This window comes from Curtobacterium sp. MCLR17_042 (assembly GCF_003234695.1).
Lineage (GTDB): Bacteria > Actinomycetota > Actinomycetes > Actinomycetales > Microbacteriaceae > Curtobacterium > Curtobacterium flaccumfaciens.
Window position 1 is genome coordinate 1 of the sequence record NZ_QKTD01000009.1, and the last position, 55350, is coordinate 55350.

Sequence of the window (55350 nt, forward strand, 5' to 3'; positions counted from 1 at the left end):
ACATCTCCGAAGACGCCGCCGGCCTGCTGAACAAGACCTTCGGCACCGACGCCGTCAAGCGCGGCCTCCTCGTCGGCACCGCCACCATCACCGCACAGATCAAGTAACACCCCGCACCACCACAATCGGCCCGGACCACGCAGCAGCGTGGCCCGGGCCGACTTGCGTTGCGCGAACCGCCGGCAGCCGCCGTCGTCACGGGCTGGGCGACACCTCACGTGCTCACGTTCGCGAGGACTGTCGCTCAGCGCGAAATCGCGTCCGAACCGCCCGGTCCGCACCGCGCCACCGCTCAGCGGCGCCGCCACCACCGCCGCGGCTTCGCCTCGAGCCGCGCCTGCTCGGCAGCCCGCGCGGCGGAGGCCATGCGCACCTCGCGACGCTCCCGCCAGGCCAGCACCTCGGCCTCGACGTCGCGCATCGGCGTCACCACCGGCGGCCCGCCGAGCAGTTGCCGCCGGGCCTCTTTCACCCGCGCGTTGAAGTCCACGAGAACGTCCCGCACGTCGGACTCCAGCGACAGCGCGTCGAGTGCGTCGTCGAGTTCGGCGTCCTCGGTCCGCAGCGCCAGGGCCGGCGGCGCGATGCCCCGGATGTCCTCACGCTCGATCTTCGACTTGATCCACCAGTCCGGGTCGTGCTGCCCGTCGAGGCCCGGCAGCGGCTTGCCGTGGTACGGGTTGCCCTCGAAGACCCCGCGGCGCTCGGCCTCCGCGATCTGGGCCCGGGCGTGCGCGGCGACGTCGGCGGCCTTGAGCAGCCGACGTTCCTCACGTTCCGACCGCACCTCGTCGGGGTCGAGCGACCCCCGCTCGATCTCCTGGTCGACGAGCTGCTGGTAGCGGTAGCGCGCGGCTCTGCGGAGCCGGTCCATCCGTGCATCGACGTCGTTCATCGTCAGACCATGATGCCCCGCGCCCCCGACGGTTCGTCCAGCCCGGTCAGGACTTCTCTGAGACTTCTTCGATGGTCAGCGCGGCCTGGATGAGGGCCAGGTGCGACAGACCCTGGGGGATGTTGCCCATGAAGTCCCCGTCGACGGCACTGAGCATCTCGCTGAACAGGCCGACGTCGTTCGCCTGCGCGACCATGTCGTCCATCAGCTGCTTCGCGTCGTCGACCCGTCCGACGCAGGCGAGAGCCGCAGCGAGCCAGAACGAGCACGCCACGAACGGCGATTCCTCGTCCTGGATGCCGGAGTACCGGTACACGAGCGGGCCGTGCTGCAGCTGCTCCTCGATCGCCCGGATCGTGGACTCCATGCGCGGTCCACGGTCGAACGCCGACATCGCGTGCAACAGGATCGAGCAGTCGAGCGCGTCGGTGCCCGGGTACATGACGTAGTGGCCGAGCTCCTCGTTCCACCCGTTCTCGGCGACCCAGTCCTCGATGAGCTCGCGGTTCTCGATCCACTTCTCGCGCGGGCCGTCGATCATCCCCGCGTCGTGCAGCTCGACCGCGGCGTCGAGCGCCTGCCAGCAGCCGATCTTGCTCGTCGTGTAGTGCTGCGCCTCCTGCAGCTCCCACATGCCCGAGTCGGGCTCCGGCCAACGGTGGCACGCGTCGTCGGCCAGGTCCTGCAGCACCGAGGCCGTCTTGCGGTCGAGGACGTTGCCGGCCCGGACGTACTGGCGCATGATCTCGAACACGTCGCCCCAGACCCCGAGCTGCAGCTGGTCACCGGCGCGGTTGCCGATCGTGACCGGCCCGATGCCGTTCCAGCCCGGGACGTCGCGCTCCTCGACGGAGTCGCTCTTCGACCCGTCGAGTCCGTAGAAGATCGGCATCGTCTCGTCGTGCTCGGCGATCGTGCGCATCACCCACGACACGGCGGCGTGCGTCTCCTCGCGCAGGCCGAAGCGGGTGAGCGCGTGCACCGTGTACGCCAGGTCGCGCACCCAGGCGAACCGGTAGTCCCAGTTCTTCCCGCCGGTGCGGTCCTCGGGCAGGCTCGTCGTCGGGGCTGCGGCGATGGCGCCGGTGGGGGCGAAGATCAGGAGCTTCAGGGCGAGGGCGCTGCGCTGGACCGCGTCCGACCAGGGGCCGTCGTAGCTGAACTCCTTCGACCAGGTCGCCCAGTTCTCGATCGTGCGGTCGACGCCCTCGAGGGTGCGCTCGGGCTCGGGCAGGAAGATCGGTTCGTCGTACGTGCCGACGATGGTCAGGATCGACTTCGAGCCCTCGGTCGTCGAGAACCGTCCGGAGAACCGGGGGCCGTCGTCGTGCACCGGTTCGAAGCCCTGCTCCACGATCGCGATGGTCACGCCGTCGACGCCGATGACCGTGCCGTTCGCGGTGTCGAGTCGGCGCGGTTCCGCGGTGTTCAGGATCGTGCCGGGCACGACGGCCCACTCCATCTCGACCGAACCGTCGACCCCCTGCACGCAGCGGCCGATCTCGGCCCACGGCAGGCGTCCGGCCACACCGGTGACCATGGCGTCGGTCACGGTGGCGGTGCCGGACGGGGTCGTCCACGTCGTCACGAGCACGTTCGTCCCCGGCAAGTAGGCGCGGGACACCTGCGCCTGGTCGTCCACCGGCCGCAGGGCGACGTGTCCGCCGTGCTCGGCGTCGACGATGCTCGCGAACACCGGCGGCGAGTCCATCGACGGGATCGGCAGCCAGTCGATCCGGCCGTCGAGCGCGATGAGGGCGACCGTCCGCCCGTCGCCGATCGCACCGTACGAACGGAGCGGGACGTACCCGTTCGTCCGTTCCTCGTTCTCGGTCGCGTCGGGGGTGTCTCGCGTGCGCTCGGTCATGCGTCCAGCCTGCCCCGGCCCCGGTGGCGACCATCAGGCGGACGTACCCCTCGTGGAGAACGCACGCCGGGCCTCCCGGCTGTGGAGAACCGCCGGCGAACCCCCGGACCCCAGCCGACACGCCCACGCGACTTGCGCATCCCGGGCGTGTCGCACTAGCGTCGTGCTCCTGCCGATCGGCAGACCGCCCGCCCCGGGCACACCGGAAGGACCGCGCATGCGCACCGTGCAGCACAACGAGGAACGCGTCGAGCTCCAGCTCGCCGCGGCCGCCGTGCTGCCCGAGCAGCAGTGGTCCCTCCGCTATCCCGCGTAGGCACGCGACGTCCCACGACGCCCCGTGCCCACCCGGCCCGGGGCGTTCGTCAGCACCGCTTCCTTCCGTCCGCCACGTCCGGCGACGACCAGGAGGCCCGGCGTACGACCGTCTCGGACCGTCACCTCGACCGTCACGAAAGCGAGACGACTCCATGAAGAAGATCAACGACCGATTGCTCAGCTGGGCCTCGATGCTCGAGGACAACACCGAGCAGCAGGCCCGCACGACCGCGCGCATGCCGTTCGTGTTCCCGCACCTGGCCCTCATGCCCGACGCACACCTGGGCCTCGGGGCCACCGTCGGGTCGGTCATCCCGACCCTCGGCGCGATCATGCCGGCGGCCGTCGGCGTGGACATCGGCTGCGGCATGATCGCGGTCCGCACGCAGTTCACCGCCACCGACCTGCCCGCCGACCTGCAGGGGCTGCGCGAGCAGATCGAGCGCGCGATCCCGCTGTCGGCCGGTGCGTCGAACCGGAAGATCGTGGCGACCGCCGTACCCCGGATCGCCGAGCTCGAGGCGATGGCCGAGACCGCCGGGTTCGACCCCGACGGCGTGCACGGCGGCTGGCGGAACCAGCTCGGCACGCTCGGGTCCGGCAACCACTTCATCGAGGTCTCCCTCGACGAGCAGGACCGGGTCTGGCTCTTCCTGCACTCCGGGTCGCGGGGCGTCGGCAACAAGATCGCGCAGCGCCACATCAAGGTCGCCAAGAAGGCCATGGAGCGGTGGTGGATCCAGCTGGCGGACCCCGACCTGGCGTACCTGGTCGAGGGCACGCCGGAGTTCGACCGGTACATCGCCGAGCTGCGGTGGGCCCAGCACTTCGCGCTGCTCAACCGTGAGGAGATGATGGACCGCGTCGTCCGGCAGCTGTCCGAGGCCGTCGGTACGCCCGTCGACGAGCGCGAGCGGATCAACTGCCACCACAACTTCACGCAGCGTGAGACGCACTGGGGCAAGTCCGTGTGGGTCTCACGCAAGGGTGCGATCCAGGCGAAGGCCGGTCAGCCCGGCCTGATCCCCGGGTCGATGGGCACCGCCTCGTACGTGGTCGAGGGGCTCGGCAACAAGCCCTCGCTCGAGTCGTCCCCGCACGGTGCGGGTCGGCTGTTCTCGCGGAGCGCTGCCCGGCGGACCTTCACCCACGAGCAGCTGCGCGAGGCGATGGCCGGCATCGAGTACCGCGACACCGACGCGTTCCTCGACGAGATCCCGGCGGCCTACAAGCCGATCGACCAGGTCATGGCGGACGCCGAGGACCTCGTGTCGATCCGGCACACCCTGCGGCAGGTCGTCAACGTGAAGGGTGACTGAGACGCGCCCACCGACGGACGGGAGGCCCGTGGCGGCACCGCCACGGGCCTCCCGTCCGCCACGTGGCGGACCGCACGGCCCGGCGCGCCCCGGACAGGACGGCATGCGTCGGGCACGCTGGGCCGTGATGAGCGACACGGCGGAGCACGCAGCGAAGGAAACCGGACGACAGGTCCGGCGGGCGGCCGACAGCCGCTGGTTCGAGGTCACGGCACGCGCCGGGTTCGTCGGCAGCGGCATCGTCCACCTGCTGATCGGGTACCTGGCGATCCTGCTCGGGATCGGCAACGCGTCCTCGGGTGGCGAGACGGACCAGTCCGGTGCGCTGCAGCAGATCGCCGCGGTCCCCGGCGGGGTGTTCCTGCTCTGGCTGATCGCCGTCGGCACGGCCGCGCTCACCGTGCGCCTGGTCGTCGAGGCGATCGTCGGCGGCCGTTCCGACACCACCCGGGGCTGGCTCGCCCGGCTGAAGGACGTCGCGAAGGCCGTGGTCTACGGCGTGATCGCGTACTCGGCGGCCTCGTACGCGCTCGGCGCCGGGTCGAGCTCGAGCAGCTCGTCGCAGAGCGCCGCGGCGAAGACCCTGGCGACACCGGGCGGGGTGTTCGTGCTGGTCCTGGCCGGGGCGATCGCGGTCGCGGTCGGCATCGGCCTCGTAGTGATCGGCTGCCGCCGGTCGTTCCGGAAGCAGATCACGCGACCGTCGGGTCAGCTCGACCGCGTGGTCACCGTGCTCGGCGTCGTCGGGTACGTCGGCAAGGGCGTCGCCGTGGTCATCGTGGGCGTGCTCATCGCCGTCGCGGGGCTGCAGAGCGACCCCGACCAGGCCACCGGCCTCGACGCCGCGTTCGACGCGGTGCGGAGCATGCCCGGTGGGGTGTTCGTCCTCGTCGCGATCGGCATCGGGTTCCTGGCCTTCGGCGTCTACAGCTTCTTCCGCGCGCGGTTCGCCCGCCTCTGACCCGCGGGCGCCGCCGCGGACTTTCGCGCTGGGCGACACCTCACGGGGCAAAGCGGGCGTGAGGTGTCGCTGAGCCCGTGAACTCGCCGCCGCGCCGCCGCGCCACGCGCCACGCGCGACCGCGCCGCGGCGCCACGCCTGAACGGGCACGGACCGCCCCCGCGGTAAACGGGGTCGATGAGCACCAACGCCACCACCGGCCCCGCGACCGTCTTCGCCGATGCCCGAGCGGTCCTCGCCGAGAGCATCGTCTGGGACCCGTCCGCACAGCTGCTCCGGTGGGCCGACATCACCCTCGGCACCCTCAACACCGCCGAGGCCGACGGCACCGTGCGCTCGAGCGTGCCGCTGCCGCCCCCGTTGGCGAGCTTCCAGCCCCGGGCCTCCGGCGGGTTCGTCGCGGCCCTCGGCGACACCGTCGTGGTGACGGACGAGCAGGGTGCCGTGGAGCGCGAGATCACCCGCGTCACCCACAGCACCTCGGGCAACCGGTTCAACGAGGGCAAGTGCGACCCGTTCGGCCGGTTCCTGGTCGGCAGCATGAACGTGACGACCGGCGAGCCCGACGCAGCGCTCTACTCGATCGAGGCCGACGGCACGACCCGGGTGCTCCGCGGCGGCTTCGGCGTGACGAACGGCATGGAGTGGTCGGAGGACGGCAGCACGATGTACGTCACCGACACCAGTGCCTCGACCGTCTTCCGGGGGTCGTACGGCCCGGACGGCGAGCTCGGCGAACTCGAGCCGTTCATCGTCGGTCAGGCGCACGACGGCCTGGTCCGCGACGACGAGGGCTGCTTCTGGAGCGCGATCTACGGCGGGTCCCGCGTCGAGCGCTACGGGCCCGACGGCTCGCACCTGGAGACGGTGGAGCTCCCCGTCGCCAACCCGACGTCGGTGGCGTTCGGCGGCCCGGACATGTCGACGCTCTTCGTCGGGACGGCCCGCGAGAACCTCACCGAGCAGGACCTGGAGCAGGCGCCCCGGTCCGGGGCGGTCTTCGCGGTGCCGACGACGGTGCACGGGTTCCCCGCGAACACCTTCAGCGGCTGAGCACGTCGCCGCCGCCCGCGCGGACGGCGGCCGGGTATCCTGGGCGACCGCCCGACCGGAGGAGACCCACGTGGACGACGAACGCCAGGCACCGCGGCCGGACCCGGCCGGCGAGCTCGCCCAGGCCGAGGACGCCGACGTCACGGTGCAGGTGGACCGGGTCGCGGTCGACGGCACCTACGTCCGGGTGAGCTCGATCGGTGAGCCGGGCGCGCGGGCCTTCCTGCTCGTCGCGGGGCTCGGCATCGCCTCGACCTACTACGAGCGGCTCGCCCCGCACCTCAACGAGAACGGGCCGGTGCACGCGCTCGACCTGCCGGGCTTCGCCGGAGTCCCGCGGTTCCGCGGCAAGGTCTCGATCGAGCGCTACGCCGACGCGGTCGAGCGGGTCATCGACGACCTCGGGCTCCAGGACCCGGTCCTGGTCGGGCACTCGATGGGCACGCAGGTCGTCACCGAGGTCGCCGCCCGCCGTCCGGGGATCTCCGACCTCGTGCTCATCAGCCCGGTGGTCGACTCGTCGGCGCGCACGGTGCGGCAGTCGGCGTTCCGGTTCCTCCGGTCGACGCTGCACGAGCCCGCCGCGGTCCGCTGGCACGGCATCACGGCGTACGCGCTGTGCGGCTGGCACTGGTTCCGGAAGGTCCTGCCGCGGATGATCGCGTTCCCGATCGAGGAGCGCGCCGCCCACGTGCAGGCCCGCACCCTGATCGTCCGCGGTGAGCACGACGCGATGGTGCCGCGGGACTGGGTCCGTCGGTTGGCGCGGGTGTTCCCGTACGCGGTCCTCCGCGAGGTCGTCGACGGCGCACACTCGGTCATGCACGCACAGGCCGACGCGGTCGCGCGGCTCGCGGTGGCGCACGTCGACCACCGGATCCCCGACCGGGGCGTGTCGTCGCTGCAGCGGGTGCGCGACGACTCGACGTCGTCGGACCTGGCGCGGCTCAGCCCGGGGGATGCCTGGTTGCTGGTCAAGTCACGGTTCATCGAGCTGTTCGGGATGGCCCGGAACGACGACGAGACGCTCGAGGCGGCCAAGTCCGCACACGCCGTCGCGATGGCGGACGGCGACGACCTGCCGGTCGACCCGGCGGACCGACGTGCGGTCGTCGACGAGGTCGCGCCGGAGTCGAAGTAGCCAGCACCGTCGAAGCAGCGGGCACGGTCGAAGCAGCGCGCGTCGCGATCTGCGGGTGACCGCCTGGAGGCCCGGTGCCGGTCCGACGGACCGGCACCGGGCCTCCAGGCAGTCGCGACCACCGCGACGGGCGAGCGGTCAGGGTGTGATGCGGCCCGGCAGCATGTCGGGCGTCAGCGCGTTCGCCTCGGCGAGGACCTTGCGGGCCTCGTCGGTCTTGTCCCACACGTTCCAGAGCAGCACGCCCCGGACCGTGTCGTCGTCGTCCAGGTAGTAGACGACGCCGGTGACGGTGGGGTCCTGCCAGTCCTCGACCGTGCGGAGCTTTGAGCTGACCTGTCCGACGGCCTCGTACCCCATGTCGAAGACGTCGGAGTAGAACATCGGCGTGTGGTCGTAGGTCTCGTCGGCGTCCGCGAGGTTGCGGCCGGCCTGCCGACCCTGCTGCTGGGCGTTGTCGACGTGCTCCACCCGGCGGGTGCCGAGGATGCGGTCCGGGTACTCGGCGACGTCACCGGCGGCGAACATGGAGTCGTCGTCGGTGAGCAGCGTCGAGCTCACCACGATGCCGTCGCGGACGGTCAGTCCGGCGTCGGCGGCGAGCTGCGTCGCGGGTTCGATGCCGAGTCCGGCGACGACCGCGTCGGCCTCGACCACGGAGCCGTCGTCGAGCGTCAGCCGCACGCCGTCGGCCGTCTCGGTGCCCTCGGACACCCGGCGGCCGGTGCGGAGCTCGACGCCGTGGTCGACGAAGCGCTGCTGGAACGCCCGTGCCAGGTCCTCGGGGAACATCCGTCCGCCGACGACCTCGTCCGGGTCGACCAGCGTGACGCGTGCGCCGTTCTGCACGATGCCCGCCGTGATCTCCTGGCCGATGTACCCGCCGCCGACGACGGCGACGTGTGCTCCGGCGTCCGCGAGTTCGCGCAGGCGGCGGTAGTCCGACGCGCTGCGGTAGTCGAGCACGCGTGCCGACGGGGACAGCCCCGGCAGCCCGCGGGGCTTCCCGCCGGTCGCGAGCAGGAGCCGCTCGTAGCCGTGGGTCGCGCCGTCGGCCGTCGTGACGGTCTTCGCAGCACGGTCGATCGCGGTGACCGCGGTTCCCAGGACGAACTGCGCCCCGGTCTCCTCGGTGTGCAGGTCGACCTTGTCGTCCCAGCTGAAGTCCGGGTCGGTCCAGAGCTTCTTCGACAGCGCGGGCCGGGCGTAGGGCCGGTCGACGTCCTCGCTGAGGATGCCGATCGACCCGTCGGTGTCGAGCTCGCGGATGCCGCGGGCAGCGGCGTCGGCGACCATCCCGCCGCCGACGATGAGGTAGCGGAAGTCGGTCATGACGCCTCCTGGCGGTGCTGTGGTGCCACGATCAGATCGTGGCGACCGAGCCGGAGTCGACCCGGTAGTTGGCGCCGTTCACGAAGCTGGCCAGGTCCGAGCACAGGAAGGCCACGACGTTCGCGACCTCTTCCGGCTCGCCGCGGCGCTTGAGCTCCATGTACGGCCGCTCCTCTTCGAGGAAGCTGCCGATGGCCTCGTCGAACGAGGTCCCGCGCTGCTTGGCCCGCTTGTCCATCATCGCGTCGGTCATCGGCGTGTGGATGAACGCGGGGGAGACCGTGTTCACCAGCAGGCCCTCGGAGGCGTAGGAGCGCGACAGGCCCTTGGCGAACGAGAGCACCCCGGCCTTGGCCGCGCAGTAGGGCAGTTCGTCGTCGTACGGCTGCGAGGCGTCCTCGGACACCAGGTAGACGATGCGTCCCCAGCCGCCCTGGCGCAGGTCGCCGATGAACTCACGGGTGATCCGCACCGGCCCCATCAGGTCGATGTCGATCGTCTCCGCCCAGCCGGCCTCGTCGATCTCGTGGAACATGCCCTGGGCGCCGGTGACGCCCGAGGACTGCACCAGGATGTCGATCTCGCCGACCGCTTCACGCACCTTGTCGTGCAGGGCGGCGAGGCTCTCGGCGCTCCGGACGTCGGCGGCGAAGGCGTGCAGCTTGCCGAGCGGCGCCTCGAGCTGGTCCGCACTGGTGTCCAGACGGCTCTGGTCGATGTCGGTGACGACCACGGTCGCACCCTCTGCCAGGAGGATGCGCGCCGTGTTCCAGCCGATGCCGGAGTCGCCGCCGAAGACGAGTGCGGTCTTGCCCTGGATACCGAGGTCCACCCGGGCCCCTACGCGTGTGCCGACGCGTCGGCGACGGCGGGCGTGGTGGCGGAGGCCAGCGGGGTGCTGGGCGCGCGGTTCTCGGCGGAGACCATCCACGCGAGCTGCTCGAGGCGCTCGATGAAGCCGTGGAGCAGGTCCGCGGTCGTCGGGTCTTCCTCGTCGACCTCGTCGTGGACGTCGCGCATGGTGCCCGTCGCCTGGTACAGCCGGAGCGTGACCTGGTCGATGGCGTCGTGCGTGGTGATCTCGCCCGAGGGGAACGCGTCGAGGTGGCTGCCCGCGGAGACGGTCGCCGAGCGGCCGTCCGGCACGAGGTACAGCGCACGCATGCGCTCGGCGGTGTCGTCGGCGAACTCACGAGCTGCGTCGACGATCTCGTCGAGCTGCAGGTGGAGGTCGCGGAAGTTGGTGCCCAGGATGTTCCAGTGGGCCTGCTTGCCCTGCAGGTGCAGGTCGATGAGGTCCACGAGGACCGCCTGGAGGTTCTTGGCCATCTTGTCCGAAGCGTGCATGGTTGTGGCTCCTTTCGCGTCGGTGTGACCGTTCCGGTCTACGCGGTGCCGCAGTGCGCGCTCTCAGTGCGCTCGGAGGCAGCGTCCCCCGAGGGCGTTCGGTGCAGCGTCGCTCAGTGCGACGGCGCGGGGTCGACCTGGTCGACGGCGTCGCGCATCTGCTCCAGGAAGCCGGCGACGATCCGCGCCTCGGACGCGGGGAGCCCCTCGGCGATCGACATCATCCGGCGGTGCATCACACCGAGCGTGGCGCGGACCTCGTCGTCGGTCTCGGTCGTCGGCGTGATGACGAGGGCCCGGCGGTCGGTGGGGTGCGGGTCGCGGCGGACGTGGTTCGACTTGACCAGGCGGTCGATGAGGATCGTCGTCGAGGCCGACGAGATCTTGAGGTACGCGGCGAGGTCCTTCGGGCTCACGGCGGTGCCGGAGCGCTGCGCCTGCAGCAGGAAACGCACGGCGAGCAGGTCGGTCTCGCCCATGCCCATCGAGTCACGGGTCCGGCGGCGCATGGCCGTCTCAGCGGATCGGTACCGGCGCAGGGCGTTCAGCACCGCGACCCCGCGTTGGGTCGCGTCGTCGTCCGGGAACCAGTACCCGGACGCCTCGGTGATCTCCTGCGTCGACATGGCGTTCAGGGTAACCCGTCTCGTATCTCGGTCGTCTAGCGGACTCCCGGGTTCCGCCACGACCGGTGCGTCCGCACCGTCCGATGCGTTCGCAACGACCGTTGCGTCCGCACCGGACGGACAGGAGGCCCGTGGCGGGGTCGCCACGGGCCTCCTGTCCGGTGGTTCGTCGCGTTACGCGGCTGCCTGCTCGTCCGTGCCGGCTGCGGCCTCGGCGAGCGCGGTGAGCGCACCCTGCACGAGCGTCGTGACCTCGGCGTCCTCACGCGGGTGGGTCTCCGCGAAGCGGACGACCGACTGCGGGATGGCGACCTTGACGTCCTCCAGGACCTTCGCGCCGGCGATGCCGGCGGCCTTGCGGGCGTCGTCGTGGGCCCAGACGCCGCCGTACTGGCCGAACGCCGAGCCGATCACGGCGAGGGGCTTGCCGGACAGCGGCGAGGCGCCGAACGGACGCGAACCCCAGTCGAGCGCGTTCTTCAGGACGGCGGGGATGGTGCCGTTGTACTCGGGGGTGATCAGCAGGACGGCGTCCGCGGTGGCGACGGCGTCGCGGAAGGCGACGGCAGCGGCGGGCGGGGTGTCGCCGTCGATGTCCTCGTTGTAGAACGGCAGGTCGACGATGCCGTCGAACGTGTGCAGCTCGATGCCCTCCGGCGCGTGGTGCGCGGCGGCCTCGGCGAGCTTGCGGTTGATGGAGTCGGCGCGCAGGCTGCCGACGAGGACGAGGACGTTCGTCATGGAGCTCCTTCTGTTGCGGGATGCTGTTGCTGGACGGAAAGGTGTCAGCGACAACCAATGCGATCGTAGGGGGCGCTATTCCCGGTCCGCTGAGTACGGTGGCGTCGTGACCACGCTTCGGACCCCGGCCAGCACGCCACGAACCACCGACCCGACCTGGTGGCGCGATGCCGTCGTCTACCAGGTCTACCCACGCAGCTTCGCCGACACGGACGGCGACGGGCTCGGTGACGTCGCGGGCATCACGAGCCGGGTGCCGTACCTGGCGTCGCTCGGCGTCGATGCCCTGTGGCTCTCCCCGTTCTTCCCGTCGCCACTCGCCGACGGTGGCTACGACGTCGCCGACTACCGCGCCGTCGACCCGAAGCTCGGGTCCCTCGACGACCTGGACGCGCTGGTCCGGGCCGCCCACGAGCACGACCTCAAGGTCATCGTCGACATCGTGCCGAACCACACCTCGGACCAGCACGAGTGGTTCCGGGCTGCGCTGGCGTCCTCTCCGGGGTCGGCCGAGCGTGCGCGGTACGTGTTCCGTGAGGGCTCGGGCGCCGCCGGGGAACTGCCGCCGAGCGACTGGGTGTCGAACTTCGGTGGCAGTGCGTGGACCCGGGTGCCGGACGGGCAGTGGTACCTGCACCTGTTCGCCCCCGAGCAGCCCGACCTGGACTGGTCGAACCCCGAGGTCCGCGCCGACTTCGAGGACACGCTGCGCTTCTGGTCCGACCGCGGCGTCGACGGCTTCCGCGTGGACGTCGCGCACGGGCTGGCGAAGGACCTGTCGACCCCGTACCGGCCGTCGAACGAGCAGGACCTGCCGCTCGACGGCTCCGACCCGCTGTACGACCGCGACGAGGTGCACGAGATCTTCGCCACCTGGCGCCGGGTGCTCGACGAGTACGACCCGCCCCGTGCCGCGGTCGCCGAGGCATGGGCCCCGGCACCCCGCCGTGTCCTGTACGCCCGGCCGATGGAGCTCGGGCAGGCCTTCAACTTCGACCTGCTCGAGGCCCCGTTCGAGCCCGATGCGTTCCGTCGGATCATCGAGCGGAACCTGGCCGCCTCGGAGCAGTCCGGTGCCTCGAGCACCTGGGTGCTGTCGAACCACGACGTCGTGCGGCACCCCACCCGCTACGGCCTGCCGGACGGCACCGACACCGACGCCTGGCTCATGACCGACGGCACCTCGCCGGAGCTCGACCGTGCACGGGGGCTCCGTCGGGCCCGAGCGGCGACGATGCTGATGCTGGCGCTGCCCGGGTCGTCGTACGTCTACCAGGGCGAGGAACTCGGGCTGCACGAGGCCGCCGCGATCCCGCGCGACCTGCTGCAGGACCCGAAGTGGCTCCGCACCGGACACACCGTCAAGGGCCGGGACGGCTGCCGCGTACCGATCCCGTGGACGCGCTCCGGACCGTCGTTCGGCTTCGGGGACGTCGCACCGCACCTGCCGCAGCCGCAGGACTTCGGGGAGTCCTCGGTCGAGGCCGAGGACGGCGATCCCGAGTCGACCCTGTCGCTGTACCGCCGGGCGCTGGCCGCCCGGCGTCGGCTGCAGCAGGGGGAGGCGCTGACGTGGCTGGAGTCCGGCTCCGAGGTCGTGGCGTTCGCGCGGCACGACGGCTGGCGGTCGGTCACGAACTTCGGCACCGCGCCGGTGCCCCTGCCGGCCGGGACCGTCGTCGTCGCGTCCGGGCCGCTCGACGGGGTCGCACCGGGGCTGCTGCCGGGTGAGACGACGGTGTGGCTGGCCTGAGCGGTCCGCTCGCGTCGTTCTTCCTCCACAGCCGGGAGGCCCGTGGGGGCGTTCCACAGATCGTCTCGCCGCCGCCCGGGGGTGACGTCCCGGTCGCGAGCATCGGGGCATGACAGATCCCACTGCTCCAGCTCCAGCTCCAGTTCCTGCGTCTTCCCTCGACCGGCGGTCGTTCCGCTCGCGGGTCGTCCGCCGTCTCGCCGCGGCGTGCGCCACCCTGACCGCGCTCGGTGTGCTCGCGGCACCCGCGGTCCTGCCGTCCGGGTCGAGTGCGGCCGCCCTCGACTTCCCGTACGTCAACCAGTTCTCCAGTGCGTCCGGCGGTGCCCTGCACGGTGACGCGGCGGTGTCCGGCGGCCGACTGCGCCTGACCGACGACGTCCGGAACCAGGCGGGGGCGTGGTCGACGAACGACACGTTCCCGTCGGACACCGGGCTCGAGATCGAGTTCACGTACGCGATGCACACCGAGAAGGACGACCCCGGCGCCGACGGCCTGCTGCTGTACCTGGCCGACGGCGCTGCGGCGCAGGGCGTCGGGTCCTTCGGCGCCGGTCTCGGGTACGCCTGCCGCAAGGAAGCGACCGAGGGCGGGGGCCGGGAGTGCGACCTGCCGGGCGTCCCCGGGGGCTTCGCGGCCGTCGCGATCGACCACTACGGCAACTTCTCGTCACGCATCAACGGGTCCGGTCCCGGAGCACAGCCCGACCACGTGGTGGTCCGGGGCTCCGGCAACGGGACCGAGGGCTACCGGTACGTCGCCGGTGCCGCGGCACCCGGTGGCACCGTCACGGCCGGTTCCACGCCCCGGACGGTCCGGATCACCCTGCTGCCCGACGACGACGGCGGGCTCGCGGTCTCCGTCCGGCTGCAGGTCGGCTCGACCATGCGCACCGTGCTCGACTCGGTCCCGCTGCACGGCGACGGGCAGGCCGCGCTGCCGAGCACGCTGCGCCTCGGGTTCGCCGGGGCCACCGGCAGCCACGTCGACAAGCACGAGGTCGACGCGCTCCGGGTCTGGAAGCCGGCGGACCTGTCCGTCGAGCACGACCTGCCCGCGACCGCGACGGCGGGCGACCCGCTCCGCTACACCGTGACGGCGCGGAACCCCGGCCCGAACGCCGCCGACCCGAGCCCGCTGCAGGTCGACGTGCCCGACGGCGTCGAGGACGTCACCTGGACCTGCACGGCCGCGGACGGCTCCGCCTGCGCGACCGGGTCGGGCACCGGTGACGTCGCGACCGACCTGTCGTTGCCCCGAGGGGGTTCCGCCGTCGTCACGATCGAGGGCCGGGTGGCCGAGGGCACGTCCGGAGCGCTGGAGAGCGTGGCGACCATCGCCCCGCCGACCTCGTTGTCCGACACGAACGAGGCCGACAACTCCTCGCGGGCGACCACCACCGTGACGGCACCGGTGATCGCCGCCGACGTCGAGACGGACAAGTCGGTGTCGCCGTCGACCGTGCGGCCCGGTGACGAGGTCGAGTACCTCGTGACGGCCCGGAACCGGGGGCCGTCGGTGGCGCAGCAGGTCGGCGCGGTCGACGACCTGCCCCAGGCCATGCGGTTCGTGGGCTCCGACGACGGGTGCACGGCCGAGGGGCAGCGGGTGACCTGCAGCTCCGACGTGTCGCTCGAGGTGGGCGAGACCCTGGACTTCCGGATCCGCGCCGAGCTCGACCCCGCGTACCAGGGGGACGGCTCCGACGTGGTGAACGTGGCGACGGCGACCTCGCCGACCGACGCGGACGGCGGCGACCCGTCCACCGGCGTCGCGATCGTCGTGGGTCCGGACGACGAGGGGCCCGCGCCGAGCCCCGCGCCGACGAGCGGCCCCGTGCCGACGACCGGGCCGGCTCCGGACGACGGGGACGCCGGTGGTGACGGTTCCGGCGGCGACGACGGTGACGGCGCCGGTGCCGACGACGGCGGAGCGGGTGACCCCGCAGCCGACCGTCGGGCGGCTGCCCCCGTCGGAGCCCTCGCCTACACCGGCGCCGAAGGGCTCGGCCTCGCCGCGGCGCTCGCCGCCCTGGCCGCCGCCGCCGGGTCCGTGTGCTGGTGGCTCGCGCGACGTCGTGCTCGTCGGAACGCGCCGACCGACGACCCGCAGCAGCCCTGACACCGCCGGGACGGCACCGGACGGCGGTGTCGTCCCGGTGCACGGGTGTGGACGTCCACAGGGGCCGAGTCCGCTCCGGTCGGGCGTCCACCCCACCGGCGGTAGGATCGGATCCACGATCCGCATGCCCGAAAGAGGTCTCGTGTCCGACACCGTGGACGACGCCACCACCGTGGAAGACGCGACCCAGCGCGCGCGGTACTGGCCGATCCCGATCCTCCGGGCGGTCCCCGCAGCGGTCGTCGCGATGGTGATCACCTTCTCGACCAACCACGCCGCGGGCTACGGTCTCCTGCTGTTCGGCGGCTTCGCCCTGATCGAGGGGCTCGTGCTCCTGTTCGGCGGGATCTCCCGACTGCCCCTCGACGGCCGTTCGCGTCGCACGACCCTGCTGCAGGCCGTCATCACCCTGCTCGCCGCCGTCGCCGCGTTCGCGTGCAACGGGTTCGGGCTGCCGGCCTTCATCACGGTCATCGTCGCGTTCGCGGTGCTGACCGGGGCCCTCGAGCTGTCGCAGGGGCTCCGTGCCCGGCGACGCTCGCCCTTCGCTCGCGACTGGACCACGATCGGCGGCCTCACGCTGCTGCTCGCGGTCGCCTTCCTCGTCACGCCGCCGGACTACTCCCAGCAGCTCGGTGGCGTGGAGCAGGTCACCGGCACCCTCGACGCCTCGATCGTGCTCGTCGGCCTGCTCGGCGCGTACCTCGCCATCACGGCCGTCTTCCACGTGATCGCCGGCCTCTCGCACAAGTGGGGCACGGCCACGCCGGCCGTCGCCCCGGACGGAGCACCACACGCATGACCACCCCCAGCCGTCGTGACCGTCTGCGCCCGGTCGAGCTCCTCGGGATCTCCGCGATCATCGCGGTGTTCACCGGGCTCGTCGTGCTGTTCTCGACGCGGGAACTGCAGCTGGCCGTGATCTTCCTCGGCGTCGCGTTCATCGTGGTCGTCGTCGTGCTCGCGATGCTGCAGCTCGCCTCGTCGAGCGAGCAGGACGACAACGACATGCTCGGCGGGCACAAGACGCCGGGCGAGGGCGACGGCGACGAGTTCCACTGACGGCTGACAGCTGACGGCTGACAGCTCCGGGCGGACACGCCCGAGATCACGAATCCGCCACGGTCCTGTCAGGATCGCGGGTCCTGCCGACACCTCTGAGTGAAGGAGGTGGGATGTGGACGTGACGACCGGCACCGACACGGACGAAGGACTCGTCCGTGCGATGGCACAAGGGGACACCGGCGCGCTCGCCCGGGCGTTCGACCGGTACGCCGCCACCCTCACCCGCTATGCGTGGACGCTCGTCGACGACCGGTCCGACGTCGAGGAGATCGTGCAGGACGCGTTCCTGACGCTCTGGCAGCGCGCCGCGACCCTCGAGCTGCCGGCGGACACGGTGCTGCCGTGGCTGCTCGTCGTGTGCCGCAACCACGCCTTCAACACCGGGCGCAAGCAGGCCCGGCGCCGCACGGACGAGCTCCCGGAGCACCTCGCCTCGCCCGCCGACCACGACGAGGCCCGCGAGACCCTGCGCTGGGTCCGCGCCGAGATCGCCGCGCTCCCGGACCTCGACCGCCGCATCTGCGAGCTCTGCCTGCTCGAGGGGCACTCGTACGCCGAGGCCGCCGAACTCCTCGGACTCACGGTCGGCGCGGTCACCCAGCGGGTGTCCCGCAACCGTCGACGACTCAAGAAGGTGGTGATGCACGATGAACACTGAGCCTCCGCAGGGAGACGACCTGCAGCGCATGCTCGTCTCGATGAAGCAGAACGTCCTCGAACGTGCCACCCCGCTCCCGAAGCGTCGTCGGGGCCGGTCCGGGATCGTCATCGGTGTCGTCGCGCTGCTCGCCGTCGGCACCGCGACCGGCGCCGTCGCCCTGACGCTGTCGCAGCAGAACGCCGACCCGGTCGCCGCTCCCACCCAGACCCAGCAGCCCGAGCCGGCGCCGTCCTCCACGACGCCGAGCTCCGCCCCGATCACGGGTGCCCCCGTCCCGAAGCCCACCCCGACGTCGACACCGACCCCCGCCGCGGCGACGATCCCGGCGACGTGCCGTGACATGGTCCCGGCAGAGGACTACACCCGGCTCTTCGGGGAGACTCCGCTGACCGAGATATCGAAGGCGCAGGACGACTCGGCCGGCAGTGACGGCGAGGACGTCACCTGGGCGAACGGCGAGTCGAAGATCATCTGCACGTGGGCCGATCCCCGAGCCGACGTCAGTGGGCTCACCATGACCGTCGGGACGGCCGGGCCCGGGGCCGCGGACGTGCTCGCCACCAGTCCGCTGGAGTGCGAGGACCGCGACGGCGGGCGGGTGTGCCAGTCGTCCGTCCCGGCCGAGGCTGCCCCCGTGGACCAGGTGACGACGTTCTTCCTGCGCGACGACACGTTCATCGTGATCCGGCAGGCGAACTTCCCGACGAACGGGCTGCTGGACGCCGTCGTCGGGGAGATATGGGGGGACTGACGGCCCGGAGGCACGTGTCGGACCCGACCCGTGCCTCCAGTCCGTCGGTGGTCAGATCGTGAGCAGGAACGGTCGCCTCGCGCACCGCGACCCGACCGTTCCTGCTCACGAAGCACAGCGAGCGTGCCCCGCGTCACCCCAGCCGCGCCGCCACGATGTCGCGCGCCAGCGTCCGGACCGCGCGGCTCGGCTCCGGGGACGTCCGGACCGCCAGGCCGATGCGGAGCGGGTCGACCTCGTCCTCCAGGTCGAGCACCGCCCCGTCGTACCGCACCCCCGAGTCCGGCACGACCCCGACGCCGAGCCCGGCCGAGGCGAACCGGATCACGGCGGGCATGTCGTTCATCTCCGCGACGATGCGCCGACGGATGCCGAGCCGCTCGAGTGCCCCGTCGAGGATGATCCGGTTGCCGAACCCGTGCGCCGTGTCGACGAAGGGTTCATCGGCGAGTTCGGCGAGCGACACCGACGACCGGCCGGCGAGCGGGTGGTCCGACGCGGTGAACACCCGGAACGGCATCTCCCGCAACGGCTCCACGACGACCCCGGCGGGCACGGTGGGCAGGCCCGTGTAGGCGATGTCGAGCCGCCCGGCGACCAGGTCCTGCACGAGGCCGGTCGTCCCCGACGGCGACGTCATCAGCTCCACGGCGACGAGCGGGTGCTGTCGTCGGAACCGCTGCAGCACGCCCGTCAGGTCGACGATGTCCATGCTCGTGAAGATGCCGAGCCGCACCCGGCCCCGCAGGTCGGCGTCGTCGGCGGTGGCCAGGTCGCGCATCCGGTCGAGGGACTCGAGCACCGCGCGGGCGTGGGGGAGCAGGTCCTCGCCGGCGGGGGTCAGCACGAGCTGTCGTCCGGTGCGATCGAAGAGCCGCACGCCGAAGCTGCGCTCGAGCGAGGCGATGCCCGCGGACACCGTGGACTGCGCGGCCCAGAGCCGTTCCGCCGCCCGGGTGATGCTGCCCTCGGCGGCGACGGTGACGAACTGTTCGAGCAGTCGGGTCTCCATCGTCCGAGTATCGAACAGACCGATCGTGCACATCAAGCGCATCCGTTGGACTCGATGCACCGCGAGCGCGATCATCGGAGCATGTCAACCGTCACCGACACCCCGACGGGCACCGTCCCCGCCACCACCGCCGCTCCCGCATCCGCGAGCGACCGTGTCGTCGCCCCGCGCGGACGCCGCGCCCACACTCGTCGGCGCCACGGTTTCGGCTTCTGGGTCGTCGCCTTCGCGTTCCTCGCGGTGATGGCCTTCGCGACCGTCCCCGCGCCCTTGTACGTCATCTACCAGGCCCGCGACGGCTTCCCGACCTTCACCACCACGGTGATCTTCGCGGCGTACGGGGTCGGGGTCGTCGGCTCGCTGTACCTGGCGGGGCACCTCAGCGACGTGCACGGACGCCGTCCGCTCATCCTGGTGTCGATCGCCCTCGAACTCGTCGCCGCCGTGCTGTTCCTGCTCTGGAACGACGTCACCGGCCTCATCGTCGCCCGGCTCGTGACCGGCCTCGGCGTCGGGACGCTGACGGCGACCGCGACGGCACACCTCGGTGAGCTCCGGGTCCGTGCCACCGGGTCGAGCGACTCCGCGAAGGGCGCGAGCGTCGCTGCCGGGGCGGTGAACCTCGGTGGCCTGTCCCTCGGCGCCCTCGTCGGCGGAGCACTCGCCGAGTTCGTCGGGCAGCCGCTCATGGTCCCGTACGTGGTGTTCGTGATCGCGCTGGCCGTCGCGTTCGTGCTCGTGCTGGCCGCGCCGGAGACGGTCGACCGTCCCGAGCAGCCCGTGGCCTACCGCCCGCAGCGCATGCAGGCGCCGGAGGGGCAGGGTGCCGCGTTCTGGGCCGCCGGGGCAGCGGCGTTCGCCGCGCTCGCCGTGCAGGGCCTCTTCACCTCGGTCGCGCCGAGCTTCCTCGGCACCACCTTCCACGTCACCGACCGCCTGGCCGCCGGGGCCACGACATTCGGGGTCTTCGCCGCGAGCGCGCTGTCGCAGATCGTCTTCGCCCGACTGTCGCAGCGTGCGCAGATCCGGCTCGGCATGCTGCTCCTGGTCGTCGGCCTGGTCGTCCTCGCCGTCGCCGCGGTCCTGCTGCAGGTCGGCGGGTTCATCGGCGGCGGGGTCGTCGCGGGAGCCGGCGTCGGCCTGCTGTTCCGCGCCGCGATCGGCAGCGCCGCAGCACTGGTCGGCCCGGAGCGCCGGGGCGGCGTGCTCGCCGCCACGTTCCTCATCGCCTACGCCGGGCTCACCGTGCCGGTCGTGGCCGTCGGGGCGGCGCTGCTGGTGATCCCGACGCTCCCCGTCCTGATCGGGTACGTGGTGCTCGTCGCCGTCCTGGCCGTCGTCGCCGGCACCCGGCTGGCCGCGCGCGCCTGACGCGTGGCGGGCCTCCCGTCCGCCCGGAACCAGGTTCCGGACACCGAACCACGCGATCGCGCGGTGCCGTGTCCGGAGCCTGGTTCCGTCGTGCGGTCGAACTCCCGGCATACTGGGCGCGTGCCCCGGAACCGCAACCGTCCCGTGATCACCGGCGTCGCGGCCGTGGTGGCCGCCGGTCTCCTCGCCGGCGGGTTGTTCCTGACGGCACGGCAGGGCGCGGACGGCCCGACCATCGGTGCCGGCTCGGCCTCACGGACGCCGAGCGACGTGCCGACGGCCGCCGGTGACGGCACCGTCACGATCACCCGCAACGGGCCGGACATGCCCGGCAGCACCGCGCTCGGCCGGTGCGACACCACGAGCCAGGCGGCCGTCGCGCAGTACGAGACCGAGGCCCTGGGCCGCGTCACCCTGCAGTGCGGCACCGCTGCCCAGGGCTACGAGCACATCCGGGTGCGGCACACCGCCGACTGGCAGGACGTCGTCACCGGGCACGGCTCGCGCGACTGGGACGACGCCATGCTCACCGCGGTGCAGACGGCGCTCGAGGACCCGCGCCCCGGGTTCCCGCTCGACGCCGGCGACGGCAAGGTCTGCTACGCCGCACCCGTCCGGTTCGACGACGGCGCACGCCCCGACGACGAGCCCTGGGTGAAGGTGATCGTCTCGGCCACCACCGACCGGGTGATCACGGCCTACCCCACGCGCACCGACGACTGCTGACGCGGCACCTGCGGACACCCGTTCTGCGACAGACCACGCGTCGATCACCTGGTGGATCGTCGCGAAGCCGAAGCGACCCCGACCGACGCCCACACGCGCGAGCGCGCGACCCTACGCGTGCACCTCGTACTCGTGCCGCCGGTGCGACACCGGCTCCAACTGGAACGTCGAGTGCTCCACCGGCACGTCGAAGTGCTCCGCCACGCACCGCTGCAGCTCGTCGAGGATCGCCGGGGCGTGCGCCGTCGAGAAGCAGTGGTCGTCGACGACCACGTGCGCGGTCAGGTTCGGCACCCCGGTCGCCACGAGCGTCGCGTGCAGGTCGTGCACCGCGATGACGTGGTCGAGCTCGAGGATGTGACCACGCACGTCGTCGAGGTCGAGCCCCGGCGGCGTCGACTCGAGCAGCACGTTCGCGGTCTCGCGCAGCAGCCGGATCGCCCGCGGCAGGATGAGCAGGCCGATCAGGATCGCGGCGAGGGAGTCCGCCCGCTCCCACCCGGTCAGCATGAGCACGACCGCGGCGATGATGACGGCGACCGAGCCGAGGGTGTCGTTGAGGACCTCGAGCCGGGCGGCGCGCGAGGTGAACCCCTCGCCCGAGGCCCGCAGCAGCACCGCGTAGGCCACCAGGTTGCCGACGAGTCCGACGATGCCGAAGACGAGCAGCGGCCCGGAGTGGATCTCCTCCGGCACGAACAGCCGCTGCACCGCCGAGATGATCACGTAGACCCCGACGGCGAGCAGGATCGCGGCCTGTGCGGTGGCCCCGAGGACCTCGGCGCGCTGGAAGCCCCAGGTGCGCTGCGCGGTCGGGGACCGGCGGGCGAGCCGCGTCGCGACGAGCCCGATGCCGAGTCCGCCGGTGTCGACGACCATGTGCCCGGCATCGACGAGCAGCGCGAGCGAACCCGTGACCACGGCGCCCACGACCTCGGCGAGCAGGATGCCCGCCGAGATGCAGAACGCGATCAGCAGGGCGCGCTCCGAGGCGTGCCCGACGCCGTGCCCGTGGTCGTGTCCCATGTGCGACATCGTAGGGATCCGCACTGACGACATGCCAGGATCGAACCGTGAGCCGGTCGCCCTACGAGCTGTCCACACCGCCGGACGTGCTGGCCCGGCTGCACCCGCGACTCCGCACGTACTTCGGCGAGATCCGGCCCGGGCACGTCGGCCGCGGCGAGGGTGTCTTCGACGTCGTCGGCACCCCACGTCGGTGGCTCTGGCCGGTGCTCGCGATGTTCGCCCGCGACTCCGTCATGTTCCCGGTCTGGGAGCGGGACGTCCCGTTCACGGTCGAGAACCGGCCGGCTCGCGTCCGTCGTGGTCGTGCCGGACGGGAGGCCCGCCCCGCGGTCCGCGCGCACCGCACCTTCCGGTTCCGCTTCGGGAGCCGCACGATGGTGGACGCCATCACCGCCGAACCCGACGGCCTGGTCGACCACCTGGGTCGCCACGGGCGCGTCAGCGCCCGGCTCCGGGCGCAGGTCGACGCCGACGGTCCCGACGCGGGCGCCCTGCGCCTGGTCTCCACGCGTGTGACGTTCCGTGCGCTGGGACGCGAGGTGCGCCTCCCGGCCCTGATCGCACCGCGTGTGACGCTCACAGAACGATTCGATGACGAAGCCGACCTGCAGCGCGTGTCCCTGGTGCTCTCGGCACCGGTGCTCGGCACGCTGTACCGGTACGAGGGGGCGTTCCGGTACGAGATCGCGCCGGACACAGAACGGGGATGAGATGAGCGACCAGAAGGGCCGCGTCGTGATCGCGGGAGCGAGCGGCTTCGTGGGGCGGTACCTGCGGGACGCCTTCACGGAAGAGGGGTACCGGGTCGTCACCATCGGCCGGACCGGCGACGCCGTGTGGGGCAACACCATGCGCATCCGGGAACTCGTCGACGGCGCCGCGATGGTCGTGAACATGGCGGGCAAGAGTGTCAACTGCCGCTACGGCCGACGCAACCGCGCGGAGATCATGCGCTCGCGGGTGGACACCACGCTCGAGCTCGCCGAGGCCATCCGCACGTCCGAGCACCCGACGCCGCTGTGGATGAACGCCTCGACCGCGACGATCTACCGGCACGCCGACGACCGACCGCAGGACGAAGCGACGGGGGAGATCGGCGAGGGGTTCTCGGTCTCCGTCGCCCGCGCGTGGGAGGACGCCTTCTTCGGCGCCGACCTGCCCGGCACCCGTCGTGTGGCGCTGCGGATGGCGATCGTGTTCGGCGATGGCAGTGCCCTGCTGCCGCTCCTCCGGCTCGCGCAGGCCGGCCTCGGCGGGCCGCAGTACGACGGGCCGTGGGTGCCGACGCGCTCCCGGCTCCGCGCCGGCACGTACCACCAACACCGGCCCACGCACGGTCGGCAGCGCTTCAGCTGGGTGCACATCGCCGACGTCCTCGGGTCGATCCGGTTCCTCCGCGACCACCCGGAGATCGAGGGGCCGGTGAACATCTCGAGCCCGAACCCGTCCGACAACCGCACCGTGATGGCCACCCTCCGCGACGCCGTCGGGCGCCGGTTCGGCGTGCCGACCTGGCGATGGATGCTCGAGCTCGGGTCGTTCGCGATCCGCACCGAGACCGAACTCGTGCTGAAGAGCCGGTGGGTGGTGCCGACCCGGTTGACCCAGGCCGGCTACGAGTTCCGGTACCCGCACCTGCGTGGGGCGCTCGCCGGGATCATCGCGGAGCGTCGCCAGCACCGGGGCTGAGCGCCGGGTCGAGGTCGCGCGGACTGCCGCTCGCGAGCGGTCCGGGCGGCACGTCGTGCGACCTCGGCGACACGGCCGCGGCGCGTCGTGCGACCTCGTCGACGGGGGCCGGTCGCGGCCCGCGGTCCCGCGCCGGTCGCGACGACCACAGGACGGCGGCCACGACGACCGCGCCCGCGAGCACCTCGACCAGGTCGGGCACCTCGCCGAAGGCCACCCACGACGCGAGCACCCCGACCACGGGCACGAGCATCGAGAACGGCGCGACCGTGCTCGACGGGTAGGCCGCCAGCAGCCGCGACCAGATGCCGTAGCCCACCAGGGTCGCGACGACCACGATGTAGAGCAGGCCGAGGTCGGCGGGCAGCGCCGCCGCCGTGAACGCGGTGCCCAGAGCGGTACCGATGCGCTCCGGGCCCTCGACCACGAGCGACAGCACGGCCATCGGTACGGGCGGCACGACGGACCACCACAGGGTCAGGTGCAGGGGGTTCGCGCCCCCCGCGCGCCGGGTCGCCACGTTGCCGATCGCCCACCCGAGCGCACCGCACAGCGCGAGCACGACGGGCAGCAGCGCGGCGGTCTGGGAGCGGTGCAGGGCGATCGCGGCGAGGGCGGCCACGGCGATGGTGACCCCGACGACCTGCCGGCCGGTCAGCCGCTCGCGCAGGAACACCCCGGCCAGCACCACCGTGAACGGCGCGGAGGCCTGCAGCACGAGCGAGGCCAGCCCCGACGGCATCCCGGACGCCATGCTGAGGTACAGGAACGAGAACTGCAGCACGCCGAGCCCGATGCCGACGAGCAGCAGCCGGCCGAACGGGATCCGCGGCCGCGGCACGAACAGCAGCGTCGGGACCGCCAGGATCGTGAACCGCAGCGCTGCGAGCAGGAACGGCGGGAAGTGCTCGAGCGCGAGTGCCGTCGCGGGGAAGTTCAGTCCCCAGACCACGGCGACGACGACGGCGAGGAGACGGTCTCGGGTGGTCATGCTCCTCATCGTTCCGGGCACGACGTTGTAGGTCCATCGAAACCTTCGCGAACCACGATGTAGGGTCCCTGCATGGTCGACTTCGACGTGCAGCTGCTGGCGGTCCTGCGGGAGCTCGCCGAGCGCGGCAGCGTCACGGCCGTCGCCGAGGCCACCCACCGCACACCGAGCGCCGTCTCCCAGCAGCTGCAGACCCTGCAGCGGCAGGTCGGCGTCCCGCTGGTCGAACGCGTCGGGCGCGGCGTCCGGCTGACCCCGCACGGCGAAGTGCTCGCGGGCCTGGCGTCCGGGGTCGCGACCGCCATCGCGCGGGTGGACGCCGCCTGGCAGGAGCACCTCGGCGGCACGACCGGACCGGTGTCGCTGGCGATCTTCCCGTCGGCGGCGGAACTGCTGCTGCCCGGCGTGCTCACCCGGATGCAGGCACACCCCGGCATCGCGCTGACCCTGGTCGACGTGGACGTCAGCGAGGGGGAGTTCGCACTGCTCGCGGCCGACCACGACGTCGTCGTCGGGCACCGGTCCGACGGCGTCCGCCCGGCGGACCAGGGATCGGTCGACACCGTGCCGCTGCTCCGCGAACCCCTCGACGTGGCCCTGCCGCCCGGGCACGCCCTGGCCGGCCGCGCACGCGTGGGCATCGACGAGGTCGTCGGGGAACGCTGGATCGGGGTGCCGGAGGGCTACCCGATCGACCGGGTGCTGCACGCGATGGCTGCGGCGACGGACACCCCGCCGAGTGTCGCGTTCCGCACGATCCACCTACCGGTCATCGAGAACCTGGTGGCGGGCGGCCACGGCATCGCCCTCGTCCCGCGGTACACGTCGGGCACGCGGGCCGCCGGGCGCTTCCACCTGGCGGAACTCGCCGACGTCCGTGCCGGACGCCGCATCGAGGCACTGGTCCGCCCCGACCGTGCCGTCCGTCCCGTGGTGCGCACCGTCCTGGAGGCGCTGGTCGCCGTGGCCCTGGACGTCACCACCTGAGACGGTGGCGCCCACTGCCGGGCGCACGCCGTGCCTCCAGGCCGCCTGTCAGTGCAGCGGGAACGTCAGCGCAGCAGACCCGCTTCGTGAGCAGGAATGGTCGGGTCCCGATGCGGAACCCGACCATTCCTGCTCACGAACTGTGGCGGGGTGAGCGCGTCAGCGCACCTGGAACGTCAGCGCACCTGGAACGGCGTGCCGAGCGGCAGGCGCTCCGCCAGCGCCGTGATGTCGGCGTTGTGCATGCGGATGCAGCCGTGCGAGGCGGCGGTGCCGATGCTCGACGTGTCCTCCGTGCCGTGCAGCCCGATCTGGCCGGGGCCACCGCCGAACGAGTTGAGCACGTCCGAGAACGCCGTCGTGCCGTACGCGTACGGGCCGTAGCCCTCGTTGGTCGGCGCGAGCAGCTCGGTGAGCGCGAACCGACCGGTCGGCGACGGGGTGCCGCCGGTGCCGGTGGCGACGGGGTAGCTGTCGACGACCTTGCCGTCCTTATACAGGTCGAGCGTCTTCGTCGAGCGGGTGACGACGATCGCGTACGGGTCCTCGGTCAGGGTGACGGCGCTGGTCGGCACCCAGCCGGTGCTGCCGTTCGGGCGTTGTGCGAGCTGCACCTCGGCCCAGCCGTCCTGCTGGTCGACGACCCGGAAGACGAGCGGGGCTCCGGACGCCTGCGGGTTCTCGAGCGTCTGTGTCGCTTTGCCGCCCGCGCTCGCGCTGACCGGGACGGACGCGCCGGTGACGGCGGCGACGGTGGTGCTGGCCGGGGCGTCGACCGCGTCGACGGGTGCTGCCGACCGGGTCGGCTCCGGTGTCGTCGTGGGGGTCGGCGTCGGTGCCGCGACGGACCGGGTCGGTGTCGGGGCGGGCGCTGCTGACAGGGGACCGAGCGCGACGAACGCGACGGCCCCCGCACAGACGACGGCCACGGCGGCGGCGATCACAGTCGCACGCCGCCGTGGCTCGGTCGGGAGGATCGGCAAGATCAGCCCGTGAAGTTCGCCGTTCCGGGCACCGGGACGGCGACCGGTGCCGTGCCCGGGTCACCGGCAGCGGCCGGGTCAGCGACGAAGGCGCCATCGGCCGAAGCGGTCTGGCTCGAGGACCGGCCTTCGAGCGTGGCGGTGTACGCGCCGGCGCTCACGGCGCCCTCGGGCAGGACCACCACGACGACGATGTCGCCCTCGTCGTCCGCCACCGAGGCGTTGGTGCGGATCGAGTAGGTCTCGCCGCCCTGCGTGATGGTCGCCGCGACGGACTCGTTCGGGGCGAAGCCTGCACCCGTCACCTGGAATCCGGTGAGGGTCTGCGACACGCGCACGGACGTCGGCGCGTCGATGGTCGCGGTCGGCTGCGGCGTGAAGTACGTCGTGGTGTCGTCGATGCGCAGCGCGGAGATCGAACCGCTGGCGTCGGCGGCGAGGGACTGACCGTTCGCCTCGAGCGGGGCGGCGAGGCTCTTCAGCTCGCTGCTGGGCAGCGCGCTCGGTGCCGGGGTGCCGTCGACGGTCGGGGCCGGGGTGGGCTCGTCGGTCGGAGCGGGCGTCTCGGTCGGCTCGGGCGTCGGCGGCGCCGTGGTGTCGGCGGCGACGTCGATGCCGACGTAGACGACGTACCCGACGACCTGCGCGTCGGCGGCCTCGAGGTCGGCGGTGAGCTCCGTCGTCGACTCGACCTCGCCGGTCGCGGGGTCGATCCAGTTGCTGGTGCCGTCGGAGATGCCGACGCCGTCACCGGTCTCGGGCGCGTCCGTGGCGAAGACCACGGTCTGCGCGCTGGTGTCGCCGCCCTCCTGGACCGCGAGACCGAAGCTCGTCGCGCCGGTGGTCGTCATGCTGATGCCGGCGGCGAGGGCGGGGACGCTGCTCGCGGGCACGGGCTTGTTCAGGCCGCGGACCAGGCCGACGGCCTCGCCCTCGGAGACGGACAGGCCGTCCTCGTCCAGCGTGGCGTGGTCGGTGATCGAACCGCCACCGTCCAGGTCGGTCACGGACGCCCAGTACCACTGGTCGGTCAGCGGGAAGGTGCCGGTCGGCGCGGCGGTGAAGTCGTCGGCCGAGTCGGTCCAGGTGACGATGGCCGAAGCAGCGGTGCTCGTCACCAGGGCGGTCGAGACCGTCGGGACGAGGGCGGCGGAGACGCCGAGCACGGTGGCGCCGACGGCGGCCGCGGTGATGCGAGAACGAAGCACGGTGTGGAGATCCATCCGGTCAGTGGACAGGGTGCATCCACTGCGACGCCCCCCGTGCTGAGATGTACTCAGCGATACGAACCTATCGAACCGCTCAGGATTCCGCACCCCCCGGACGCGGATCCGATGACGGACCGACGACCGTCCGGCCGCCGGTCCGTCGTGCTCAGACGTCGAGGTGGTCGACCAGCTCGTCCGCCAGGCCCGTGTAGGTCGCCGGCGTCAGGTTGGTCAGCCGGGCCTTCGCGCCGTCGGAGATGTCCAGACGGTTCACGAACACGATGAGGTCCTGCTGGCTCACCCGCTTGCCGCGCGTGAGCTCCTTGAGCATCGCGTAGGGGTCCTCGATGTTCGACTGCCCGGCGGTGACCTCGGCGCGGATGACCGTCTGGATCGCCTCGGCGAGGACCTCCCAGTTGTGGTCGAGGTCGTCGGCGAGCTTGGCCTCGTTCACGGCGATCTCGCCCAGTCCGCGGCGCAGGTTGTCGAGCGCGAGCAGCGAGTGCCCGAACGCGACGCCGATGTTCCGCTGCGTGGTGGAGTCGGTCAGGTCGCGCTGCAACCGGCTGGTCACGAGGGTCTCGGACAGTGTCGAGAAGAGCGCCGACGAGATCTCGAGGTTCGCCTCGGCGTTCTCGAACTTGATCGGGTTGATCTTGTGCGGCATCGTCGACGACCCGGTGGCCCCCGCGACGGGGATCTGCGTGAAGTACCCCATCGAGATGTAGGTCCACACGTCGGTGGCCAGGTTGTGCAGGATCCGGTTGGCGTGACGGACCCGGTCGTACAGCTCGGCCTGCCAGTCGTGCGACTCGATCTGCGTGGTGAGCGGGTTCCACGTCAGGCCGAGGCCCTCGACGAACTCGCGGGACAGCGCGGGCCAGTCGGCCTCGGGGTCGGCGGCGAGGTGTGCCGAGAAGGTGCCGGTCGCGCCGGAGAACTTGCCGAGGTACTCGCCGCCCTCGATCTGGGCGAGCACGCGCTCGAGCCGGTAGACGACGACCGCGAGCTCCTTGCCGAGCGTCGTCGGGGTCGCCGGCTGACCGTGGGTGTGCGAGAGCATCGGCACGCTCTTCAACTCGACGGCGAGCGTCCGGAGCTTCTCGAGCACGGCACGGAAGCCGGGGAGCCAGACCTGGTCGACGGTGTCCCGCACGGTGAGTGCGTAGGACAGGTTGTTGACGTCCTCGCTCGTGGCGGCGAAGTGGGTGAGTTCGGCGATCGCGTCGAGCCCGAGCTCGGACAGCCGGCGGCGCACGAAGTACTCCACGGCCTTGACGTCGTGACGGGTCGTCGCCTCGATCTCGGCGAGCTCTGCGATCTGGTCCTGGCCGAAGGTCTCGACGATCCGGCGCAGTGCTGCCTTGTCGTCGACGCTGAGCGGCGAGGTGGTGAACATCGCGTGGTCGGTCAGGAAGATGAGCCACTCGACCTCGACCACGATGCGCGCGCGGTTGAGGCCGGCCTCGGAGAGGTGCTCGCCCACCGTGTGCACGATCGGGTAGTAGCGCCCGTCGAGCGGGCTGATCGGCTGCGGGGGAAGGGGGGTCATGGGGCTCCCTGACGGACTGCCGGCTCGAGCTGGTGGAAGAGCGCCCGGCAGGCCCGTTCGACGGTCGAGAGCACTCGGTCGAACTCGTGCCGGTCCGCGTAGTACGGGTCCGGCACGTCGGCCTGCTGGGGCCAGGCGGCGTCGTACCGCAACAGGAGCGTCACCTTGGCGGAGTCGTCCATGGTCGGGGCCCACGAACGCAGGATGCGCTCGTGGGAGCGGTCGAGTGCGACCACCAGGTCGAGGTCCGGGAACCGGTCCGGGTCGAACTGACGGGCGCGATGCCTGCTGCCATCGTATCCGCGCGCCGCCAGCGCTGCGATCGTGCGCTCGTCGGCGGGTTCGCCGACGTGCCAGTCACCGGTGCCGGCCGACTCCACCTGGAACCGGTCGGCCAGGCCGGCGTCCGCGGCGATCTGCGCGAACACGACCCCGGCCATGGGGGAGCGGCAGATGTTGCCGCTGCAGACGAACGAGACGCGGAACGGGGCGTCGACGTCCTGGGTCATGAGCACATCATGACGCAGGGCGGGGTCCTCCGCGAGGTCCGCCGGGGTCACGCCCGCTGGCGGTTGAGCACCGGGCGGGCGAAGAGCCCGATCAGCCAGGCGAAGACCGCGAGCACGAAGGCGCCGACGATGCCCCAGCCGAAGGAGTCGACCTCGAGCCCGAAGCCGAACGCCTCCGAGATGCCCGCGACGATGAGCAGGAGGATCGCGTTCACGACGAACGAGATGAGCCCGAGCGTGAGGATGTAGAGCGGGAACGCCACGATCCGGATGAGCGTGCCGATCACCGCGTTCACGAGACCGAACACGAACGCCACGAGCAGGAAGGTGAGGACGGTCGCAGTGGTCCCGCCGTCACCGAACGGCGTCACGGAGACGCCGCTGACGATGAGCGTGGTGAGCCAGAGCCCGAGGGCGTTGACGACGAGGCGGACGAGGAATCGCATGCGCCCATGATGCCCTCGTTCCCCTCGTGGGTGCCGTGGGCCTGCCGGTAGCCTGGACCCGTGAGCGAGCAGCGTGTGCACATCCGGCCCGAGGTGGCCGTCCTCCCCGCGTACAAGCAGGGGCGACAGGCGTCCGACTCCGCCTTCAAGCTGTCGAGCAACGAGAACCCGTTCCCGCCGCTCCCCGGGGTCGTCGAGGCCGTGCAGGCCCAGACCTCGTACAACCGCTACCCCGACGCCACCGCCCTCGCCCTGCGCGCCGTGCTGGCCAACCGCTTCGGGCTGACCGCCGAGCAGGTGCACGTCGCCCCGGGCAGCGTCGCGATCCTGCACGAGCTCGCCCGCGCGACCTCCGGCCCTGGTGACGAGATCGTCTACGCCTGGCGCTCGTTCGAGGCGTACCCGGGCGTCGTCACGGTTGCCGGCGCCACGAGCGTGCAGGTGCCGAACCGCGCCGACGGCGGGCACGACCTCGACGCGATGGCCGCGGCCGTCACCGAGCGCACCCGCATGGTGCTCGTCTGCTCGCCGAACAACCCGACGGGGCCGATCGTGACCGCCGCGGAGTTCGACGCGTTCATGGCTTCAGTGCCGCAGTCGGTGCTGGTCGTGCTCGACGAGGCATACGCCGAGTTCGTGACCGACGAGGCCGCCGTGCACGGTCACCCGCTGCTCGCCGCGCACCCCAACCTCGTGGTCCTCCGCACCTTCTCGAAGGCGTACGGGCTCGCCGGGCTCCGGGTGGGCTACGCGCTCGGTCCGGACTACGTGCTCGACGCCGTCCGCGCCTGCGCCATCCCGCTCTCCGTGACCGCCCAGGGCCAGGCGGCGGCGCTCGCCAGCCTGGAACGCGAGGCCGAACTGCTCGGACGCGTGACCGAGATCGCCACCCTGCGCGACCGGATCGTCGTCGAGCTCCGGGCCCAGGGCTGGGACGTCCCCGACGCCCAGGGCAACTTCCTCTGGCTGCCGACGGGCGAGCGGACGGCGACCGCGGCGGCCGCGTTCGAGGACGCCGGCATCATCGTCCGGGCCTTCCCGCCAGAGGGCATCCGCATCTCGATCGGCGAGCACGAAGCTGTGGAAACGCTCCTCCAAACAGCCCGCTCACTTGTGGGGGACCTCCAGGTGGCCGACTAGTGCCTGGCGCTACGCTGGCCCGCATGTCATTCCGCGCCGCGGCTCCCGCGACGACCACCGTCCGGCTCCTCGACCCCGAGGGTCGGTTCGTGGAGACCGACGAGAACGCCGAGTTCGCCGCCGCCGCGCGGGCGATCCCCGACGAGACCCTGCTGGCGATGCACCGCCGCATGGTGCTCACTCGTCGGTTCGACCACGCCGGCCACAACCTCCAGCGCACCGGCCAGCTCGGCCTGTGGGTGCCCAGCCACGGGCAAGAGGCGGCACAGACCGGCTCGGCCTTCGCCCTGCGCGCCCAGGACCACGTGTTCCCGTCCTACCGCGAGCACGCCGTCACGATGCACCGCGGCGTCGAGCCGATGGAGATCATCGCGATGTACCGCGGGCAGACCCACGGCGGGTGGGACCCGGACCAGCGTGGCAACACGCACATCTCCACCCTGGTGATCGGCTCGCAGACCCTGCACGCCACCGGGTACGCGCTCGGCCAGAAGCTCGACGGCGACGTCGGCACGGGCGACCCGGACCGCGACGCCTGCTCCATCGTCTACTTCGGCGACGGCGCCACCAGCCAGGGCGACGTGAACGAGGCCTTCGTGTTCTCCGCGTCGACCAAGGCGCCGGTCGTGTTCTTCCTGCAGAACAACCACTGGGCCATCTCGGTGCCGGTGTCGGTGCAGTCCCCGACGCCGCTCGTCGACCGCCCGCGCGGCTTCGGGATCCCGAGCGTCCTGATCGACGGCAACGACATCCTCGCGTCCTACACGGCCTCGGTCGTCGCGACCGAGCACGCCCGCAGCGGCCAGGGCCCGGCCTTCATCGAGGCCGACACCTACCGCATCGGTGCGCACACCAGCTCCGACGACCCGAGCCGGTACCGCGCCGACGGCGAGCTCGAGGAGTGGGTCCTGCGCGACCCGATCGTCCGGTCCGAGGCGTACCTGCGCTCGAAGGGTGCGACGGACGAGCAGTTCGCCGCGTTCGACGAAGAGGGCGAGGACATCGCCGCCGACGTCCGACGCCGCACCGTCGCCCTGACCGCACCGTCCGTCGACGTCATGTTCGACAACGTGTACCGCGAACCGCACCCGCGGATCACCGAGCAGAAGGCCTGGCTCGCCCAGTACGAGGCCGGCTTCGAAGGGGGCGCCCACGCATGAGCACCACCGAGCAGCTCTTCGACTACACCCTGCGCTCCCACCCGGGCGCCGGGGAGGTCCCGAGCGACCCCACCCCGACCCTGCCGATGGCCAAGGCCCTGAACGCCGGGCTCGCCGCGGCCATGGAAGCAGACGACAAGGTCCTGCTGATGGGCGAGGACATCGGCCAGTTGGGCGGCGTCTTCCGCATCACCGAGGGCCTGCAGGACCGTTTCGGCGCCGAGCGCGTGCGGGACACCCCGCTCGCCGAGGCCGGCATCATCGGCACCGCGATCGGCCTCGCCCTGCGCGGCTACCGCCCGGTCGTCGAGATCCAGTTCGACGGCTTCGTGTGGCCCGGCTTCGACCAGATCACCTCGCAGCTCGCGAAGATGGCGAACCGCCTGCCGGCACACATGTCGCTGCCCGTCGTCATCCGCATCCCCTACGGCGGCCACATCGGCGCCGTGGAGCACCACCAGGAGTCCCCCGAGGCGTACTTCGCGCACACCCCGGGCCTGCGGGTCGTCAGCCCGAGCACGCCGAACGACGCCTACTGGATGATCCAGGAAGCCATCGCGTCGAAGGACCCGGTGATCTTCCTCGAGCCGAAGTCCCGCTACTGGCCCAAGGGCCAGGTGGACCTGGTCGACGGTCACGTCCCGATGCACACGACCCGCGTCGCCCGCACCGGCACCGAGGTCACCCTGGTCGGGCACGGCGCCATGGTCGCCACCCTGATGCAGGCGGCGGACATCGCCGAGGCCGAGGGCACCAGCTGCGAGGTCATCGACCTCCGCTCGATCTCGCCGATCGACTGGGAGCCGCTGCTGGCCTCCGTCCGCAAGACCGGTCGCCTGGTCATCGCACAAGAGGCCTCCGGCTTCGTCAGTGTCGGCAGCGAGATCGCCGCGACCGTCGCCGAGCGGGCGTTCTACACGATGCAGGCACCGCCGCTGCGGGTCTCCGGCTTCGACGTGCCGTTCCCGGTCTCGAAGCTCGAGCACCTGCACCTGCCGGATGCCGACCGCATCCTCGAGGCCGTCGACCGCGCCCTCGCCTACTGACCCGTCCGACCGAGCACGACCAGATCCGCGAAGGAGCCGTAGTGGCCGCCGCCGAATTCCCCCTGCCCGACGTGGGTGAAGGTCTCACCGAGGCCGAGATCGTGCAGTGGCGCGTCGCGATCGGGGACGAGATCGCCGTCGACCAGGTGCTCGTCGAGATCGAGACCGCGAAGTCGCTCGTCGAGCTGCCGTCGCCGTTCGCCGGCACCGTCACGGGCCTGCTCGTGTCCGAGGGGGACACGGTCGAGGTGGGCAAGCCGATCATCCGCGTCGACTCGGACGCGTCGGTCGCCTCCGGTGCGGCCCTCACGCCGCCTGCGGAACAGCCTGGAGGCGCGGCGCCCGTCGCCCAGACCGCCCCGGTCTCGCCCGTGGTCGCGTCCACCCCGCCGGCCCTTGCCGCCCCGTCGGCCCCGGTCGCGCAGACCCCGCCCGCTCCGGCGCGCGCTGCTGCCCCCGCTCCGGTCGCAGCGGCGCCGACCCCCGCTGCTGCGCCTGCACCGGCGGCGCCGGTGCAGCCGGTCGCCGTCGACGCGACCGTCCAGGGCACCGACGAGTCCTCCGGTGCCGTCCTCGTCGGCTACGGCTCGGCGACCTCGTCGCCCTCCCGTCGCAAGCCGGGCGCCCGCCGGGCCGCAGCGCTCGCGGCCGAGGCGAGCCGCGCCTCCAGTGTGGACACCGCCGTGGCGGCCGAAGCCTCCGTCGACCCGGGCGAGGAGAGCACCGCCGAGGCGATCAGCGCCCTCGGCACGGGCTCCGCGCACAAGCAGAGCACTGCGACCAACGTGCTGGCGAAGCCGCCGATCCGGAAGCTCGCGAAGGACCTCGGCGTCGAACTGACCGAGATCGTCGCGACCGGTCTGGCCGGCGAGGTCACCCGTGACGACGTCATCCGGCACGCGAAGCAGGCCAGCGTCTTCCGGAACATCGAGACGCCCGAGTGGGGTGAGGTCCGCAGCGAGACGATCCCGGTCAAGGGCGTCCGCAAGGCCATCGCGACCGCGATGACCACGTCCGCGTTCACGGCACCGCACGTGTCGCTGTTCGTCGACGTCGACGCGACCCACACGATGGAGTTCGTCAAGCGGCTCAAGGCCTCGCCGACGTTCGCCGGCGTCAAGGTCTCGCCGCTGCTCATCGTCGCGAAGGCCGTCATCTGGGCCGTCCGCCGGAACCGCTCGGTGAACTCGACCTGGACCGACCGCGAGATCATCGTCCACCACTTCGTGAACCTCGGCATCGCCGCGGCGACCCCGCGCGGGCTCATCGTGCCGAACATCAAGGACGCGCAGGACATGTCGCTGCTCGAGCTGGCGCAGGCGCTCGAGGAACTCACCCTGACCGCCCGCGACGGCAAGACCACGCCGAAGCAGATGGCGAACGGCACGGTGTCGATCACGAACATCGGTGTGTTCGGCATGGACACCGGGACCCCGATCCTCAACCCCGGCGAGGTCGCGATCGTCGCCATGGGCACGATCAAGCCGAAGCCGTGGGTCGTCGACGGCGAGGTCCGTTCGCGCATGGTGACCACGATCGGTGCGTCGTTCGACCACCGGGTCGTCGACGGTGACGTGGCGTCCCGCTTCGTGCACGACGTCGCCTCGGTGCTCGAGGAGCCCGCGCTCCTGCTCGACTAGCGTCGGTCGTTCCGCTTCGTGAGCAGCAATGGTCGGGGTGCTTCGAGCCACTCGACCATTCCTGCTCACCATCTGCGGGCTTCCGCAAACGTCGCGTGGTGTTCACACGGATGTCGGAGGTCAGCGGCATGATCGGTGCATGGTCCACCAGCTCCTGACCCCCTCGCAGGAGATCCGAACGGATCGCCTCCTGCTCACCCCGCTGACCCCGGCTGACATCGACGACGTGCACGCGCTCTTCTCGGACGCCCGCACGTGGCAGCACCTGCCCACGGGTCGGCACGTGGCGCGGAGTTCGAGCGTGGACATGGTGCAGCGCAAGATCGGCGGTCGTGCACGCCACGGCCTCGGGTCCTGGGCGGTCCGCAGCGCCTCCGACCACGCCTTCGTGGGTGTGGGCGGGGTCGACATGACCGCCGGTGGGGTCTGGAACCTCGGCTACCGTCTGGCGCCCGCGGCCTGGGGACAGGGCTTCGCGTCCGAGATCGCCCTCGCTGCCGTGCGTGCCGCCGCCGACACCGCTCCGGACGTCCCGGTGACCGGCCGGGTGCTCACGAACAACCCCGCTTCCGCAGCCGTGCTGCGTCGTGCCGGGCTGTCGCTGGTGTGGCAGGGGGCTCCGGCTGCGCAGAACCGTGCGGCCGCCGGCGTCGAGGGGCAGGTCTGGACGGATCGGCTGCTCTCCGACGAGCAGTTCGCCTGGCTCGTCGCCAACGCCTGACCCGTCAGCGAGCGGGTCCGCCGAGCGTGATGCTCCGTGCGGCGCGCGCTTCGACCGATGACGAGTGCGTCGCGATCAGGACGGCCGCTCCGTCGGCCGCCAGCTCGTCCAGCAGGTCGAGCACCATCGCGGCGTTGCCGTCGTCGAGGGCGCTCGTCGGCTCGTCGGCGAGGATGACCGACGGACGCTTCACCAGGAGCCGCGCCATCGCGACGCGTTGCTGCTCGCCGCCGCTGAGTTCGTGGACGCGGTCCGTTCCGCGTCCGGCCAGACCGACACGGTCGAGGGCCTCGCCCGTCCGGATGCCTCGGTGTCTCCGCCGTCCGTCCGGCAGACGAACCACGTCGACGTTCGACTGGACCGTCATGTCGGGTACCAACCCGAAGTCCTGGAACAGGTACCCGAGGTGGCGCCGCCGGATCAGTCGTGCCCGCCGCTCGTTCGAGCCCGCTGACTCTCCGTTGATCCGGATCGTGCCGCCGTCGAGGGCATCGACGTGCCCGACACAGTCGAGCAGCGTCGACTTCCCGCAGCCGCTCGGCCCGACCAAGCCGACGATCTCTCCGCCTGCCACCTCGAACGTCAGGTCGTGCCACAGTGCACGGCCTCCGCGACGCTTCGATGCGTTCCGTACCTCGATCATCGTGATCCGTTCCCTCGGTTGCGTGCAGTGCTCCGTGCCGTGACGGCCATGACGACGAGGCTGGTGGCGCTCACCGCCGCGAGCGTCACGAGCGCGAGCGCCCCGGCGACTCCGGCCGACTGCGCGACCGGGTCGAGTGCCGATCTGAGCCCGCTTCCGTCCGGGCGTTGCGACCACCAGGTGTTGACGACGGCGATGACGGCGATCGAGACCAGACCGGCTTCGATCGTCAGCAGGCCAGCATCGGTGCGGACGGGCGAGATGCCACTGGTGAACTTCGCGAACAGCGCACGGCCGTGACGGCGTCGGTGCGCGATCGTGGCGACCATCCCGAGCATGACGCTGACGGCGAGGGTGCTGACCAGGGTGCCCGTCCCGATCGCCACGGTCGTCGCTGCGTGCCGTGCCTGTTCCGCCGCAGACTGACCCACCGCGACGACCGCGCTGAACTCGGCGCGGAGGCCCGACGCGTCGATCGACCGCTCGGCGGCAGCACGGGACGTGAAGACGACGTCTCCGGTCGACAACCACGATCCGAGTTCATCGGCCGAGAAGACGTCGACCGGCGTGGGGACGACCACGATCACGGCATCGTCGAGCCACGCGCGCGACGATGCGTCGTCCGGGTACGAGTAGACCTGCTGGCGTGCCAGCGTGCCACCGGTGACGCGCTCGAGGAGGGCGTCGGGTGCATCTCGCAACTGCCATTCGGTCAGACCCGCGACGAGCCGGTCGCGGGAGAGCTCACTGTCGGCAGGCATCCACACTGCGATCTCCGCGCCGTCGGTGGTGATGCGGGCCCCGTCCGCGGAACGGACGTCCTGCAGGTCGAGGTAGCCCTGGTCGACGACGAGCGCAGGAACCGTCGACTTTCCTCGGCCACTCGACACTTCGACCGCGGCGGCGAGGAACGCATCACGCCGCTCGAGCGCCCCTCCGGCGAAATCGCCGATGCGGTCCCAGTAGGCCTGCTCCTCGACCGGGCGGGGATCCGGGGTGACCCAGAGCTGGACGGTTTCGCCGGCCGCCCGAAGATCCCGTTCTGCCGTTCCCTGCCGCGCGGTGGTCACCGCCCCGGTCAGTTCGAAGACGGCCGCGACGAGCAACAGCAGCGCGGGCACCCGTGCGATCTGTGCGACGAGCAGGAGCGTGCCCGCTGGTCGAGCGCCCCGCAGTGCGCCGGCCAGCGGCTGTCGACACGCGAGCACCGTGCCGATCGTGTGCGCGACGACGACCGGAACGAGCAGCCCCACGCAGAACACCGAGATCGCGGCGGCGAGGGTCGCCGCCGAAGCGAGCCCGTTGTAGAACCAGAGCCCGATGGCGGCGACGGGTGCTCCGATGGCGATGACGAGCACGGCGGTCCGGAGCTCAACCAGCTCCTGGACGACGATGGCGGCTGTGGTGTCTCCGTGCAGTCGGCGGACTGCGCTGCGGCGAGGGGCCCCGACGGTCGTCATCAGGCAGAGCGCCACGCATCCCGAGACCAGTGCTCCGACCAGGGCCAGGGTCTGATCCAAGCCGTCGGTGACGCCGATGCGTTGCAGGAGCGGCACGCGCTCCACGCTGACCTCGTACCCGGCGTCTGTCAGTGCGCTCACGACGGCTCGCCGAGCGTCGTCGTCCCCGAAGATCGAGTACGAGCCGGTCGGGTCGAACTGGTCGAGTTCCGACATCGGACGGACGGTGGTGGCCATCGACCTCGTGAAGTCCTCGTACCCGTCGAGGAGCCAGCCGGCACCGCGGCTCGAGGGCGCGTCGGTGACGAGCGCCACGCGCCGCGTCGTCGGAGCTTCGCGGTCCGCCACCACCCGTGCGATCGTCGCGTGCTCGGCCTCGGCGACCTGCTCGAGCGCGGTCGCGACCCGCTGGTTCGATCTGGTCTCAGCACCGGCGGCAGCGGTCGCCACGGACGAGGCGCCCACGATGCCGGCTTCACTGACCTGCACCAGGCCGATGAAGCCCAGGACGGCAGCCAGGAGGGGCGGGACGAGGTAGGCGAGCGTCACCGATCGGATGTTCATGGTCCCCCTTGCGGCGAGCGTGAGCCGGAGCGGACGGTCTCTCGGACCGCCCGCTCCCGGTCTCAGCAGTTGTGGTAATACGCCTTGTTGCCGCTGCGCGCCTTCGGTGTCATCGCCATCGCGTACCGGCCGCCTGGCACGTTCGTGACGCGCTTCGACTTCTTGCCGACCGCGGTCGCGCCGTGGCACCGCTTCTCGCGGAAGTAGTTCGACCAGGTGTCGTCCTTGCCGACGCCCCATTGCCAGAAGCTCCCGCCCCCGCCGTCGTTGTCGGTACCGATGCCGCTGGTCTCACCGCTCGCACTTGCACCGGAAGCAGCGACGGCCACTCCGCCGGCTTCCGACCCTGATCCCATGACCTCGAACTGCGCAGCTGATACCGCCGTCGCAGTGCCCGTGATCAGGCCGACGGTGAGACCGAGGCCGACGAGCATCTTCGTTCTGGACTTGTGCATGACTGTTTCCTCCCATGTGCCCCCCGATGAGGCTCGACCGATCGTGGCAGCGGTGCAGTACTGATGTCAAGAATCTGAAATGCATGTTCCACCACGGCAGGGATCGCCGACGTTGGTCTTCCCGGCCTGACTCGCTACTGTGATGGGAACTGGTCATGTCCGCGCATGACCACCGCCCAGGACCAGCAACGGAGCACGAGGGACGCATGACGAGCCGCATCACCGAGGGTGCCGAACCGAAGCACCAGCAGCTGCGGCGCATCCTGCTCGACCTCGTCACCACGCGACTGGCTCCCGGTGCCGCGATCCCGTCCGAACGCCAGCTCATCGCCGAGTACGGCGTCTCCCGGATCACCGTGCGTGAGGCCCTCGGGCAGCTGGTCAACGAGGGCTACCTGGAGCGCGTCCGCGGCAAGGGCACCTTCGTGGCGCACCGGCCCGTGCAGTCGACGCTGCACCTCGCCTCGTTCACCGAGGAGATGCGGGCGATGGGGCACGAGCCGACCACCGTGGTGCTCGTGCGCGAAGAGCGGGTACCGCCGGCCGACACCGCCGCAGCCCTGCGGATCGACCCGGACGTGCCGGCCTTCCACGTGAAGCGCCTGCGGATGGCCGATGGCGCTCCGGTGTCGATCGACGACGCCTGGCTCGTGGCCGACGCGTTCCCGGGCCTGCTCGACCACGACCTGTCCGGGTCGGTGTACTCGATCATCGCCACGGAGTACGGCACCCCGATCGACCGCGCGCAGCAGACCGTCGCGGCGAACCCGGCGGCCGACGACGTCGCGACGCTGCTCGGGACGAAGACCGGAGCGCCGGTGCTCGAGTTCGACCGGGTGTCGTACGCGGGGGAACGCCCCGTGGAGCACACCCGCAGCTGGTACCGCTCGGACCGCTACCGGGTGCAGATGGAGGTCACGGCGACCCCCGCGGTCGCGTAGTCCGCCCGACAACGCGAAAGCGACTGTGTGCCGCGGGTGTTCCGCAGTACACAGTCGCTCTCGAAGGGGGAAGTGGCCCTAGACCTCGAAGAGGGTGTCGCCGTCGAGCACCGTGGTGCCGACCGTCCCCTGGTCGACGCTGTCCGGCGTCGAACCGAGCACCACGACCGGGCAGATCGGCGAGTACCCGGCGGCCGAGATGACCGACGGGGTGAACCGGACGACGGGGTCACCGGCGGTGACGGTGTCGCCCTCGGTCGCGAGGAGCTCGAAGCCCTCGCCGGAGAGCTTCACGGTGTCGATGCCGACGTGCACCAGGACGTCGGTGCCCGCGGCACCCTGCAGGGCGAACGCGTGCGGGTGCAGCTTGACGATGGTGCCGTCGACCGGGGCCACCGCGGTGATCGCACCCTCGACGCCCGTCGGGTCGACCGCGACGCCCGCGCCGACCAGCTGCCCGGCGAACACCGGGTCGGGCACGTCGGCGAGGGCGACGACCGGGCCGCCGAACGGGGTGCGGACGACGGTCACAGTTCGTCCTGGATGTCCTGGGCGAGGTTGTCGGCGACCGTGCCGACGATGACCTGCCAGCCGGTGCCGCCTCCGACGACGGCCTGGGCTCCGGCTGCCTGCAGGGCGGCCTTGTCGACCAGGTCCCCGTCCTCGACCTCGACGCGGAGGCGCGTGATGCAGCCCTCGACCTCTTCGATGTTCTCGGCACCGCCGAGTGCGGCGATGATGTCGGCTGCCTTGATGTCGGCCATCGTTTCCTCCTCGTTAAGGGTTTGCGTCGCAGGTTGACACCGGACCGCTCTCGGATCAGACTACGGAACTGGTCATGACCGGACAGGACCGGACCTGGCGACACCGCCGAGGTTACCTGCGCTGGCTACACGACTCAACTCACCCCGACAGCTCCACCCAATGACGAGAGGACCTCCGATGAGCGCCACCACTGCCACGGATGTGCCGGAGAAGAAGAAGCCGAAGAAGCAGTCACGGCTGTTCGCACAGGCCCAGCGCCTCGGACGGAGCCTGCTCCTGCCGATCGCGGTCATGCCCGCGGCGGGCATCCTGAACCGCATCGGCCAGCCCGACCTCCTCGGTGCGATCCCCGGCTTCGAGACGGGCGCCGGAGTCATCTCGGCTGCCGGCCAGGCGATCTTCACGTGGCTCCCGCTGCTGTTCGCGGTGGGCATCGCGATCGGCTGGGCGAAGAAGTCCGACGGCACCACCGCGCTCGCTGCGGTCGTCGGCTACATGGTCATGTACGAGGTGTTCGCAGTGATGTCGCCGGTCGTCCTCGCCGGGGTCAAGAACGCCAATGGCGAGCAGGCCACGATCAACTACGGGGTGCTCGGCGGCATCGTGATGGGGCTCGTCTCCGCCGTGATGTGGGAGAAGTTCCACCGCACGAAGATGCCCGACTTCCTCGGGTTCTTCTCCGGTCGCCGCCTGGTTCCGATCCTGACGGCCGCTGCGGGTCTCGTCATCGCCGTCGCGATGTCGTTCGTCTACCGCTACTTCGACATCGCACTGACCGCGGCCGGGACGGCCGTGGCCGACAACGCCGTGATCGGCGGCGGCATCTTCGGCTTCGCGAACCGCATGCTCATCCCGATCGGGCTGCACCAGCTGCTCAACTTCTTCCCGTGGTTCCAGCTCGGCAGCTTCACCAACGCGGCCGGCGACCTCGTCCACGGTGACATCCCTCGCTTCCTCGCTGGCGACCCGACCGCCGGTATCTTCCAGACCGGCTTCTTCCCGATCATGATGTTCGCGCTGCCCGCCGGTGCCCTGGCGATCTGGCGCAACGCCAAGCCGCAGAACCGCAAGCTCGTCGGCGGGATCATGATCTCCGCCGCACTGACCTCGTTCGTCACGGGCATCACCGAGCCGCTCGAGTACTCGTTCATGTTCGTCGCGTTCCCGCTCTACGTGATCCACGCGGTGCTCACGGGTACCTCGCTCGCCCTGGTGAACGCCCTCGGGATCCACGACGGGTTCTCGTTCTCGGCCGGTGCGATCGACTACGTGCTGAACTTCGGCAAGGCGGACGGTGCGATCTGGCTCATCCCGATCGGCCTCGGCTACGCGGTCGTGTACTACTTCCTGTTCAGTTTTGTGATCAAGAAGTGGAACCTCCGCACGCCCGGCCGTGAAGAGGACACGATCGCCGAGAACACGATCGACGCGGCCACCAAGCCGTAGACGCGCGTTCCGATGGACGGGAGGCCCGGTGCCAGCTGGCACCGGGCCTCCCGTCCGTCTCCCGGTCGCGCTGAGAGCCCTCATAGCGGTTTTGACAATCGTTATCAGTAGGCGTTAGCGTCGTGCCATGCACAACCGCCTCCTCGCCCTCCCGCTCGTCGCCGGCGCCGCCGCGCTCGCCCTGACCGGGTGCGCCACCTCGTCCGCCTCGGGGGAGGCCAGCAGCAGTGACGGCACGATCAACGTCGTCGCCTCCACCAACGTCTACGGCTCGATCGTCAAGACGATCGGTGGCGACGCCGTCACCGTGACGAGCATCCTGAGCGACCCGTCGCAGGACCCGCACTCGTTCGAGTCGAGCGCCCGCACGCAGCTCTCCGTGTCCAAGGCCGACCTGCTCATCGAGAACGGTGGCGGCTACGACGACTTCATGACGACACTCGCGAACGCCTCGGACACCAAGGCGGACACGATCAACGTCGTGAAGCTCTCCGGCCTCGACAAGGGCGGCAGCGCCGAGTTCAACGAGCACGTCTTCTACAGCTACCCGACGATGGTGAAGCTGGTCGAGGCGGTCACGAAGGACCTCAGCGCGCTCGACGAGAGCGGCAAGGACGCCTTCGAGAAGAACGCCGCAACGCTCACCACCAAGCTCGAGGACCTCGAGTCCCAGACCGAGGCCGTCAAGAAGCAGGACTCCGGCGACAAGGTGGCGTACACGGAGCCGGTGCCCGGGTACCTGTTCGACGCGATGGGGCTCGAGAACGAGACCCCGCCGGACTTCTCCGAGGCCATCGAGGAAGGCGACGACGTCCCGCCGGCGGCCCTCCGCGACACCCTCGCGCTGTTCACCGGCAAGCGCGTGCAGCTCCTCGCCTACAACAACCAGGCGTCCAGCCCCGAGACCGAGCAGGTCCAGAAGGCGGCCGAGCAGAACGACATCCCCGTCGTCGGTGTCACGGAGACGCTCCCCACGGGGCAGGATTACGTCTCGTGGCAGCAGGCGAACATCGACGCGGTGAAGGCAGCGCTCCAGAAGTGACGACCTCGACCGCAGCAGCGGCGACCCACAGCCCGGCGACCACCACGGTGGACGACCGGGCTGCGGCTCGTCCGGTCCTCGCGCTCCGCGACGCCGGGTTGTCGTACGGCGCCCGGAAGCTCTGGGCAGGCCTCGACCTCGACCTCGCGCCGGGGGAGTTCGTCGCGGTCCTCGGCCCGAACGGCGCCGGCAAGACCTCACTGCTCCGCACCGTCCTCGGGCAGCAGCGGCTGACGAGCGGCACGATGTCGTTCCTCGGGCAACCGGTGCACCGCGGCCACCGGAAGATCGGCTACATCCCGCAGCAGCGTCTGATGGAGGCGGGCACGCCCCTGCGCGCGCGGGACATGATCGCCCAGGGCGTGACCGGGCACCGGTGGGGCATCCGACGGGCGTCGAAGGCCGACCGGATGCGCATCGACCGGGTCCTCGACGAGGTCGGCGCCACCGCCTTCGCGGACGCCCCGGTCGCCGAGCTCTCCGGCGGAGAACAGCAGCGCACCCGCGTCGGGCAGGCCATCGCAGCCGACCCCGCCCTGCTGCTGTGCGACGAACCCCTCATCTCGCTCGACCTGCGGCACCAGCGCGGGATCACCGAGCTCATCGACCGTGAGCGCCGACAGCGCGAGGCCGCCGTGCTGTTCGTGACGCACGACGTGAACCCGATCCTCGACGTGGTCGACCGGGTCCTCTACATCGCCGGCGGTCGGTTCCGGATCGGTTCACCGGACGAGGTCCTGCGCGCCGACGTGCTCAGCGACCTGTACGGCACGCCCGTCGACGTCGTCCGCACCATGGGACGCATCGTCATCGTCGGGGCGAACGAGGCCCACGAGCACCACCCGGGCGAGGTCGACCCGCACGCCGACCAGCCCGACGAAGGGCGGATCTGATGGACCTGCTATCGACCGTCTTCTCGTTCCAGGACTACGGCGAGCTCCTCGTGCTCGTGCAGAACTCGATCTGGGCCGGCGCGGTGCTCGGCATCGTCGGCGGGCTCATCGGCCCGTTCGTCGTCGCCCGGAACATGCCGTTCGCCGTGCACGGCATCTCGGAGCTCTCGTTCGCCGGGGCCAGCGCCTCGCTGCTGCTCGGAGTGAACGTGGTGTCCGGATCGCTCGTCGGGTCGGTCATCGCCGCCCTGCTCATCGGCCTCCTCGGGTCGCGTGCCCGGGAACGCAACTCGATCATCGCCGTCCTCATGCCGTTCGGGCTCGGGCTCGGCATCCTCTGCCTGGCGCTCTACAAGGGCCGGGCCGCCAACAAGTTCGGGCTGCTCACCGGGCAGATCGTCTCGGTCGACAACCCGCAGCTGACGTTCCTGATCGTGGTCGCCGCGATCGTCGTGGCGACACTGCTCGTCATCTGGCGCCCGCTGATGTTCGCCTCGGTCGACCCCGATGTAGCTGCGGCCGCGGGGATCCCGGTGCGGACCCTCGCGATCGTGTTCATGCTCGTGCTCGGACTGGCCACCGCCGTGTCGGTGCAGATCGTCGGAGCGTTGCTCGTGCTCTCCCTGCTCGTCACCCCGGCGGCCGCGGCCCTGCGCCTCAGCTCGCACCCGGTCGTCGTGCCGGTGCTGTCGACGGTGTTCGCGGTGACGTCGGTCGTCGGTGGCATCCTGCTCGCACTGGGCGGCGGCCTGCCGATCAGCCCGTACGTGACGACCATCTCGTTCGCGATCTGGGTGGTCTGCCGGATCATCGGGTCGCGACGCGACAAGCGGGGACGCAACCGCGTCGCCGGCCGGAGCCAGCGTGGCGGGGGCGAGCCGGGCCTCCAGGCAGGGACGACGTCGACAGCCGGTCGGAAGGAAGAGGTGCCAGCATGAACGCCGTGCAGAAGACCAAGCGGAACACGTGGCAGCGCGAAGCGGTGCGCGGAGCCCTCGACTCGACCGAGGGGTTCGTCAGCGCGCAGGCGCTGCACCAGCACCTGCGGGACGAGGGATCGACCATCGGTCTGGCCACCGTCTACCGGGCGCTCGCCGACCTGGCCACCGAGGGTGACGCCGACTCCCTGCAGCAGGACGGCGAATCGCTGTACCGGGCGTGCACGACGGACGCACACCACCACCACCTGATCTGCCGGAACTGCGGCCGGACCGTCGAGATCGAGGCGGACCCGGTGGAGCAGTGGGCGCAGGACGTCGCCGCCGCCAACGGGTTCACCAACGCCAGTCACGTCGTCGACATCTTCGGCGAGTGCGCCGTCTGCACGGCAGCCCGCACGACGGACTCCACCGGCGAGTAACCTGCCCCGCATGCACGTCATCCTGGTCCCCGGGTTCTGGCTCGACGCGAGCGCATGGGACGACGTCGCCCCGGTGCTCCGGGAAGCCGGGCACTCGGTGCAGGCCGTCACGCGCGACGGCGACACGCTCGACGAGCAGGTCGCCGCGCTGGTCGCGATCCTGGACGACGTCGCGTCCGCCGACGAACCCGTCGTGCTCGCCGGACACTCGGGTGCCGGGCCGATCGCGTACATGGCCGCCGACCAGCGCCCGTCGCTCGTCGCGCACCTGCTCTACGTCGACACGTTCCCGGGGCCGGAAGGCGGGTGCGTCAACGACGAGCTGCCCGTGGTCGACGGGGTCGTGCCGCTGCCGTCGTGGGACATCTGGGAACCCGCCACCGTCCGGGGCATGACGCCCGAGGTCCGGCAGGACGTCGAGCACCGGGCGATCCCCGAGCCGGCCTCGGTGCCGTCGGACCGGTTCCACTACGCCGACCCCGCACGGCACACGATCCCCGCGACGATCATCACCTGCGAGATCCCCGCCGCCGAGCTGCTGGCGATGGTGGCGGACCACCAGGCCTGGGCGGCCGAGCTCGTCGCGACCGAGGAGCTCTCCATCGTCGGGCTCGAGACCGGCCACTGGCCGATGTTCACGGCGCCGCAGCAGCTCGGCGAGCTGATGGTGCAGGCGCTGGCGCCCAAGCCGACGCAGGCGCCGTAGGCGCGCAGCGCCGGGCGCGCGGCCTCGAGCGCGCGTCGCCGTCGAGTGAGCAGAAGACGTCGGGTCCGCCTCCGGCACCCGGCGTCTTCTGCACACTCGAACGCCGTGGGGGCGACCAACGGGGTCACGTGAGCGGTCCGGTCTGCCGCCACGGGCCTCCAGGCCTGGAGGCGCGGCTTGCGACACGCCCGGTCCTCGCGTAACGTGGACCCCTGGTTCTCCGCGTCCGCGCGGCGAACCCGTTGTTCCAAGCCCTCCGACCGTCGCGAACGCCGCGGTCGCGCGGTGTCCGGCTCTCCTTCGACAGGGGATGCGGACCTGGGCGGTGCACACAACCCCCTCGCACGGCCACCCAGGTGGCAGTGCGCGTGTGCACCAGGCAAGTGAACTTGGGTGCGGCCGTCCGGTCGCACGGTACTCAGGAGGAAACCATGGCAGCAGTGTGCCAGGTGACCGGCGCCGTTCCCGGCTTCGGTCACAACATCTCGCACTCGCACCGCCGGACGAAGCGTCGCTTCGACCCGAACGTGCAGAAGAAGACGTACTACGTGCCCTCGCTTCGTCGTAACGTCACGCTCACGCTCAGCGCGAAGGGCATCAAGGTGATCGACGCACGTGGCATCGAGTCCGTCGTCAAGGATCTCCTCGCCCGTGGGGAGAAGATCTGATGGCGAAAAAGGGTCAGGACATCCGTCCGATCATCAAGCTCCGCTCGACGGCGGGCACCGGGTTCACCTACGTGACCAAGAAGAACCGTCGGAACAACCCCGACCGACTCGTGCTCAAGAAGTACGACCCGGTGATCCGCAAGCACGTCGACTTCCGTGAGGAGCGCTAAGCATGGCGAAGAAGAGCAAGATCGCGAAGAACAACCAGCGTGCCGTCATCATCGCGCGCTACGCCGAGCGTCGTCTCGAGCTGAAGAAGGCCCTCGTGGACCCGAACGGCACCGACGAGTCGCGTGAGGCCGCCCGCGTGGGTCTGCAGAAGCTGCCCCGCGACGCATCGCCCATCCGCTACCGCAACCGCGACGCCATCGACGGCCGCCCCCGTGGCCACCTCGGTGAGTTCGGCATCAGCCGTGTCCGTTTCCGTGACATGGCCCACCGCGGCGAGCTCCCCGGCATCACGAAGAGCTCCTGGTAAGCACTCGCAGTACACGACGCCCCGTCACCTCCTGGTGGCGGGGCGTTCGCTGTGTACGGGGTACATGCGAGCCGTCATTCGTCACATCTGCCCCTCCAGCACCCCCTCGGAGCCCCGACAACCCCGGAAATCCGGGCGAGTCGGCGGTTTTCACCCCCGGCGGCTGGTAGGTTCAACTCCGGTTCCGCCGGGCCCTCGGCCCACTGGCACCGTGGCACGGGGCACCCGCTCCGGGCGCCGGACGACACGTGCGTCCGACCGATACTGCAAGAAGTCCGAGGAGGACATCCATGGCTGACAAGTCACTGAACCGCACCGAGCTCGTCGCTGCCGTCGCCGCTGAGTCCGGCCAGAGCCAGGCCACCGTCAACGGCGTCGTCGACGCGCTCTTCAGCGTCGTCTCGTCGTCCGTCGCCGACGGCACGAAGGTCACGATCCCCGGTTGGATCGCCTTCGAGAAGACGCACCGCGCCGCCCGCACCGGCCGCAACCCGCAGACGGGTGACGCCATCGAGATCGCCGCGAGCGACTCGGTCAAGGTCAGCGCCGGCTCGAAGCTCAAGGCTGCGGTCAAGTAAGACTGTTCCGCGCATCGGGAGGGACGGCTTCGGCCGTCCCTTTCGTCGTTCCCGGGGCGTGCGGGCGCGTGGTGCGCGCGTCCTGGCCTGGAGGCCCGTGCCGGTTTGCACAGATCGGCCCGCCCCGTCCGTCGGCCGGGTGGGCACCGCCTAGGCTTGACGGGTGAATCGGATCGCGCGCATCGCCGGTCCCGCCGTGCTCCTGCTCGTCGGGTTCGTGGCGCTGCTCACGGCACTCGTCATCGGTGGGGGCGCGAACCCCGCACTCATCGCCGACCCCGGGCCCGTCGTCCGCTTCGGGCTGCCGATCGCCCGGCTCGTCGTCGACCTGTCCGCGGCCACCACGATCGGTGGGCTCGCACTGGCGACCATCGGCCTCTCGCGCTCCGGCCCCGAGTGGAACCGCGCGATCGACGTCGCCGCCGGGGCCAGTGGTGTCTGGACGGTCGCGTCGGCCGTCGCCACGTTCTGCACGTTCCTCAGCGTCGCCGGTTCGCGGATCAGCATCGACGAGCAGTTCGGGCAGTCGATGGGGGTCTTCCTCACCGGCACCGAGCTCGGGCTCGCCTGGCTCGTGACCGTCCTCGTCGCCGCGGCCGTCACGGTGCTCTGCTTCGCCGTCCGTTCGCGGGGCATGGTCGCCCTGACCGCCGGCGTCTCGATGATCGGCCTCATCCCGCTCGCGCAGCAGGGCCACGCCGCCGGCACCGCGAGCCACGACGCCGCCGTGACGGCCCTGGGGCTGCACCTGGTCGGTGCGGCGCTGTGGGTCGGGGGGCTCGTCATGCTCGTGCTGCTGCGCGGGGTGCTGCCCGGGGACCGGCTGGCCGTGGTCGTGGCCCGGTACTCGAGCATCGCCCTCGGCTGCTTCGTGCTCGTCGCCGTCTCGGGCACCGCGTCGGCGCAGATCCGAGTCGGGGCGCTGTCCAACCTGTTCACCCCGTACGGCACGCTCGTCCTGGTGAAGATCGGTGCGATCGTCGCCATCGGGGTCCTCGGCGCGGTGCAGCGCCGTCGAGCCATCCGTGCGCTGACCACCTCGCCCGGTCGGCAGCGGCCCTTCTGGACCCTCATCGTCGTCGAGCTCGCGGTGATGGGTGTGGCGTCGGGGTTCGCCGCGGCACTCGGACGGACCGCCACGCCGGTCGACCAGATCGCCCTGAGCAAGACCACCGACCCGAGCCCGGCGGAGCTCCTGACGGACGACCTGCTGCCGCACGCGCCCGGTGCGTGGGGCTGGCTGACCGAGTGGAACATCGACCTGTTCTGGCTGATGGCCGCCGTGCTGCTCGCCGCGACGTACGTGGCCGGCGTCGTGCGACTGCGGCGGAGCGGCGTGCGGTGGCCGGCGCGACGCTCGATCGCCGCGGCCCTGGCGATCGTGTCCCTGGTGGTCGCGACCTCGGGCTCGCTGCACCAGTACGACCGGTTCCTCGTCTCGGCGAACGTCGGTGCCCACGTGCTGCTCGGCCTGGTGGTCCCCGCCCTGGTGTGGGCGGCGGCGCCCGTCGCCCTGATCCGCGCCGCCGTGCACCCTCGGAACGACGACAGCACGGGTGTGCGTGAGTGGACGGACGTCATCGTCGATCACCCCTCCGTGCGGTACCTGGCCCAGCCGTTCCCCGCGTTCCTGCTCGCGTCGGCCCTGTGGTGGGCCTTCTTCGCCACCGACGCCGTGCGGTGGTCGGTGAGCGACCCAACCGGTCGTACCGTCAGCGACGCCGTGTTCCTGTTGGTCGGTCTGCTGGCCGTCCCGACGCTCTGCACACCGATCCCTGCCGGGCACCGTCGTCCGACCACGGCTGCCGCCGTCGTCCGGATCGTCGGGGCCGTGGTGATCGCGGCGGGCACCGTCTCGCTCGGGATCGCGATGCGCGGGCCGCTCGGGCTGCTGCAGGCATCGTGGTTCGGTGCGATGGGCCGGACGTGGGGCCCGGATCCGCTCGTCGACCAGGCCCGGGCGGGCCTGGTGCTGATCGTCGCCGGGGTGCTGCTCCTGGTGACCGTGGTCGTGGTGGTGCTCGTGCGGCTGCAGCGTGACGGCGGGGACCCGGCCGACGCCGATGACGCAGTTGCTGCCGGCGACGCAGCTGTGGCCGGTCCGACCGCCGCCGCCGAGCCCGCTGCCAGGGTTGACCAGGACGACCTGGACTTCGACGACGGTAGCGACGACCTCGAACCCTCGCCCGGAGCGGACGCCCGATGAGCATCGAGCTGAGCGACGAACAGCGCGCCGTCTTCGAGTACATCGAGCACACCCGAGACCACGTGTTCATCACCGGCCGGGCCGGCACGGGCAAGTCCACGCTGCTCAACCACCTGTCGTGGAACACCGAGAAGCAGGTCGTCATCTGCGCCCCGACGGGCGTCGCCGCGCTCAACGTCGGCGGCCAGACGATCCACTCCCTGTTCCGGCTGCCGATCGGGCTCATCGCGGACGCCGAGCTGCGGCAGGGCCCGGACACCCGCAAGCTCCTCAACACGATCGACACCCTGGTCATCGACGAGGTCTCGATGGTCAACGCCGACCTGCTCGACGGCATGGACCGGTCGCTCCGCAAGGCCCGCGGTCGGCAGTTCGAGCCGTTCGGGGGTGTGCAGGTCGTGATGTTCGGCGACCCGTACCAGCTGCCCCCGGTGCCCGGCGACGCCGACGAGCGCGCCTACTTCACCGACCACTACCGGTCGATGTGGTTCTTCGATGCCAAGGTGTGGCTCGAGGCCGAGCTGAACATCATCGAGCTCGCCACGGTGCACCGACAGCGCGACGACGCCTTCGCAGCGATGCTCACCGCCGTCCGGCACGGCCGGGTCACCGCGGACATCGCCGAGCAGCTCAACATCGCAGGGGCCCGCCCGGCCCCGGACGACGCCATCACCCTGGCGACCCGCAACGACACGGTCGCCCGGATCAACAAGGCTGCCCTCGAACGGCTGCCCGGCAAGGTGAAGACCGCCAAGGCCGACGTGAACGGCGACTTCGGTGGACGGAACTTCCCGGCCGACGAAGCCCTCGAGTTGAAGCCCGGCGCGCACGTGATGTTCCTGCGCAACGACGCCGACCAGCGCTGGGTGAACGGCACCCTGGGCATCGTGACAGCCATCCGCGACACGGTGTGGGTCGACGTCGACGGTGAGTCGTTCGAGGTCCAGCCCTCGGTGTGGGAGAAGTTCAAGTACTCGTACGACGCGGACAAGAAGGAACTCAAGAAGGACACCGTCGGGGAGTTCCAGCAGTTCCCGCTCCGACTGGCCTGGGCCGTGACCATCCACAAGTCGCAGGGCAGCACCTACGACCGGGCCGTGGTCGACCTCGGCAACCGGGTGTTCAGCGCGGGCCAGACGTACGTGGCGCTGTCGCGGCTGACCTCGCTCGAGGGGCTGTTCCTCACCCGGCCGCTCCGGCCGCAGGACATCATCGTCGACCTGGACGTCCGACGCTTCATGTCCGAGGCGCCCCGCATCGTCGCCACCGAGCTCGAGGCCCCGAAGCAGCAGCCCGACGCCGAGCCCGACGCCGACTGACACGTCCGACTGACCCGTCGGGTCCGCATCGGCCTCACGCCGCCGGCAGGCGCGCCTGCATGCCCGGTCGCACACTGCCGATCGGTCACGACTCCCCGTCGGTCCTGCGCCGAGTGGTCACTCGTCGTCGACTGGAGACTCCGCATCCGACAGTTCGTGACCGGCCGGCGGACCTGAGCGGGGAGTCGTGACCGGACGACAGCCCCCGCCGGACAACCCCGCCGAACCGCCCCCGCACGCAACGACGACGCCCGCCTGCCGGAGCGGCAGACGGGCGTCGGGAGTGCAGTCGAGCGGGTGCGTCAGGCGCGCGCCGCACGCAGTGCGCGGAGGTTCTCCTTGTCGGCACCGATCGCGGTGAGGAGCAGGAGCACACCGACGATCGCGTGGAACACGTTGTCCGTGGTGTTCAGCGCGAAGACGTTGGCCGAGGTGTCGACGAAGACGAAGCCGTACACCGCGAAGAGGACGAGCAGGACCCCGACGAGCAGGTTGCCGTTGCGCGATCCGACGGTGTTGCCGAGGCCGGTGATGAGCAGCACCGCGGCGAGCAGTACCCACACCAGGCAGAGCGCCGGGTTGACGCCGAACGCGTTCCACAGCATGCCGCCCTGGCGGTTGAAGAAGCCCGGGTCGCCGTCGGCGGCGAAGAAGAAGCCCAGGACGCCCCAGAGTGCGAGGACGCCGCCGGCCGTGAGTGCGAGACCCCGGTTCGGCGAGGCGATGATGCCCGGTTCCTTGATGGCCACTTCGGTTTCCTCCTCGTACACTGCCGACGCGACGTGCGTCGGTCCCGCGTGGTGCGACGGCCCGGCGGGGATCACCGATCCCCTCGTGTCAGCGCGCAGTGCACGGCCGACGGGGGTGCGGTTCCCAGCCTCCGGCCGGTGCTCCAACGGTATCGTGTCGGACCCCGACCGACCCAATCGCAGCGCCGCCGCCAGTCGTGCGACGAGCCCGACGACGACCACTCCCAGGAGGACCAGCCCGGTGACCTTGACACCCGAGCGCAGTGCATCCGAGTCGCGCGGACCGTGGGTCTCGCGGCGGGGGCGGTGGGCTGCGCTGGCGGCTCTGGGGTTCGTGATCGTGCCTCTCGTCTACGGGGTCGCGGTGCTGACCCCGGTCGGTCAGAAAGCGGAGGACGCCGCGCTCGGCGGGGTCCGGGAGTCCGACCTGTTCAGTTCGGACACTGCGCTCAACGTCATCTCGGTGCCGGTGATCCTGTTGCTCGTCGTCGTGATCGTCGCCGTGGCCTTCGCCAGACGGCGGCTCTCGGTGGGACTCGGCGCGGGGGTCGTGGTGCTCGCGTCGGCGGCCACCTCGACGCTCGTCAAGCGTATCGCCGTGCGCCCTGAGATCGCTCAGTCGACAACGCCGAACTCGTTCCCGTCCGGGCACGCGACGATCGCGCTGGCGGCGCTGTTCGCGGTCCTGATGGTCACGCCTCGTCGGTTCCGCCCGCTGGTGACCATCGTCGGCGTCGGGTACGCGGTCTTCGTGGCGAACCAGACCGTGGTCTACGGCTGGCACCGGGTCAGCGACATTATCGGCGCCTGCGCGATCGCGATGTTCTGGCTCGGGATCGTCCGCGCGGTCGGACCCCGGGTCGACCGTGGGCTCCGGGGCGACCGTGACGGTCGGCGCGGGCCGCGGCGGGTGGTGAGTGTCGTGCTCCTCGTCGCGACCGGGCTCACGCTGGTGATCGGTGTCGCGGCGCTCGTGGTCGGCCTGACCGGTGACGGCGCGTACGACCACGCCGCGATCCTGGTGGCGGGGCGGTTGGCGTCCAGTGCGAGCGTCCTGGCGGTCGTGACGACGGTGTGGTTCCTCGACGGGATGCACCACGCCGCGCGCACCGACCCGGCGACGCTCGCCCCCTGACCCGGCCACGCTGCCGACCGCCGGCTGACACGGGGAGCTGAGCCGGGCCTCCAGGCCTCCCGACCGACGGGCGCGAGCCTGGCGGGAATGCCACGCCGTGCGCTACGTTGTACCGAGCAAGTCGATGCAAACGCATCGAAATTGCGAAAGGCGGCGCATCATGCAGTTCGGCATCTTCACGGTCAGTGACGTCACGACCGACCCCACGACCGGCACCACGCCGGACGACACCCAGCGCGTCCGCGACATCCTGACGATCGCCGAGCACGCCGACCAGGCCGGGCTCGACGTCTTCGCGACCGGTGAGCACCACAACCCGCCGTTCGTGGCCTCGTCGCCGACCACGCTGCTCGCCTACCTGGCGGCGAAGACGAAGGACATCACGCTGTCCACGTCGACGACCCTGATCACCACGAACGACCCGGTGCGCATCGCCGAGGAGTACGCGATGCTCCAGGTCGTGTCCGACGGCCGCATGGACCTGATGATGGGCCGCGGCAACACCGGCCCCGTCTACCCGTGGTTCGGGCAGGACATCCGCCAGGGCGTCAACCTGGCGATCGAGAACTACGCGCTCGTCCGCCAGCTGTGGGAGAACGACGTCGTCAACTGGCAGGGCAAGTTCCGCACGCCGCTGCAGGGCTTCACCTCGACCCCGCGTCCGCTCGACGGTGTCCCGCCGTTCGTCTGGCACGGCTCGATCCGCACGCCGGAGATCGCCGAGCAGGCGGCCTACTACGGTGACGGCTTCTTCCACAACAACATCTTCTGGCCGATCCAGCACACCGAGCAGATGGTCGGCCTGTACCGCCAGCGCTTCGAGCACTACGGACACGGCCGCGCCGACCAGGCGATCGTCGGGCTCGGCGGGCAGTTCTTCGCGCGGAAGAACTCGCAGGACGCGATCAACGAGTTCCGGCCCTACTTCGACAACGCCCCGGTCTACGGCCACGGCCCCTCGATGGAGGACTTCACCGCCCAGACCCCGCTCACCGTCGGTTCGCCGCAGCAGGTCATCGACCGGTACGCGGCGATGAAGGACCACGTCGGCCACTACCAGCGCCAGCTGTTCCTCATCGACCACGCCGGCCTGCCGCTCAAGACGGTGCTCGAGCAGATCGACATCCTGGCGACGGACATCGTGCCGGAGCTGCGCAAGCTGAACGACGAGGGGCGCCCGGCCGACGTGCCGTCGGACCCGCCGTCGCACGCGGCACGCGCCGCTGCCGCGATGGCGGCCGGCACGGTCGGCAGCGACCACGTCGCCGCCGAGGACGAGTGGACGGGCGCGTCCGTCTGACGCTCGCTTCGTGAGCAGGAACGGTCGGGTCCCGCGAGGTGACCCGACCATTGCTGCTCACCATGCGCGGTGGGCGCGACCCACAGCCGGACGGGAGGGACGGTGCCAGCTGGCACCGGGCCTCCCGGCCGTCTCGGCGCGCGTCCTCGGACCGCACTCGCCTCACGGGGTCAGCGACACCTCACGGGATCGCTGGTGCGTGAGCTGTCGCTCAGCGCGTGAGGTCGGCGGCGGGGCGGGCCGGCACGAGCTTGAGGCCGACGACGCACCCGACGATGCCGGCGATGAACAGCAGGCGCAGGACGGTGACGGGCTCCGCGCCGGTGGCCATGCCCCAGAGCACGGTGAGGGCGGCGCCGGTGCCGGTCCACACCGCGTACGCCGTGCTGATCGGGATGTGCTTCAGGACGTAGCCGAAGGCGACCAGGCTGATCACGATCGTGACGGCGAACACGATCGTCGGTCGGAGCTCGGTGAAGC

General features: G+C 71.3%; 57 protein-coding genes (1 of these 57 only partly in view). 35 read left to right on the forward strand and 22 right to left on the reverse strand.

Annotated features, from left to right (window positions below):
• Positions 1-292: 292 nt before the first annotated feature.
• Both DEJ02_RS10200 and DEJ02_RS10205 read right to left on the reverse strand, forming a co-directional pair.
• Positions 293-895 carry a DUF1992 domain-containing protein gene (locus DEJ02_RS10200; RefSeq protein ID WP_110864991.1) on the reverse strand — a complete coding sequence of 201 codons (603 nt, stop codon included), beginning with the start codon at positions 893-895 and terminating at the stop codon, positions 293-295.
• 46 nt (positions 896-941) lie between these two features.
• Positions 942-2762, reverse strand: a complete 1821-nt coding sequence (locus tag DEJ02_RS10205) for a glycoside hydrolase family 15 protein (protein ID WP_111032961.1) — start codon at positions 2760-2762, stop codon at positions 942-944.
• Positions 2763-3232: 470 nt separating this feature from the next.
• Between DEJ02_RS10205 and DEJ02_RS10210 the strand changes: the two genes are divergently transcribed.
• From DEJ02_RS10210 to DEJ02_RS10225, 4 genes are all read left to right on the forward strand, one after another.
• Positions 3233-4399, forward strand: a complete 1167-nt coding sequence (locus tag DEJ02_RS10210; RefSeq protein ID WP_111032963.1) for an RtcB family protein — start codon at positions 3233-3235, stop codon at positions 4397-4399.
• Between the two features lie 127 nt (positions 4400-4526).
• A complete protein-coding gene (locus tag DEJ02_RS10215; protein ID WP_111039758.1) occupies positions 4527-5360 on the forward strand; it encodes a DUF1206 domain-containing protein in 834 nt (277 codons plus the stop codon).
• A 177-nt stretch (positions 5361-5537) separates the two neighbouring features.
• Positions 5538-6413: an SMP-30/gluconolactonase/LRE family protein gene (locus DEJ02_RS10220; protein WP_111032965.1), complete on the forward strand. Its 876-nt coding sequence runs from the start codon at positions 5538-5540 to the stop codon at positions 6411-6413.
• A gap of 70 nt (positions 6414-6483) precedes the next feature.
• A complete protein-coding gene (locus DEJ02_RS10225; protein ID WP_111032967.1) occupies positions 6484-7554 on the forward strand; it encodes an alpha/beta fold hydrolase in 1071 nt (356 codons plus the stop codon).
• A gap of 138 nt (positions 7555-7692) precedes the next feature.
• Here the strand turns inward: DEJ02_RS10225 and DEJ02_RS10230 are convergent, their stop codons facing one another.
• The 5 genes from DEJ02_RS10230 to DEJ02_RS10250 all read right to left on the reverse strand — a co-directional run bounded on the left by DEJ02_RS10230 (position 7693) and on the right by DEJ02_RS10250 (position 11600).
• Positions 7693-8886, reverse strand: coding sequence for an NAD(P)/FAD-dependent oxidoreductase (locus DEJ02_RS10230; protein WP_111032969.1), 1194 nt, complete (start codon positions 8884-8886; stop codon positions 7693-7695).
• 31 nt (positions 8887-8917) lie between these two features.
• Positions 8918-9718, reverse strand: coding sequence for an SDR family NAD(P)-dependent oxidoreductase (locus tag DEJ02_RS10235; protein ID WP_071246288.1), 801 nt, complete (start codon positions 9716-9718; stop codon positions 8918-8920).
• An 8-nt stretch (positions 9719-9726) separates the two neighbouring features.
• Positions 9727-10233: a Dps family protein gene (locus DEJ02_RS10240; protein ID WP_017886495.1), complete on the reverse strand. Its 507-nt coding sequence runs from the start codon at positions 10231-10233 to the stop codon at positions 9727-9729.
• A gap of 113 nt (positions 10234-10346) precedes the next feature.
• A complete protein-coding gene (locus DEJ02_RS10245; protein WP_111024711.1) occupies positions 10347-10859 on the reverse strand; it encodes a MarR family winged helix-turn-helix transcriptional regulator in 513 nt (170 codons plus the stop codon).
• A gap of 174 nt (positions 10860-11033) precedes the next feature.
• Positions 11034-11600 carry an NADPH-dependent FMN reductase gene (locus tag DEJ02_RS10250; protein ID WP_027464982.1) on the reverse strand — a complete coding sequence of 189 codons (567 nt, stop codon included), beginning with the start codon at positions 11598-11600 and terminating at the stop codon, positions 11034-11036.
• Positions 11601-11706: 106 nt separating this feature from the next.
• Between DEJ02_RS10250 and DEJ02_RS10255 the strand changes: the two genes are divergently transcribed.
• The 6 genes from DEJ02_RS10255 (at position 11707) to DEJ02_RS10280 (ending at position 17952) form a co-directional block, all read left to right on the forward strand.
• Positions 11707-13353 (forward strand): glycoside hydrolase family 13 protein, encoded by a 1647-nt coding sequence (locus tag DEJ02_RS10255; protein ID WP_111032971.1) that lies wholly within the window; start codon positions 11707-11709, stop codon positions 13351-13353.
• A 109-nt stretch (positions 13354-13462) separates the two neighbouring features.
• The gene (locus tag DEJ02_RS10260; protein ID WP_111032972.1) at positions 13463-15475 is read left to right on the forward strand and encodes a DUF11 domain-containing protein; all 2013 of its coding nucleotides are present in this window, start codon (positions 13463-13465) and stop codon (positions 15473-15475) included.
• A 142-nt stretch (positions 15476-15617) separates the two neighbouring features.
• Positions 15618-16277 (forward strand): DUF308 domain-containing protein, encoded by a 660-nt coding sequence (locus tag DEJ02_RS10265; protein ID WP_111032974.1) that lies wholly within the window; start codon positions 15618-15620, stop codon positions 16275-16277.
• Entirely contained in the window at positions 16274-16537 is a 264-nt protein-coding gene (locus DEJ02_RS10270) for a hypothetical protein (RefSeq protein ID WP_111032976.1), read from the forward strand. Before DEJ02_RS10265 ends, DEJ02_RS10270 begins: the two co-directional genes overlap by 4 nt.
• Positions 16538-16658: 121 nt before the next feature.
• Entirely contained in the window at positions 16659-17198 is a 540-nt protein-coding gene (locus DEJ02_RS10275; protein ID WP_111033089.1) for an RNA polymerase sigma factor, read from the forward strand.
• Complete coding sequence (locus DEJ02_RS10280; RefSeq protein WP_146249263.1) at positions 17188-17952, forward strand: hypothetical protein; 765 nt, start codon at positions 17188-17190, stop codon at positions 17950-17952. Before DEJ02_RS10275 ends, DEJ02_RS10280 begins: the two co-directional genes overlap by 11 nt.
• Before the next feature lie 133 nt (positions 17953-18085).
• Here DEJ02_RS10280 and DEJ02_RS10285 read toward each other — a convergent pair whose 3' ends face one another.
• Complete coding sequence (locus DEJ02_RS10285) at positions 18086-18964, reverse strand: LysR family transcriptional regulator (RefSeq protein WP_181440323.1); 879 nt, start codon at positions 18962-18964, stop codon at positions 18086-18088.
• 81 nt (positions 18965-19045) lie between these two features.
• Here DEJ02_RS10285 and DEJ02_RS10290 point away from each other — a divergent pair, with 81 nt between their 5' ends.
• Both DEJ02_RS10290 and DEJ02_RS10295 read left to right on the forward strand, forming a co-directional pair.
• Positions 19046-20335, forward strand: coding sequence for an MFS transporter (locus DEJ02_RS10290; RefSeq protein ID WP_111032982.1), 1290 nt, complete (start codon positions 19046-19048; stop codon positions 20333-20335).
• Positions 20336-20455: 120 nt separating this feature from the next.
• Positions 20456-21061, forward strand: coding sequence for a hypothetical protein (locus DEJ02_RS10295; RefSeq protein ID WP_111032984.1), 606 nt, complete (start codon positions 20456-20458; stop codon positions 21059-21061).
• Positions 21062-21172: 111 nt separating this feature from the next.
• On the opposite strand, the gene DEJ02_RS10300 is transcribed toward DEJ02_RS10295, so the two are convergent.
• On the reverse strand, positions 21173-22087 hold the full coding sequence (locus DEJ02_RS10300) for a cation diffusion facilitator family transporter (RefSeq protein ID WP_111032986.1): 915 nt from the start codon (positions 22085-22087) through the stop codon (positions 21173-21175).
• Positions 22088-22134: 47 nt separating this feature from the next.
• Between DEJ02_RS10300 and DEJ02_RS10305 the strand changes: the two genes are divergently transcribed.
• Positions 22135-22800: a DUF4166 domain-containing protein gene (locus tag DEJ02_RS10305; RefSeq protein WP_111032987.1), complete on the forward strand. Its 666-nt coding sequence runs from the start codon at positions 22135-22137 to the stop codon at positions 22798-22800.
• A gap of 1 nt (position 22801) precedes the next feature.
• Positions 22802-23779, forward strand: a complete 978-nt coding sequence (locus tag DEJ02_RS10310) for an epimerase (protein WP_111032989.1) — start codon at positions 22802-22804, stop codon at positions 23777-23779.
• Here DEJ02_RS10310 and DEJ02_RS10315 read toward each other — a convergent pair.
• On the reverse strand, positions 23748-24770 hold the full coding sequence (locus DEJ02_RS10315; RefSeq protein WP_258378716.1) for an EamA family transporter: 1023 nt from the start codon (positions 24768-24770) through the stop codon (positions 23748-23750). The genes DEJ02_RS10310 and DEJ02_RS10315 overlap by 32 nt on opposite strands.
• A gap of 72 nt (positions 24771-24842) precedes the next feature.
• Between DEJ02_RS10315 and DEJ02_RS10320 the strand changes: the two genes are divergently transcribed.
• Complete coding sequence (locus DEJ02_RS10320) at positions 24843-25757, forward strand: LysR family transcriptional regulator (protein WP_111032991.1); 915 nt, start codon at positions 24843-24845, stop codon at positions 25755-25757.
• A gap of 176 nt (positions 25758-25933) precedes the next feature.
• Here DEJ02_RS10320 and DEJ02_RS10325 read toward each other — a convergent pair whose 3' ends face one another.
• From DEJ02_RS10325 to DEJ02_RS10345, 5 genes are all read right to left on the reverse strand, one after another.
• Entirely contained in the window at positions 25934-26740 is an 807-nt protein-coding gene (locus DEJ02_RS10325) for a L,D-transpeptidase family protein (protein WP_228516577.1), read from the reverse strand.
• A 2-nt stretch (positions 26741-26742) separates the two neighbouring features.
• Positions 26743-27948, reverse strand: a complete 1206-nt coding sequence (locus DEJ02_RS10330) for a hypothetical protein (RefSeq protein ID WP_181440324.1) — start codon at positions 27946-27948, stop codon at positions 26743-26745.
• Positions 27949-28114: 166 nt separating this feature from the next.
• On the reverse strand, positions 28115-29500 hold the full coding sequence (purB, locus tag DEJ02_RS10335) for an adenylosuccinate lyase (protein WP_111032994.1): 1386 nt from the start codon (positions 29498-29500) through the stop codon (positions 28115-28117).
• Positions 29497-30009 (reverse strand): low molecular weight protein-tyrosine-phosphatase, encoded by a 513-nt coding sequence (locus tag DEJ02_RS10340; protein ID WP_017886476.1) that lies wholly within the window; start codon positions 30007-30009, stop codon positions 29497-29499. Before DEJ02_RS10340 ends, purB begins: the two co-directional genes overlap by 4 nt.
• 47 nt (positions 30010-30056) lie before the next feature.
• Positions 30057-30455, reverse strand: coding sequence for a phage holin family protein (locus tag DEJ02_RS10345; protein WP_111032996.1), 399 nt, complete (start codon positions 30453-30455; stop codon positions 30057-30059).
• A 60-nt stretch (positions 30456-30515) separates the two neighbouring features.
• Between DEJ02_RS10345 and DEJ02_RS10350 the strand changes: the two genes are divergently transcribed.
• The 5 genes from DEJ02_RS10350 (at position 30516) to DEJ02_RS10370 (ending at position 36162) form a co-directional block, all read left to right on the forward strand.
• Positions 30516-31595, forward strand: coding sequence for a histidinol-phosphate transaminase (locus DEJ02_RS10350; RefSeq protein WP_111032997.1), 1080 nt, complete (start codon positions 30516-30518; stop codon positions 31593-31595).
• 23 nt (positions 31596-31618) lie between these two features.
• Positions 31619-32755, forward strand: coding sequence for a thiamine pyrophosphate-dependent dehydrogenase E1 component subunit alpha (locus DEJ02_RS10355; RefSeq protein ID WP_071404900.1), 1137 nt, complete (start codon positions 31619-31621; stop codon positions 32753-32755).
• 86 nt (positions 32756-32841) lie between these two features.
• The gene (locus DEJ02_RS10360; protein ID WP_071404980.1) at positions 32842-33801 is read left to right on the forward strand and encodes an alpha-ketoacid dehydrogenase subunit beta; all 960 of its coding nucleotides are present in this window, start codon (positions 32842-32844) and stop codon (positions 33799-33801) included.
• Positions 33802-33842: 41 nt separating this feature from the next.
• Positions 33843-35441 carry a dihydrolipoamide acetyltransferase family protein gene (locus DEJ02_RS10365; RefSeq protein ID WP_111032999.1) on the forward strand — a complete coding sequence of 533 codons (1599 nt, stop codon included), beginning with the start codon at positions 33843-33845 and terminating at the stop codon, positions 35439-35441.
• Between the two features lie 139 nt (positions 35442-35580).
• On the forward strand, positions 35581-36162 hold the full coding sequence (locus DEJ02_RS10370; protein WP_111030920.1) for a GNAT family N-acetyltransferase: 582 nt from the start codon (positions 35581-35583) through the stop codon (positions 36160-36162).
• A 4-nt stretch (positions 36163-36166) separates the two neighbouring features.
• Here DEJ02_RS10370 and DEJ02_RS10375 read toward each other — a convergent pair whose 3' ends face one another.
• The 3 genes from DEJ02_RS10375 to DEJ02_RS10385 form a co-directional block, all read right to left on the reverse strand.
• Positions 36167-36805 (reverse strand): ABC transporter ATP-binding protein, encoded by a 639-nt coding sequence (locus DEJ02_RS10375; RefSeq protein WP_111033003.1) that lies wholly within the window; start codon positions 36803-36805, stop codon positions 36167-36169.
• Positions 36802-38829, reverse strand: a complete 2028-nt coding sequence (locus DEJ02_RS10380; protein WP_111033005.1) for a hypothetical protein — start codon at positions 38827-38829, stop codon at positions 36802-36804. The genes DEJ02_RS10375 and DEJ02_RS10380 overlap by 4 nt, the downstream gene beginning before the upstream one ends.
• 62 nt (positions 38830-38891) lie before the next feature.
• Entirely contained in the window at positions 38892-39284 is a 393-nt protein-coding gene (locus tag DEJ02_RS10385) for a lactococcin 972 family bacteriocin (RefSeq protein WP_111033007.1), read from the reverse strand.
• 206 nt (positions 39285-39490) lie between these two features.
• Here DEJ02_RS10385 and DEJ02_RS10390 point away from each other — a divergent pair, with 206 nt between their 5' ends.
• A complete protein-coding gene (locus DEJ02_RS10390; RefSeq protein ID WP_017886466.1) occupies positions 39491-40225 on the forward strand; it encodes a GntR family transcriptional regulator in 735 nt (244 codons plus the stop codon).
• Between the two features lie 78 nt (positions 40226-40303).
• Here the strand turns inward: DEJ02_RS10390 and DEJ02_RS10395 are convergent, their stop codons facing one another.
• Entirely contained in the window at positions 40304-40756 is a 453-nt protein-coding gene (locus tag DEJ02_RS10395) for a glucose PTS transporter subunit IIA (RefSeq protein WP_111033009.1), read from the reverse strand.
• The gene (locus tag DEJ02_RS10400) at positions 40753-40989 is read right to left on the reverse strand and encodes a PTS transporter subunit EIIB (protein ID WP_017886464.1); all 237 of its coding nucleotides are present in this window, start codon (positions 40987-40989) and stop codon (positions 40753-40755) included. The genes DEJ02_RS10395 and DEJ02_RS10400 overlap by 4 nt, the downstream gene beginning before the upstream one ends.
• A 178-nt stretch (positions 40990-41167) precedes the next feature.
• Here DEJ02_RS10400 and DEJ02_RS10405 point away from each other — a divergent pair, with 178 nt between their 5' ends.
• The 12 genes from DEJ02_RS10405 to DEJ02_RS10460 all read left to right on the forward strand — a co-directional run bounded on the left by DEJ02_RS10405 (position 41168) and on the right by DEJ02_RS10460 (position 51686).
• Complete coding sequence (locus tag DEJ02_RS10405; RefSeq protein WP_111033011.1) at positions 41168-42436, forward strand: PTS transporter subunit EIIC; 1269 nt, start codon at positions 41168-41170, stop codon at positions 42434-42436.
• A gap of 127 nt (positions 42437-42563) precedes the next feature.
• Entirely contained in the window at positions 42564-43478 is a 915-nt protein-coding gene (locus DEJ02_RS10410; RefSeq protein WP_111033013.1) for a metal ABC transporter solute-binding protein, Zn/Mn family, read from the forward strand.
• Positions 43479-43525: 47 nt separating this feature from the next.
• The gene (locus DEJ02_RS10415; RefSeq protein WP_051596603.1) at positions 43526-44371 is read left to right on the forward strand and encodes a metal ABC transporter ATP-binding protein; all 846 of its coding nucleotides are present in this window, start codon (positions 43526-43528) and stop codon (positions 44369-44371) included.
• A complete protein-coding gene (locus tag DEJ02_RS10420; RefSeq protein WP_111033015.1) occupies positions 44371-45309 on the forward strand; it encodes a metal ABC transporter permease in 939 nt (312 codons plus the stop codon). Before DEJ02_RS10415 ends, DEJ02_RS10420 begins: the two co-directional genes overlap by 1 nt.
• Positions 45306-45731: a Fur family transcriptional regulator gene (locus DEJ02_RS10425; RefSeq protein ID WP_111033016.1), complete on the forward strand. Its 426-nt coding sequence runs from the start codon at positions 45306-45308 to the stop codon at positions 45729-45731. Before DEJ02_RS10420 ends, DEJ02_RS10425 begins: the two co-directional genes overlap by 4 nt.
• A 10-nt stretch (positions 45732-45741) precedes the next feature.
• Positions 45742-46437, forward strand: a complete 696-nt coding sequence (locus DEJ02_RS10430; protein WP_071246243.1) for an alpha/beta fold hydrolase — start codon at positions 45742-45744, stop codon at positions 46435-46437.
• Between the two features lie 431 nt (positions 46438-46868).
• Positions 46869-47105 (forward strand): 50S ribosomal protein L28, encoded by a 237-nt coding sequence (gene rpmB, locus DEJ02_RS10435; protein WP_027464952.1) that lies wholly within the window; start codon positions 46869-46871, stop codon positions 47103-47105.
• A complete protein-coding gene (rpmG, locus tag DEJ02_RS10440) occupies positions 47105-47275 on the forward strand; it encodes a 50S ribosomal protein L33 (RefSeq protein WP_017886456.1) in 171 nt (56 codons plus the stop codon). The genes rpmB and rpmG overlap by 1 nt, the downstream gene beginning before the upstream one ends.
• A gap of 2 nt (positions 47276-47277) precedes the next feature.
• Positions 47278-47583, forward strand: coding sequence for a 30S ribosomal protein S14 (rpsN, locus tag DEJ02_RS10445; RefSeq protein ID WP_017886455.1), 306 nt, complete (start codon positions 47278-47280; stop codon positions 47581-47583).
• 290 nt (positions 47584-47873) lie between these two features.
• The gene (locus DEJ02_RS10450) at positions 47874-48161 is read left to right on the forward strand and encodes an HU family DNA-binding protein (protein ID WP_017886454.1); all 288 of its coding nucleotides are present in this window, start codon (positions 47874-47876) and stop codon (positions 48159-48161) included.
• 163 nt (positions 48162-48324) lie between these two features.
• Positions 48325-50367 carry a cytochrome c oxidase assembly protein gene (locus DEJ02_RS10455; RefSeq protein WP_111033018.1) on the forward strand — a complete coding sequence of 681 codons (2043 nt, stop codon included), beginning with the start codon at positions 48325-48327 and terminating at the stop codon, positions 50365-50367.
• Positions 50364-51686: an ATP-dependent RecD-like DNA helicase gene (locus DEJ02_RS10460; protein ID WP_111033020.1), complete on the forward strand. Its 1323-nt coding sequence runs from the start codon at positions 50364-50366 to the stop codon at positions 51684-51686. Before DEJ02_RS10455 ends, DEJ02_RS10460 begins: the two co-directional genes overlap by 4 nt.
• A 302-nt stretch (positions 51687-51988) precedes the next feature.
• On the opposite strand, the gene DEJ02_RS18470 is transcribed toward DEJ02_RS10460, so the two are convergent.
• Positions 51989-52435, reverse strand: a complete 447-nt coding sequence (locus tag DEJ02_RS18470; RefSeq protein WP_181433159.1) for a DUF4383 domain-containing protein — start codon at positions 52433-52435, stop codon at positions 51989-51991.
• Positions 52436-52676: 241 nt separating this feature from the next.
• On the opposite strand from DEJ02_RS18470, the gene DEJ02_RS10470 reads away from it, so the two are divergent.
• On the forward strand, positions 52677-53570 hold the full coding sequence (locus DEJ02_RS10470) for a phosphatase PAP2 family protein (RefSeq protein WP_111033022.1): 894 nt from the start codon (positions 52677-52679) through the stop codon (positions 53568-53570).
• Positions 53571-53730: 160 nt separating this feature from the next.
• Entirely contained in the window at positions 53731-54870 is a 1140-nt protein-coding gene (locus DEJ02_RS10475; RefSeq protein ID WP_027464948.1) for a CE1758 family FMN-dependent luciferase-like monooxygenase, read from the forward strand.
• 211 nt (positions 54871-55081) lie between these two features.
• On the opposite strand, the gene DEJ02_RS10480 is transcribed toward DEJ02_RS10475, so the two are convergent.
• Positions 55082-55350: the 3' portion of a multidrug efflux SMR transporter gene (locus DEJ02_RS10480; protein WP_111033024.1), read on the reverse strand. Its footprint extends 73 nt past the window's final position; only the last 269 of its 342 coding nucleotides appear in the window; its start codon lies beyond the right edge, outside the window; it ends in the stop codon at positions 55082-55084.

Coding starts and splice junctions, on each gene's coding strand:
- DEJ02_RS10200 (WP_110864991.1), bottom strand. CDS start 895: ATGAACGACGTCGATGCACGGATGGACCGGCTCCGCAGAGCCGCGCGC.
- DEJ02_RS10205 (WP_111032961.1), bottom strand. CDS start 2,762: ATGACCGAGCGCACGCGAGACACCCCCGACGCGACCGAGAACGAGGAA.
- DEJ02_RS10210 (WP_111032963.1), top strand. CDS start 3,233: ATGAAGAAGATCAACGACCGATTGCTCAGCTGGGCCTCGATGCTCGAG.
- DEJ02_RS10215 (WP_111039758.1), top strand. CDS start 4,527: ATGAGCGACACGGCGGAGCACGCAGCGAAGGAAACCGGACGACAGGTC.
- DEJ02_RS10220 (WP_111032965.1), top strand. CDS start 5,538: ATGAGCACCAACGCCACCACCGGCCCCGCGACCGTCTTCGCCGATGCC.
- DEJ02_RS10230 (WP_111032969.1), bottom strand. CDS start 8,886: ATGACCGACTTCCGCTACCTCATCGTCGGCGGCGGGATGGTCGCCGAC.
- DEJ02_RS10240 (WP_017886495.1), bottom strand. CDS start 10,233: ATGCACGCTTCGGACAAGATGGCCAAGAACCTCCAGGCGGTCCTCGTG.
- DEJ02_RS10245 (WP_111024711.1), bottom strand. CDS start 10,859: ATGTCGACGCAGGAGATCACCGAGGCGTCCGGGTACTGGTTCCCGGAC.
- DEJ02_RS10250 (WP_027464982.1), bottom strand. CDS start 11,600: ATGACGAACGTCCTCGTCCTCGTCGGCAGCCTGCGCGCCGACTCCATC.
- DEJ02_RS10260 (WP_111032972.1), top strand. CDS start 13,463: ATGACAGATCCCACTGCTCCAGCTCCAGCTCCAGTTCCTGCGTCTTCC.
- DEJ02_RS10270 (WP_111032976.1), top strand. CDS start 16,274: ATGACCACCCCCAGCCGTCGTGACCGTCTGCGCCCGGTCGAGCTCCTC.
- DEJ02_RS10280 (WP_146249263.1), top strand. CDS start 17,188: ATGAACACTGAGCCTCCGCAGGGAGACGACCTGCAGCGCATGCTCGTC.
- DEJ02_RS10285 (WP_181440323.1), bottom strand. CDS start 18,964: ATGGAGACCCGACTGCTCGAACAGTTCGTCACCGTCGCCGCCGAGGGC.
- DEJ02_RS10290 (WP_111032982.1), top strand. CDS start 19,046: ATGTCAACCGTCACCGACACCCCGACGGGCACCGTCCCCGCCACCACC.
- DEJ02_RS10300 (WP_111032986.1), bottom strand. CDS start 22,087: ATGGGACACGACCACGGGCACGGCGTCGGGCACGCCTCGGAGCGCGCC.
- DEJ02_RS10310 (WP_111032989.1), top strand. CDS start 22,802: ATGAGCGACCAGAAGGGCCGCGTCGTGATCGCGGGAGCGAGCGGCTTC.
- DEJ02_RS10315 (WP_258378716.1), bottom strand. CDS start 24,770: ATGACCACCCGAGACCGTCTCCTCGCCGTCGTCGTCGCCGTGGTCTGG.
- DEJ02_RS10320 (WP_111032991.1), top strand. CDS start 24,843: ATGGTCGACTTCGACGTGCAGCTGCTGGCGGTCCTGCGGGAGCTCGCC.
- purB (WP_111032994.1), bottom strand. CDS start 29,500: ATGACCCCCCTTCCCCCGCAGCCGATCAGCCCGCTCGACGGGCGCTAC.
- DEJ02_RS10340 (WP_017886476.1), bottom strand. CDS start 30,009: ATGACCCAGGACGTCGACGCCCCGTTCCGCGTCTCGTTCGTCTGCAGC.
- DEJ02_RS10345 (WP_111032996.1), bottom strand. CDS start 30,455: ATGCGATTCCTCGTCCGCCTCGTCGTCAACGCCCTCGGGCTCTGGCTC.
- DEJ02_RS10355 (WP_071404900.1), top strand. CDS start 31,619: ATGTCATTCCGCGCCGCGGCTCCCGCGACGACCACCGTCCGGCTCCTC.
- DEJ02_RS10360 (WP_071404980.1), top strand. CDS start 32,842: ATGGCCAAGGCCCTGAACGCCGGGCTCGCCGCGGCCATGGAAGCAGAC.
- DEJ02_RS10370 (WP_111030920.1), top strand. CDS start 35,581: ATGGTCCACCAGCTCCTGACCCCCTCGCAGGAGATCCGAACGGATCGC.
- DEJ02_RS10375 (WP_111033003.1), bottom strand. CDS start 36,805: ATGATCGAGGTACGGAACGCATCGAAGCGTCGCGGAGGCCGTGCACTG.
- DEJ02_RS10380 (WP_111033005.1), bottom strand. CDS start 38,829: ATGAACATCCGATCGGTGACGCTCGCCTACCTCGTCCCGCCCCTCCTG.
- DEJ02_RS10385 (WP_111033007.1), bottom strand. CDS start 39,284: ATGCACAAGTCCAGAACGAAGATGCTCGTCGGCCTCGGTCTCACCGTC.
- DEJ02_RS10390 (WP_017886466.1), top strand. CDS start 39,491: ATGACGAGCCGCATCACCGAGGGTGCCGAACCGAAGCACCAGCAGCTG.
- DEJ02_RS10400 (WP_017886464.1), bottom strand. CDS start 40,989: ATGGCCGACATCAAGGCAGCCGACATCATCGCCGCACTCGGCGGTGCC.
- DEJ02_RS10405 (WP_111033011.1), top strand. CDS start 41,168: ATGAGCGCCACCACTGCCACGGATGTGCCGGAGAAGAAGAAGCCGAAG.
- DEJ02_RS10410 (WP_111033013.1), top strand. CDS start 42,564: ATGCACAACCGCCTCCTCGCCCTCCCGCTCGTCGCCGGCGCCGCCGCG.
- DEJ02_RS10420 (WP_111033015.1), top strand. CDS start 44,371: ATGGACCTGCTATCGACCGTCTTCTCGTTCCAGGACTACGGCGAGCTC.
- DEJ02_RS10425 (WP_111033016.1), top strand. CDS start 45,306: ATGAACGCCGTGCAGAAGACCAAGCGGAACACGTGGCAGCGCGAAGCG.
- DEJ02_RS10430 (WP_071246243.1), top strand. CDS start 45,742: ATGCACGTCATCCTGGTCCCCGGGTTCTGGCTCGACGCGAGCGCATGG.
- rpmB (WP_027464952.1), top strand. CDS start 46,869: ATGGCAGCAGTGTGCCAGGTGACCGGCGCCGTTCCCGGCTTCGGTCAC.
- rpmG (WP_017886456.1), top strand. CDS start 47,105: ATGGCGAAAAAGGGTCAGGACATCCGTCCGATCATCAAGCTCCGCTCG.
- rpsN (WP_017886455.1), top strand. CDS start 47,278: ATGGCGAAGAAGAGCAAGATCGCGAAGAACAACCAGCGTGCCGTCATC.
- DEJ02_RS10450 (WP_017886454.1), top strand. CDS start 47,874: ATGGCTGACAAGTCACTGAACCGCACCGAGCTCGTCGCTGCCGTCGCC.
- DEJ02_RS10460 (WP_111033020.1), top strand. CDS start 50,364: ATGAGCATCGAGCTGAGCGACGAACAGCGCGCCGTCTTCGAGTACATC.
- DEJ02_RS10475 (WP_027464948.1), top strand. CDS start 53,731: ATGCAGTTCGGCATCTTCACGGTCAGTGACGTCACGACCGACCCCACG.